Origin of the sequence: Paenibacillus agaridevorans, assembly GCF_003112455.1 — a bacterium.
In the GTDB taxonomy this organism is placed as follows: domain Bacteria; phylum Bacillota; class Bacilli; order Paenibacillales; family Paenibacillaceae; genus Pristimantibacillus; species Pristimantibacillus agaridevorans.
Window position 1 is genome coordinate 1 of sequence record NZ_BDQX01000085.1, and the last position, 43,352, is coordinate 43,352.

The following is a 43,352-nucleotide window of genomic DNA, read 5'->3' on the forward strand; positions in this document are numbered from 1 at the left end:
TATTCCGACGCCATTGTGTATGATTTTTCATACTCGCGTGCCTCGAATCCGCTATTCCGGCGCCATTGTATATGATTTTTCATACTCGCGTGCCTCAAATCCACTATTCCGGAGCCATTGTGTATGATTTTTCATACTCGCGAGCAGTGAAACGTATGGAGTGTGTATTAATAATGACATCATGAGAGTGGATTGCAATGGGTATATGATTTAAAGATTAGTTCAAAGCTTCCGCAACAAACGTGTTGCGCAAAACGCCAATCCCTTCAATCTCCGCTTCGACCACATCTCCCGGCTTCAGCCAAACCTGCGGCTTCTGTCCCATGCCGACTCCTGGAGGCGTGCCCGTGCTGATCACATCGCCCGGCTTCAATGTCATTGTATTGGACAGGAATGAGATCAAATAAGGAATATCGAAAATGAGCTCCTTTGTATTGGAATTTTGCATCAATTTCCCGTTCAGTCTCAGCTTTATGGCTAGGCTGCCGGGATGGGGAAGCTCATCCGCAGTCACGATCCACGGCCCGATCGGAGCGAAGCCGTCGATCGTCTTTCCGCGCGTCCATTGCGGCTCATTAAGCTGAATATCCCGTGCGCTTACGTCGTTGAGCACGGTATAACCGAACACATAATCCATCGCTTCCTCTCGCGATACCCGCTTCGCTTCCTTGCCGATGACCACCGCAAGCTCCACCTCGTAATCGCATTGCGTGACCTCTGCGGGAATCGCAATGCTCTGCTCATGCGCGGCGATACAATTCGAATATTTGGGGAACAGCACGGGCACGGAAGGCACCTTCATGCCAGACTCGATGACATGGTCATGATAGTTTAGACCGATACAGATGATTTTCTCGGGATCAGTCAGCGGCGATAACAACACAACCTCCTCCAGCGGCCATCCTTCGGCTTCTTCCACCCATGTCGCAAGCTCTAGCTCCGACAGCTCAACTTCCGACAGACGCGCGATAAATGGCCGCATTGTGCCGTCCGTGCGAAGTGGACGAACGATATTGCCTTCGCCCAATACGCCGATTCTCGGCTTTCGTTTCTCGTCTTGTTTCTCATAAAATTGCAGCAGTTTCATCCCTTAATTCCTCCTCTATCTATGCCTTGCCCGCAGTTCCTTCAGCTACTAGGGCTTCAGCAAAATCTTGGCGATGCCGCCGGGACTTCCAAGCAGCGTCTCAAAACCCGCCGCCCCTTGTTCAAGCGGCAGCACGCGCATCCATGACGACAAGTCCACCCGTCCCTGCTCCAGCCAGTCGAGCGCTGCAGTAAAGTCCTGAGGCGCGTAAGCAAACGCGCCCCGGCACGTGATTTCGCGTCGGATGATATCATTAATGGGCAGCAAGCTATCTGCTTCGTGAAGGCCGGTAAATACGACTTTGCCGCCTGACCGAACCGCTTCGACACAGCGCTGACGGGTAACGGACGCACCGACCGCGTCCACTGCCGCATCGAATTCGCCCTCCGCAGCAACGGCTCCTTGCCCGCCCATCGCGCTTGCAATCGCGAGCCGCTCTTCGTTAATGTCCACGATGACGATCTCTTGCAGTCCGCCCATGCGTGCTGCTGCCAGCACGAACAGACCGATGGGGCCCGCCCCATAAATAAGCAGCCGGTCTTGCGGCTTCCACTGCAGCAATCTGCCGATATGCGCCGCGCACGCAAGCGGTTCCGTCAGCACTCCGTCCTCGAGAGATATGGAATCCGGCAGACGAAGCGCATTGCCCGCTGGCACAGCGATATATTCTGCGAAAGCTCCCGGGCGATGTGCCCCGAGCAACGCCCGCGACTCGCACAGCTGCTCCCGCTGGCTCAAGCAATACGAGCATTCGCCGCAAGTCGCGAGCGGATTGACCACCACTCTGTCCCCCGGCTGCCAATCCAAGGCACGGCTTCCCGCGCGCTCCACGATGCCGGTAAACTCATGCCCCATAATAAGCGGCGGCTTGCGGAGCGAATTATGTCCCAGATATCCGCCAAGCTCGGAGCCGCATATGCCGGCATAGGCGACTCGCACGAGCAGTTCATCCGCCTTCGGCTCAGGGATGTCTGCTTCCCTCATATTCATCACGCGCGGTCCTTCATATATTAATGCTTTCATGAGCTAACCCACCTTTGAACTCTAATCGCAACGTTCCTGCCCGATCAACTAATGCCTCTTCCGAGGTTTTAGTTCACCCGATAACGGTTCAGAACTTCCTCATCCATTTCTACGCCCAGCCCTGGACGGTCAACCGGCACAGTAACGTATCCGTCCTTAAACTCGATTTCCCGACTGACCAGATCGCGAGCGAGCGGAGAAGATGACACCGTATGCTCAATCATAAAACCATTCGGAATAGCTGCTGCAAAATGAGTGCTGGCTGCTACAAGAATGCCCGTCTTGAACGCATGCGGCACGACCTTCTTGTGTCGGTCATAAGCAAGATAAGCAATTCGTTTGCCTTCGGTTAGTCCGCCTACTCTGCCAAGGTCTGGCTGAATAATGTCCAAATGCCCTTCGTCCAGCAGACGCTGGAAAGCCAATCTTCCTGCTTCCTGCTCGCCGCCAGCAATCATGATTTTGGATCGATCGGCCAGTTCACGATAACCGTTAAGATCATTGGAATGCACCGGCTCCTCCAGCCAGTAGACGCCGTACTTCTCGTATACCTCGGCCATGCGAAGCGCCCCCTTAAGATCCCACGCGAGACCGGCATCGATCATAATATCGATGTCATCGCCAACGGCCTGCCGGATCGCTTTGATTTGCGCTTCGTCAAACCTGGCGTTGCGGCCGATGGGCCCCCAGCCAAATTTCATCGATTGGTAGCCCTGCTGCACGTAACCTTCCGCCATCGCTACCGCTTCTTCGATCGTCTCCGGCATCAGAGCGCTGGCATAAGCTTTTAGACGCTTATTAAAAATGCCGCCCATCATCTCGCAAACAGGCCGATTCGATGCTTTCCCTACAATATCCCACAAGGCCATATCCACGCCGCTGATGGCGTGCAGTGCGGGACCGCTTCTGCCGAAGTAGATGGTTCCGCGATACATTTTGTCCCACAAACGCTCTATCTCGAATGGATTCTCGCCAATCAACAAGCTTCTGAGACCGGTCGCAATCGAGTGAGAGGGCGGCGTGTCTACAACGGCCTTGGCTACGAGCGGAGAAGAATCCACTTCTCCGATCCCCGAGATCCCTTCATCGGTATGTATTCGAATCACTAACGTATCCTGCGTGCCGTCGCATTGGCTGGCATCCAGGTCAGGCAATCGCAAATAAATCGCTTCTACTTCCGTAATTTTCATGGTTGATTCCCCACTTCCTTATGAATGATAATGCCGGCCGCTTCAAGCAAATCATGCCGCAGCGGCGTAAAGGTTTCCAGCACAAGCGAATCTTCGAGCGCAAGCACGTCATGCGGGACGTCGCCAGGCACGTAAATCTGCTCACCGGCGTGTACGACTTTTTCTTCTCCGCCAAGCTTCATCCGAATTTTGCCTGAAAGAACGAAGCCAAGCTGCTCATGCGGGTGGGCGTGCTCGGCGCCATACCCGCCCTTCTTGAAATCGATCAGCATGCTCATCATTCGCTCTCCGGGTGAAAGCACCTTGCGGCGAATCTCCGGACTGATGGACTGCCACTCGCCATCTGTTCGATGTGGTTCCGTCATCACATTTTGCCCTCTCTTCCTCATATCCCCTATCAGAAGGTGATGGATAATCCGCCGTCTACCGGCAATATGGCTCCCTGAATATAAGAGGCTTCCTCCGACGCGAGAAATAAAATAGCGCGCGCGACCTCATGCGGCAAACCGGGCCGTGCGAGGGCGATCTTGCGCTGCCCTACATAGTAGTGCTTGAAGTCCTCCGTCTCCAGCTCATTGACGCCGCCAATGACCGACAACGCCGTGTCGATAAAGCCAGGCGCTACGCCGTTAACGCGGATGCCGAGCGGCGAGAGCTCCAGCGCAGTGCCGCGTGTCAATTGATCAAGCGCACCCTTGGCCGCATTGTAGTGGCTTGACTTCATCAGAGCCCGCACTCCGTTGATGGAAGACACGTTGACGACGGCTCCGCCGCCCGTTCCCTTCATCGCCCGTGCCGCATACTTGGTGCACCAGTAAGCCCCGTTTACAATCGTATCGAATACGGCCCGCCATCGCTCCGTGCTTTCGTCCATAAAATCGCTTTCATAGAACATCGCCGCATTGTTGACAAGCACGTCGACCCGCCCGGTTAGCGTCATCGTCTGCTCGATCAACCGCTTAACGTCTTCCTCGACGGAAACATCGGTCGCAATAAAATGTACTCGTTCTTTGTAACGTTCCAACCGAAGCAACGCCTCGGTTCCGCTCTTGACGCTGCGTCCTGCCATGACCACATCTGCGCCTTCGGCGGCAAAATGTTCGGAGGTCTCCAGGCCAATGCCCGTTGCCCCGCCCGTAATTATGACCGTTCGGCCGTCAAATCGGCTCATTACGCATCCCTCCGTTGCTTCCGTTTCCCTTGCGCGTCAATGCGGCAGCAGCGATCCTGTATAATTGCGGGGATACGCCTTGGCCCGGACGAACCCTTCTGCATAACGAACGCCGCTCTGAATCCCGCGGAATCTCGACATCACCTCGATCATCTCGATCGCATTGGAACCATATTGATCCTGCAGCCAGTCGCCTACCTGACTGACATGTTTGCCCAGCATTTCTTTTTTTGTGCTCATGCTCTCCGTAATGTCCACGTATTCGTCCGGGTGAAAGCCGATGCCCGCCACACTATCGACAAAATAGACAACGGGAATTTTTTTTAACGGTTCGCTCGCCGTAACGATGTTGGGTACGGTTGTCATAATCGCCACATCATTTGCCACCTGCCCGGTTACCGTATGGTCGGGATTGTACAAATCCTGCGGCCAGTGCGTTAACACGACGTCGGCTTTGCTGCTGCGCATCGCTTCAATAAAAGCCAGTCTGACTTCGGCTGTATCGAACAGAAACTCGTCCGGATAATTGAGCCATAGGAGCTTTGCGCCAATGACCTCGGCCGCTGCAATCGCCTCCAGCCTCCTAATTTCCGCAATTTCAGCCTTAGGCAATACGGGAGACCCTACTTCTCCGTTTGTTGACACCGCAATTGTCACCTGATCGCCGCGCGCGGCATATTTGGCCAACGTCCCGCCGCATAATATTTCTGCATCATCGGGGTGAGCCACTATGGCAAGTACATTCATTTCCTATGACCTCCTCCTTTTATCGTTGCTGGTAATAACTCCATCATACTTTCACATATCGTAGATTGTCAACAATCATCAATTGATCGTTGAATGAATATCACAATTCGCGTATAATACCTATTAAGAAATAGACTTAAAGGGAGAATTAGATAGATGAAGCCACATCAATTCAAAAGTCAGGAAAACTTGTCCTTGCGGCAGCGGATCTTCTCCGATATTCGGGACGCCATCCTGCGGGGGCATCTCAAGCCCGGCGACAAGCTCCGAGAACAGGACATTTCTGCCCAAATGTCGGTCAGCCGCGGGCCGCTGCGCGAAGCGTTGCGCGACCTGGAAGCGATTGGACTTGTCGTCAGTCAACCTTACCGGGAGACGGTAGTCGCCGATGTACAGGTGGATGAAGTTGTCGGGCTGCTGATCCCGATTCGCCTGCAGTTGGAGCTATTTGTTCTTAAGCAGCACAACAATCAGCTAGACGAAGAGCTGTTCAACGATCTGGAGCAGATCGTCGCCGACATGAAGCAAGCCGCAGAAGAGCAAAACTTATTTGCGCTTGTCGAAGCGGACATCCGTTTCCACGAGAGGATCATCGCGCTGGACAAAACATCCTATGCGCAGCAGATTTGGCTCAGCATTGTAAATCGGCTCCGTCTGCACTTTATTAAAAACACAGGCATTTTTCCTGATCTGCATAAGGTGCCGAAGGAGCATCAGGAGTTGATTAAAGCCCTTCGCTCGTATAATGAGGCAGCTGTAGCCGAGATTTGGGGAAGCCATATTCGCGACGAGGATTGCTTGCTGTGTTTTAATCAGAGCTAGGAAGGAGCATGCGCCGCTTGACCACTGAACTCGAAACGCTAATGAACCGCCACCACGGTGAATTTGCTGCTTTGCAGGGGATAGACGGTTCTTCCCTGCTGGTGTTGCCTAAAGGCGGGAGACTTCTGGGCTTAGTGCCCGGACGATCCGATGCCCCCCTGCCGTTTTGGACGCCTGCCAAAGCCGCTTCTCCGGATCATTGGAATGTAGGCGGGGATCGTACCTGGATCAGCCCCGAGCTGGAATACTTCATGGATTCCGAAGGCCAATACAGGGTTCCCGGCTCTCTGGATCCCGGCAACTGGACGCTGGAATCGCTTTCCGCAGAAGAAATTCGACTCGGCATGGATGGCGTGCTCCATCATATCACCTCGGCCATGCCCATCCAATTTCAAATCAAAAAACGATTCTCCCCGTTGCCCAATCCGCTGCTCCATAATGGCTCTACGGCTTCGCTGGCCGATCCTTCCGTCAGTTATGCAGGCTGCGAAACGACAACCGAACTGTCACTGGAACCGTTGGGGAATGAAGACCGCCATGCTGCGGCGGAAGGCAACGGTTATTGCAACTTATGGAGCATCCTGCAGCTCCCCTCGGACGGCGAAGCGCTGATCCCTACGTTTGGCGGCGCGCGGCCGCTCACCATGTTCGCCGACAGTCAGCCGGAAACGCTTGAGATCTTGCCTAGCGGCGCGCGTATTCCATGCGGCGGGGCGGCCAAGTTCAAGCTGTCGTTCGACGCGATTGCCTCAACAGGACGCTTTGGCTACATCAGGTGTCTCAGCGAAGACGTAAGCACGCTGATTATTCGTCAGTTTGCCGTGCATCCCGCAGGGATTTACCCGGACTATCCACCCGGTCAGCCCTCCTATCGCGGATCGTGCGTGCAAGTCTTTAACGATGGCGGGCAGTTCGGCAACTTCGCAGAGCTGGAGTATCATGCGCCTGCCTTGCCGATTTGGAAGCCGGGACATTCAACCGATCGTTCTGAGCTGTTTTACTTTTCAGGGCCTTCATCCTCCATCGAACGTATTGCGGAGCGTATGCTTGGCATGCCTGTCATGGAGAGGGAGTAAGGTAACAATGACCGGAGTAGAGTTCGTCCCATCACCGCAACCGTCTATAGTCTTTGACCGTCGACTACAATGCCCAAAAGCCTCCCCGGTACCGGGAAGGCTTTCGTGAATCTGTTTCGCGACCGTTATCAATCCTCGACGTGCCTGTCCTCAACCGGGTTCGAATTGACCGTACGCTGGCTGACGAACTTGTCGAACAGGCTCTCTTTCTCCGTCGGAATACCATCCGGATTGTCGCGTTTGTCCCGCTGCTCGTGCCGATTATCGGCGCTTTGTTCGAATTCGTTCATTGCTGTCACCTCCCAAGCAGATTGCGTATCTACTCACAATGTGAAGTCTCGATTGTATAGTTTGCTCCTATAGTTGTAGGAAAGCTGATGATTCCGTCCTCCAACTGTTTTAACTGAACGGCTTGTCCTTCAGTTAGAACGGCCATTTGGCAATCCATCCTTACACGGCACACTTTGCCTAGTGCTGAGTAAATGTTTACGCGCTCAACCTTATTCTGTCTCCACGTAAAACCGACTTCAAATCCGTTCCTCGCGCGTAAACCTTTTACTGAGCCCGACGGCCATTCAATTGGCAGTGCGGGAATCAAACAGATAGCATCGGTGTGGGACTGCATTAACATTTCTGCAATACCTGCGGTAAAGCCAAAATTCCCGTCTATCTGGAATGGTGGACCTACGTCAAAGAGATTTGGATAGATCCCCATACTATTATAATCCGCTGTATCTTCTTCTCGGACTAGATTGAGTATACGATCTATTAACTTTAACGCGCGATCACCATCGCCAAATCGTGCCCAAAGATTTATTTTCCAGGCCAGACTCCAACCCATACCAGTATCACTTCGACGTTCCAAAGATTTCTTTGTTGCCTCATAAAGTTCAGGTCTTTTCCTTTCAGTAAATAAATACCCTGGATATACCCCATATAAATGAGATACGTGACGATGATGAATGTCTTCATCTTCAAAATCAAGGAACCACTCTTGAAGATGACCATCTTTGCTAATCGTGTATGGACGAAGTTTATTAACAGCTGCTTTAAACTCTTCCCTCAGCTCCATATCTTCATTAAGCAAGGATGCTGCTTGAATACAATTTGAAAATAATTCCTCTATCAACAAAATATCCATCGTAGTTCCTTTGCTTACAGCTGCCAATTGACGATCAAAGGTAACAAATTTATGTTCAGGAGAAGTTGATGGCGAAGTAACCAGATAACCATCTGGCTCCTGGCATAACCAGTCGAGACAAAACAAAGCCGCTTCTTTCATAACAGGATAGCCTGTTTCCCGAAGATACGTTACATCGCCACTAAATGCATAATGTTCCCAAATGTGCTGACTGAGCCATGCTCCTGCCATAAACCAACTCGCCCATACTGGATCACCATCTCCATAATCCCCTACTGGAGCCGTTTGACACCATATGTCGCTGTTGTGATGAGCGACCCACCCTCTGGCCCCATAATTTACAAGTGCAGTTTTTGAACCTGATCCTGAGAGATTACGAATAAACTCCAACAATGGCTGATGACATTCCGACAAGTTACAGACTTCCGCGTGCCAATAATTCATCTGAGTGTTAATATTTAACGTGTAATTTGCGCTCCATGGCGGTCGGGTCTCTTGATTCCATATTCCCTGCAAATTAGCTGCTTGTGTTCCAGGACGTGAACTTGAGATAAGCAAGTATCGGCCAAATTGAAACAGTAGCTCCACTAACTTTCTATCTTTGGCTCCGTATTCCAGTATTCTTTTATCTGTGGGGATACTCTCATTATCGTCACATCCATCAAGATCCAATTCAACTCGGTTAAACAATCGTTTGTAATCCGACATATGTTTGTCGAGCAACTCTGTGTAACTCAGATTAAGAGCAGCGTTCAAATAATCCTCCGCTAAGCGGCTTGGTTCTACCCCCTCGGTCAATGGATTTCGATCATAACCATTAAAACTGGTTGCTCCACTAAAAATTAGCGTAACACTTGAAGCACCTTCCACATGTAGGCCGTCGTGATTAACGGAATATGTGCCACCATCCAGTTTCACACCTATCCGACCGTCAAAGCGAATCCCGCCGTCCCCATATTGAATAGGTTGTTCTTTGTCGAGGTAATAATTGGGATCAACGTGGATAGGTGCTTGTCCATTAATGATGTAACGTTCCAACTCAACAGTTGTCTGGCTGCGAAGCGGGCTTGAAAGATTGGCTTTAAAACTTATCATTTTCTGACGATCCGCTTCAATACGTAAGACGACTACATTATCCGGACTTGAAATAAAACAAGTTCGAGTATATGTAACGGTTCCAATCCTATAACGAACTCCCGATGTTGCCGTCTCCAAATCCAGTTGACGTTCGTAATTGTTCGCCAAAGCTCCATGATAAAAATGGATAAACAGATCGCCCATGGGCATATAAGATTGTGTATAAGGTCCCATGGCTTGTTTGCAAAGTTCATCCGCTTCCACAAAATTACCTTGATTAATTAGCTCCCGAATTTCTGGTAGTACTTTTTGTGCGTTCGGATTTGTCGTGTCCTTCGGTTCCCCTGACCACAAAGTGTCTTCATTTAATTGAAGTCGCTCCGTTTCAATCCCTCCGAACACCATTGCACCTAGCCGCCCATTTCCTAAGGGAAGCGCTTCCGTCCATTTATTTGCTGGTGTAGCGTAATGTAGTTTCAATGCTTATCACTCTCCACTAAATTTGGGTATACTGAATTGTTGTTAGGGCATATTTTGAGCTTGTTATCACAATTATGTCGTTACTCCTGCAAAAAAGTATATGTCGACTCTGGCACTGGAATCCCGTATTTCATTCGTTCAATCACCTTCATTTGTTCTGGCTCGCCTGGTATATATACAGACTGATGACCAGGCGCTGGTTGTAATTGATGCAGTTCGTCGATAAGTTGATCAATCTTATATTTGAATATAGTAGAATCCGTTAAACAAGAGATATTAATGGCCATTAAGAAGTGCCCAAGCTTACGAGCAGTATTATAGTTGCCATACATCTGACTTACGTGAGGTCCGAATCCAGAGCCAGTTAGTATTCCCGAGAATATATCAATGACTAGAGCAAGTCCGGTTCCTTTCGGCCCGCCCATAGGATTCAAAGCCACAACCTGATTAGGATCCTCTGTTGGATTCCCTTCCGAATCTACGGCCCAATCAGCAGGAATAGATTTTCCTACTTGCTTAGCATATAGGATCTTCCCCACCGCTACTTGACTTGTCGCCATATCTAATATGATCGGTTTTTGCTGGTGTGTCGGAAAACCGAAGGCAATCGGATTGGTTCCAAAGTATGGCTCAGCCGCACCGAAAGGGACAACAAACTTATCCGTATTGACCATCATGATGCCGATCATATTATGTTCCACTGCTTGGTTAACAAAATAAGATAACGCACCACAATGACTGCTGTTAATTATGCTAATCATACCAACACCATTCTGCTCAGCAATTGCTATCGCATGATCCATAGCTTCCTTAGCAATAATATGTCCGAATCCATCATCGCCATCAACTATGGCTGAACAGGGTCCCGTACTCTTCATCTGAATATTCGGGTTAGGATTAAGCCCGCCTGCCTTCAGTCTTTGGATGTAATGTCCCATTCTGTTGATGCCATGTGAATCCACACCTCTTAGGTTGGCATGGACCAGAACATCTGCAACGATACCTGCGTGCTTTTGGCTCAGACCATGACTCATGAGCTTCTTAATACATAACTCAATTAACTCGATTGATGATACAATGATTTCCTTATCCATAGTAATCTTCCTCACTTGTTAAACTCGTAGTCTGTAAAAATCGATCGCATTATCCCCCCAAACCTTGGATAGATCTGCTTGATTCAGGTTCGAAGAGAGATGGCCTTCCAAAATTGATACTACTTCATTGTAAGAAGCCGCCAACAGGCACACAGGCCAATCACTGCCAAACATGACGCGGTCGGTTCCAAACACATCAAGGCAGTGTTGTATGTATGGTGATAACTGCTTATAATCCCACTCCATGTGATTCGCTTCCGTAACCATTCCAGACAGTTTACAGTAGATATTCGTCCCACTCGCTAATTCAGCTATTTGTGTTCTCCATGGTTCCATCTCCCCCTTTGCAATATTCGGTTTTCCGATATGATCCACAACTCCTCTTAGATTCGGAACTTGCTGAATCAATTTATTAAGATGAGGCAGATGCCGCGAATAGATGAGGAAGTCAACTGGAAAATCATATTCCGCCAATAACTTCAGAGACTGAATGACCTTCGGCCTAAGAATCCACTCATCGTCTGGAAGATCATGCAGCATGGGACGGATTCCGACAAACTTTGTGTGAGTCATCAGTTGTTGGAATAGCGCTGGAAAAACATTTGATTCCAGATCCAACCAACCCACAACCCCGGCAATTGTTAGATCATGCTCGGCTAGTGCTAACATGTATTCAGTTTCAGCCAATGTAGGAGCAGCTTGTACAAGAACGGTCTTGTCAATATTATGCGTATGCAGGATAGGTGTCAGATCACTTGGGAGAAAATCGCGGTAAAGCTTGCTTAGCTCTGGCTTCAGCCAATAATAATCGCCACGATCCAGCTTCCAATAATGCTGATGCGCATCAATTCTCATGATTATCTACCCCCTAAACTTGATCACGGCTGGAGAATATTCCAAGGTTGCTCCTCCATCCGCATCGATGATGGATCCAGTGATAGTTGAGGCGTCATCGCTTGCCAGAAATGCTGCTACTGCCGCAATTTCTTCCGAACTCGATATATGACCCAGGGCATGACAATTACTTAAAGACTGTTCTGTTGCAACAGGATCGGCCTGTTGATTGATCCAAGCCCTCAACAATGGAGTATCTACATAGGCAGGAAGTATGGCATTAGCACGAACATTTGAACGTGCATAGTCCAGCGCTACCGACTTGGTAAACGCATTGATAGCTCCCTTTGTTGCTGAGTATAAGGAGCCTGCATACTGCCCTACCTTGCCCGTACTGGATGATATATTTACGATGGCGCCTTTTGTTATGAGCAGATGTGGAATCGCATACTTGGAATGGAGAAAATAATTACGCAGATTCGTGTTAATTATCGTATTGAAATCCTCCTCGGTGTACTCGTGCATAAGTTTTGAAAGATGTGTGGCCGCATTATTCACTAAGATATCTATTTGATTGAACCTTTGGACTGCTAGGTTAACTATATGGATTATGTCTGATTCGTTGGAAACATCACATTGAGCGAACTTTACTTCATACCCGTTCCTTTGCAACTCTTTTTCGAGCTCTAGACCTGTATTTTCGTCCCTTCCTGTGAAGACTACTTTAGCTCCTCGTTCTGCGAACAATCGTGTACAGGCTCCGCCTATTCCTTTAGTGCCTCCAGTAACAATGGCGACTTTTCCTTCAAACTGCTTGTTCATAAAGTTCCCCCTTTCTTTTAATAAATCGTATGATACATTAATGAAATTTCCATAAAATGCTACCTTATTATTGAATGGTGATTACATAATCAAATTGTATACAGATTGGACATTACACTACATGAACGTCCCTAACCATTGTTTGGATAATTCATACCAATTTAATCCGCCTACACTGCGCCCTCTCTATCCATCTAACATTTGTCCATCCGTAACTAATATCAGTCCATATGGAATCCACGACACAAAAAAAAGAGGACCTTCTCCCGTTTGAGAGAAATAGTCCTCCACTACTTTGGTTCTGTAAACAATCATTGATGCTCCGCGCGATAGGTGCTCGGAGGTATGCCTGTATACCGCTTGAATTGCCTGCTGAAATAGAAATAGTCGTGATAGCCGGCCTTCTCCGCCACCTCCTGAATCGACGTATCGGCCGTTCTCAATAATTGACAGGCATACTCCATCCTTAATTGGGTCAAATGTTCGGTAAAGGTCCTCCCGGTCTCTCGCTTGAACATCTGACTGATATAATTGGCATTGATGTTAAACGATCGGGAAAGGCTCTGAATGGACAAATCCTGGCAAAAGTTTTCGTTTACGAAGTGAAGAATGGACGTAAACGTCCTGTTCTTGATATCCTCAGGTTTAAGGCTTAGTTTGCTTCGGTTTAAACTCTCCGACAATGCCTGCTTTAACTGCCTCACCATGTGCCCCGCATCCGAAAACAAGACGGTCAACTTGTCATACGACAGCAACAAGGACTCTTCGGATTCTCCAATCCTGTTCAGGAATACGATAGTATCGTTGTATACCGTCAGCGCATGCCTGATATTAAGCAACCCCTGGGAGAAGTGCCTCTCGATCCCGTTTAGCGCAGCAAATATCGCGGGCACATCCTGATTTGCAATCGCTCCTACTAGTCGGGTCAGTGCCTTGTCAGGCGCTTCCGTATTTTCCGATTCCAATCTTTCGGCATAATTGCCTACTGTAAAATAACGATAAGCGTCCAGCTCCGCCCTCTCGATCGCTCCCTTCAATCGGGCGACATCCCCGATAACCCCTCCGTCTCCAACAGCTGAACCCGACATCTGAGCATGCGTATACCACTCATCGGCTCGGCCGGGAGGATGATCTGCGATGCAGTACGCATATTTGCGATAACCGATCCGCAAAATTAGCTCACCCAGCGTACCGGGATTTAGAGCCAGGCGCTCCTGCCCGACCGATACAGCCACTCTATAACGTTCCTGCTGCCCGATGCGGATACCAGCCTGCTCCAGTCTGTAGCGCAATTTATCTACGCCCTGATTTGTTGCGTCTTCAAGCAAATCCAGTATTTCTCCTTCGTCAATCGGCCGTGTTTGATCCAACATAGCTGCGGCTTTATGTAGAAAGCCGGAGATCTCAAGTTCATCGAACGGCTTGAGACAATAACCAATCGCGCCAACATTAAGCGCCTTTTGCGCAAAAGCAAACTCGGCGTAGCCGCTGACGATAATAAACAGCGTTGAGGCGTCAACTGCTTTAGCTTTCTTAATGAACTCAAGTCCGTTCATGCCGGGCATGCGAATATCCGTAAAAACCAAATCCGGCTTTAGCTGCTGCACTGCCCGAACCGCATCATCCCCATTGTATGCTTCGCCTACAATCTCAAACCCGCAGGCCTGCCAATCCACGCTAGCCTTTAAGCTTTTAACTACAAATTCCTCATCGTCCACCAGCAACACTTTATGCATATAGCTCCCCCCCGTAAGGCATCAGAATGCTAACCTCCGTGCCGATTCCGAGCATGCTGACAACACGTACACCATATGGATTGCCATAATTTAAACGAATACGGTCGTGGACATTAAACAAACCTATTCCTTCAATATAATCCTCCATCTCTCCAGAAGCTTTAAGTCTTGTCTCGGCCATCAGACGTGCCTGAATATGCTCGAGCGTATCCCGTTTAATGCCCACGCCGCTGTCTTTAACCGCCAGGTAGAGCACATTTTCGCGAACGTAAGCTTCGAATCGCAATTTACAACCGCCTACCTTTGGCTCCATACCATGAAAAACGGCATTTTCCACAATCGGCTGCAAAATCATACGCGGGACTTTGTAGTCAAGAAGTGTTTGATCGATCTCGTATTCCATCTCGATCCGGTCGCCAAAACGAATCTGCTGAATATACATATAATTTTGTATCATTTGAATCTCTTCGCGAAGGGGTATCCTGTCTGCACCCTTAATGCTGTAGCGGAACACCAGCGCCAGCGCCTTGGAGATTCGAAATATTTTATCGGAACCTTCATCGGCGGCAATGCCTTTAATCGATTCTAATGTGTTATAAAGAAAATGCGGGTTGATCTGACTCTGCAAAAAAGCCAATTCGGATTTTTTCTTAACAAGTTCCGCTTCATACAATCTCACATTGCTTTCGAGCAGTTTGTGAGTCAAATCGTCAATTTCGTCCAGCATCGCATTAAAATGATTGGTTGTGGTCATCATCTCGTAATACCCGTCGAGCTCAATCCGTTTCTTCAACGTCTTCAATGTGCCCGATCTGATCTCTTTCATAAATCTCAACAGCTTCTTGAGCGGATACAAAATATTATTGATAACAAACAAAAAAGGAAAGGCAAGCACCGCTAAAGAAATGCAGAACACCAGCAATTGCTGTCTGCGTATTTCAGCCACTTCGCTTAGGAGCGCGCTCGCCGGTACTTTAATAATGACCCGTCCGCCGAGATCTGGAATTTCCCCTGTACGAATAATATCGCTGTCATCACCATCAAGAAGCTGAGCCTCATCATACATGCTCCCTACCGAAATCTCTTCGTTGTTCGTATAAAAAACGACGCCGTTGCGGTCGATCATGTACACTTCGCTGCCGCTCATTCGAATCACTTGTTCTTGTTTCCCCAACATCGCGCTAATGTCTAGTACAAGCAAAAGCGTGCCGATGGGAACCTCTTTGTTTTCGAAATTGGTAATGGAATAAATGCGGGTCCCGGCAATAAAAACATGCCTCATCTTGCTATTAAAAGGAATCGTTTGGAGCGACGAATAATAATACAATTTCCTCTCCGGAATTTCTTCGCGGAACGGCAGCAATTCATTAATGTCGCCGCTGGTATTGAAAACGGTTCCATTATTATCGATCATAGCAATGTCCAATATGCCATCTTTCATATCGATCATATCCCCGATGTAGCTTTTAAGCTGGGTGTATTCCACAAACTTTCTGACGGAATCCGTTTCGTTTAAGTAGCTTTGTACAATCGGCGAATTATAAGAGATTTTTTCCAGGAGACGTTTGACCACATCGCTATTGGAAGCAATGGTCTGGTTAATTTGAGAAATGGATTCCGTCACATATTCGCTATTCTTCTCCTTCATGACTCGGGAGACCTGAATAAAATTGCTTAAAATAATAAAAATCATAACAGCAACCACAAAAAAGGCGAGAATGGACAACTGCTGACCAATCGGCAATTTTTTGAAATATTTCAATGTCTTCACCGCCTCGCCGTTCATCCTATTAAAAATATAACAAAACGCAGGAAATCCCGCTACATAAGTAAATCAATGGCTTGCGAGAGCCGCCTTGCGATAAACTCATTGACGAAAGGTGACGGATGAATGGGGTCGTCGAATAATAGTTCATAATCCAGTATTCCGTCATGCACACAGCTCTCGAAATATTGCGCGAAATCAATAAAACCGGCGCCGCTTGCGCGAGCAAACTCCCTTGCCGATTCGTAGTAATCCTCATAGCGGATAGGAGCCGACGGTTCATTTTGAAACATAATCCGTTTGTCCCCCGGCGTCGTCAGCAACAGAAAGTCGGTTCGCTTTTTTCCATCCATATTTAGATGTCGGCTTAACTTGTCTGTTAGGTCATGCAAATGGTTAGTAAATACCGCAAGCGGCGTTTGACGAAGATACTCGTTGACAATTGGCGCCTGAATCACGACCAGTGTTGGTGTAAAGGGAACATATCGAAGCAATTGATCCAAATGCGCCTGAGACTCATCGTTATAGCTTGGCGTTCCATCCCCCAGCCATTGACCGACCGTATGACCGCCCATCGAAAAATTGCGAACATTGTTGCCGTCGAACACTACGCCACGCAATGCGACAATAGGACATGACAATTGATCGTGCTCCGGTTCGAACGATTTCGCTTTCGTATTCGCGCCAGCCTGGGCAAAACGGAGACGCCCCTTTTGTTTCTGTCCAAAATCGATGCAATAGACGACCTCTGCCTCACCCCCGGCAAAGTATGTATCTATTACAATGCGTTGACCCTGCAAGACTTCGACTTCATCGCCAACAGCGGGAGCATGCCTCCCCGAAACCAGCCGCGTAACCTGAGGATAACCTTCGCGTGGAGGATAAACGTATCCGGCCGCAAGTCCCTTGCTTACCCCGTAAGGTTCGAAGCTCACCTCCAGTCTCGCTCCCCTGCTACTCGCAACAGCACCGATATAGAGCTTCGTAGCATACGAGGTCATATCCCAATACAGTGCGGATTCCTCCGCCGGACGACTTGGCAATGCGATCAACTCTTCGCTGAACTTGTGATCCGTAGCCAGGTAACCCCAGGTTTCGCGATCATCCTGCTCGCTGGCTCTAGGCGCATAGATACCTGCAGCGTCGTATTTATCACTGATTGGGCGTGTCATCCGTACAACCTTACCGCCCCCGCTGACTGGAGCGAATCCTGCCAACGGATGGCTAGATTCTACCTGACCTGAATCTGCTACATACCATCCGTATTTGCCAATGATATGTTGGCGCAGCTTGCTGAAGAAACCATTACTATAGGGGGCCGCCATATGAGGGCGGCTGGCCGAATGATCATCATATTCCGGCGAGCCCTGGCCCCATCCGTGGCTGTCCCCCAGCAGCAGCACTTCGGTATCCGTTGTCACATGCGTTCTGCGTCTCCCTGTTAGCGAAGGGAAGTTTTCCGCCGTCAAATTGCATGCATATTTCGCAAAAAAGTGGAGTTCATCCATCGTTAGTTCTCCTCTGTTTTTTGCTTTATCTTACTGTCTCTTTCGATTAATTGTCAACAATCTACTGTTTTCAATGTTTTTATATCTAAGTACACTTCGTTCCAGTTGTCATAGAGCGCATCCTGACACACGAAATCCAATACCCCTTCAGCCATAGACGATTTAGAGTAGGTGTGTATAAGCTCAGCTAGTTGTTCATCTGACTGATAAAGCGGACAATGCTTATCAAAATATTGACCGTAGTCATCTCTTCCAGGAACACTTAGCAGGAGGCCGCCAATATCATCCTTGTACTTAGCCAGCGCAGCTTCGGGCTGTTCGCCTACTGCAATACTATGTGCCAGATTAAAGGCAAACTTAAGGTTATGAATCTGCAACTTTTTCACGAAACTTACAGTCTCCTCGGTAGATTTCAACAGTCGGCCCTTCGTGCCATTTTGAAGATAAATAGTAATCCCATATTTCGCAGCATCTGCACAAATCCCCTTCAGCGAGGCTGCCATCTGTTCTACCGCATCTTCTACAGTAATATGATTTTCGGCATTGCGATGCAAAATGAAGATCGCCCTTTTACAGCCCAATAATGCAGCCTTCTCAAACGTTAACGCAATTGATTTCCTACCTTCTTCATAACGGTCTTTAATGTTATTCAAAAGCGACAGCTGCGGATAATGATTAAGCATGCTAGAGAAATCAATAATGACTTCAACCTTGTATCGTCGTATAGACGATGCTTCCTGTCGCAGCCACTCCATATCCTTCTCAATGAAATAAGAAGCATCCAGCTTAACACCCTGAAAGTGATGCTTGAACGTAGGTTTGGTCAATAGCTCTGTCTTCAAGGAACTAATGTTTCTGATTGCCAGAAACTTGCCTTTCGTAGAATCAGCAGGGAAGCTTACTTCTTGTGTTTGAAACGTCCATTCACTAGCTTTCAAGCGGAATATTCGAATATCTGCTGGTTTAATCGCCATGCTTCCCGAACCTTCTTCAGCGTTCTCCTCATGTTGGAATTCCTTCGCATAGTATCCGATCAAATCCTCCGGCAAGGCTGGAATTGGCAGCTCAGATTCTATCGAAAATCCATACTTATTGCTAACAAAATCAAACATTTGAGTAGAGGAGCTATTATTCACAATCGCCGCTAAAAAGGAGCCGTCTTCACAAGTATTCACTATGCACTGAAGGCTCCTATTCGTTATCTCAACCATTTTCATTTCATTTAAGCAGCTTCCTAGATATTGCTTGACTGTGGATAGGAAATCATAGTACATAGGCAAATCTTTACCATCAACATTGTCTGCTGCGGTCATAATTTTCTCTGTAACGATATCTTCACCTACAAGATATTTGGTTTCTCTCTCCTCCAGCTTGCACTCCTGCAATTTGTTCATGTTCAGCCCGAAGGGAGAAGCAATAAAGCTAACCTTGCCCTGCTTCAAGGCATTGCATACAATGAATGGCGTTCCTGTATCCGACAATCGAGCAACAATTTCCACTCCATCATTGGGTTCGATGCTGTATGCTTCAAATGCTTTTTCCTCAAAATCCTTACTTCTGAATTGGATCGTCTCATCCGAAGTGTAAGCTTGCAGCTCCCCTAGCTTTTTGATTCCGACAAAGTCTAATACCTGATTCACGTACTCCTGAGGCAGTTGAGCTGATAGAATGACATCTGCAGTCGCAATCAAATGCCCTCCGCCTTCTACAAATCCACGGAGCTTATCATAAAGCTCTACATCCAGAGTGACTTTGCCAGCTAAAATAATCGTGTGATAGCTGTTCAATATTTGCTGATCCGCATCCGAGAAAATAACATCCGTCATATCTCCATACGGTGTAGCAGTCAGAAAGCCTCTCTCATCACGATAGAAGCCTGAATTTTCGTAGCCAGGAAATAGCATTGTAAACAAAGCATGCGTCTGATAATCGCCTTCCTCATAAGGAAGATTCCCCCACACCTTGTAGTATTCATGGGTATATAGATGTCTTGGCGGTGTCCAGCCATTAAAGAAGTCCATCAACACTGCAGCTGGCGTGTACATTATGCCAGGATATCCATTATTAGCAACGAATTGGACAGCCTCGGTTTGAATTTGTCCAATTGGTGTTAGCTTAGTTCCGGTATCATCCTCGCTATCCGGCATCGTAAAGCCCCATTCCAAGCCAAGAATATCGCAATTGTACATGTATTCAATGTAAATAAGTCTGCGCAGCAGGCTTAAGCTAGTCCCCGCATCGGGTCCAAATTCGTAGCCATTCTCCACACCTGCTCTTTCATAATCCTTGTAGCCAAAGCGATTCCAAATTGAAGCATTGCCGAACCATAACAGACCGTATTGCTTTCCTGCCCCTCTTAAATAGGAGTACCATATGTTGGCATTCGGGAGCGCCTGCGCTGTTTCCGCTCCGATTATAATAGCGTTGCCTTCCTTGGCAAAATAATGACAAAAGGTCAAAGAACAGACGACAGATGTCTGATTATCAAAATGATTCCCAAGCTGCTCGAAATGACGCTGAAAGTGTAAATACTGACTCTTCCTGTTACTATCTACCGGACAAATCATTGGCGTATAAGCACCAATATATCGCCCATCCTGCTCACCATTATCGAAGCCCATGAACTTGCTGCCCAAAGACTTCCTAAGATAAGCGGCGGCTTGCTCCGGCACTTCATATTCACCCCATGACGACCGGTTTGAGAACGAGCCCGGCACATATCCCCAAATATCAAAGATATAAAGTCCTCTGTCCTTAACCTCATCAATAAAAGAATTCAAATTTGAAGCATACAAAAATTTATAAAACAACCACAAAATCTCTCCAAGCTTATAGTGCTTCGTATAAAGGTCTAGTTGTTGATTGAAGTCTTTAATAGCTCCCTCATCGTCTAATTCCATTGCCCGCATAGCTGAAAAATGAATTTTGTTCCCTAAGTCACTGCGCGTAACCGCCTTTGCAAATCTTCTTTTATATTCAATATGATTTTCCGGTTCCACTGTAAATACACGAATGTAAGACGTTGATCGATCTTTTAAATCTCCCACGTAGATCCTCCTCGTTACCCAATAAGTTATTTATTAAAACCACCCTGAATATGAATCACATTCAGGGTGGCTCCATTCTGTTACTCCACTTGAGCGTCCAGTAATCGGAGTATGACGGTCAATGCTTCTGCTCTGGTCGCTAATCCGTTGGGATTAAACCTATTGTCTAACTGTCCTTTCATAATTCCGGCCTGTTTGGCAGCTGCAACAGCTGCCTTACCCCAAGCCGGAATATCCTGATCATCTGCAAACCCCATTGTCGACACGGCCTCGAGCGATAAGCCCAATGCTTTGGCTGCGATTACCGCCATCTCCAATCGTGTCATAATGGCATTCGGACGGAAGGTATTGTCCTCATAACCCGAGATGAGTCCAGCCTCAACAGCCTGGGTAATGGCTTGCTCCGCCCATGCTGCAATAGCGCTTGCATCTGAGAAGAATATGCTTGTACCCTGTGACTCAAGCTTTAATCCGCGCATAAGCATGACAGTAAATTCTGTACGGGTCACCTGCTGCTTCGGTTTAAACGTACGATCCGAATAGCCCGTCACGATTCCACGGTTAATCGCATCTTGTATGCCTGCCTCTGCCCAATGACCTGCCACATCACTAAACGACTGTGCATGCGTTGGTGTTGCTGTTAGCGTCGGTGTTGTTGGCACCGTAGCTGTTGATGTCGGGGTTGGCGTCGGTGTCGGCCCTGGTGTTGCTGTTGGCCTTGGTATTGCTGTTGGCCCTGGTGTCGATGTCGGACATGGCGTAGCTGTCGGCTCTGGTGTCGTCCTAATATCCCCTTCTGCCAACTGCAGCAGCTTAAAGCCAAGCACCTGATTATTGTTATCTACTTCATAGACACCTACATACATCCCTGCACTAACACCAAATAGATTGGCGCCTGACGTATACGGATTCGTTACTCCTGCTCCTATCGGTGCAGGATTGCCTATGAAAGGTGTAACAATCGGATGAAATGAAAATTGAATGACCAGCTTATTGCCCGCTGCGACTACAGCGTTGAAACGACTTGTTCCCATTGCACTTCCCTGCGCTACTGTCGCAGCTAATTCCGGTGCCGGGGTCGGCTTTATATCGTCGATTGTCAGCTGTAGAAGCTTAAAGCCAAGCACCTGATTACTGCTATTTACTTCATAAACGCCTATATATTGACCTGCGCTTACTCCGCTTATGTCTGCACCTGATGTATACGATTGTATGACTCCAGCTCCTGCAGGCGCTAAATCGCCAATGTACGGTACGACTATGCTATCAGAAGACAGTTGAATAACAAGCTGATTGCCCAACCTTGCAACAGCTTCTACCTTGCTCGTCTGGACGGCATTGCCCTGAGACACCGTGGCAGACAATTCCTTAGCAGGAACCGGTGCGGCTTTAATATTTTCTTTTGTAAGCTGCAGCAGCTTAAAACCTGCCACCTGGTTGCTGCTATCCACTTCATAGACCCCTACATACACACCTGCACTTACATCGCTAATATCCGTTCCCGATAGATAAGGGTCAGTAATCCCTGCTCCCACAGGTGCAAGATCGCCTGCATTAGGCACGCTCATGCTGCGTTCAGACAGTTTGAGCACCAGACGATTTCCTGCATCAACGGCTGCTTGAATAGCTGTGCTTCCAGTTGTCGAACCTATGATAGCCTGAGCCTCTATAGCTGATACAGGGTTAGACTCCGGATTTGAAATGGATATAGAAGCATTATCAAAGGCAGCTTCTGCATCTCCCCAAACCGTAAAGCCGGTTTTACCTGCAAGGATTGGCTGCTCTTGGCCCGGATGTGTTAATTCTCCATAATACACATCAATGTTATCGATCCTAATCCATACATTCTGATCGATGTATTCGATATCGATCTGATGCCACTCGCCATCCCCCGTATTTGACGCAGAAAATGACCGCTCAACCCATTCTTCCAAATCTTCATTAAATGTTCGCATCCTGACAGCGCCACCGGACTGAAAGCCGATCCATGTGTACGATTCCGGAGAGGCATAGCGGAGAACTGCGCCTGCTCCCCCTGAGCCCGTAAACTTCATCTTAAAGGAGTAAATGCCGTCCTCAACCATTGGAGAGTTGTTGTCAATAGCTAGAAACTCCCCACCCTGAATCTGTAGTTCCCCATTGGAAACAACTAACTGCGAGAGCTGATTACCTTTCACAATTTGCAAATCATCCTCAAGATTATCGTTAAAATCCCTTGTGTACTGCTCGGCGCCATAGATCTCAAACTCGCTAATTTTCGGTGAATTTGATTCCGCTCCAGTAATGACAAGCCTAATTTTATTCGTAAAAACAGTATCCGTTTCTATGACAGTTAGTGGAATATTCGTACCACTATACAGCGGCAGGAATTTACCCCATGGCGCTGAGAAATAATCGATTCGGAAGGAGGTTACTTTGTCGCCATCCGCCCCTACTTCCTGGATAACGAATTTGTTGATCGGCGAGTACTCGCCTAGATCATACTCCACCCAGGCTTCACCATCTGCCAAATCAACACTGCCTACTGAAGTGTTAATATTGGGAGTCCAATAACTGCTTTGAACACCATCTGCTGTGAAGGCTCCTAATACTACTGCTTGATAGGTAATCGTCCCTTGACTATCAATCATTGTAGATGTCATGTCCTTAAGAACGGTAGTCCAGTCTCCGTCAGGAGCGTTTTCATTCGTAATGGTTCTAAACTCAGTACCTGTATACGATTGAGTTGTGCTATTATATCCATCCTCCGTATGCGATGATGCCGTAACCTTGGCATGCAGACTAAGATTTGTACCATGAATGACCTCACGATTATTGTTATTAGATGGTACAAGAACATAACCTGTTAATGCTTTCGTGTTAAGCGTTACCTGACCACTATTCACATAAATCGTATCTACGTAGCTTCTTCCTTCCGAGGTCAATTCAAATAAATCAAGCGTACTGTAGCTGCCCCAGCCTTCAGGAAGTTTCCACGTATTGGCATGACCCGCCTCTACACCATAAACAAATATACGATCCGTGCCATCAAACGCTGGAATAAAGCGATCGGTACCTCTTGCTATAACAACATCATCATTAGTCACTGTAATCTTTTGGGTTGCTTTGTCATACTCGTAGATGACGTTATCTCCCCAACGTGTATAGGTACGGGTTTCCGTATCCTCATATTCTTGAATCCCATATTGAGCTAAATAACCGTTAAGCAAGCTGTACAAAAATGTCATCTTCGTAAGTGCAATTGCACTTCGGTTTTGGTCATATCCAATATTCACATTTCCATTTCTTTCTGTATCACTGTATATCGTACCCCAAATATAATCCTGCGGCTGAGTTTGATAGGTACGCGTAGAGTGGAATACCGTTTTCCCTGCATTGATAAAGCTATCAAGCACGGCCGGTGCACGATTTTCTACCTTAAAGATATATCCCCCATTAAGCCGCTTCTCAGCATCGTAATATTCAGTAGCTGCGTAAGTACCAAGAGCCGCCCAATGATCAATTTCTCTCTTTTTGGCATAACGTTCTTCCGCCTTCCCATACTCACCCTTAGGATAATCGATCATGACATCCTGATAGATAATTAGCGGCGACCAGAAACGATCTACAAAATCATCCTGGCGGTTAAATGGATAACCCGCCTTCACATCCGCATAATGGCTAATCTGGTATGCATCCCAACCAAATACAGTAGTACCATATTGTAAGCCGTCTGTTGCTATTTCCGCATTTCCATAAATATGCGGAGTATTCCCTCTCAAATAGGCATTACTATTCGTCGTCATATCCGTCATATTCACGTGGAAAGATAAGTCTCCGCCATAGACTTCCATAGCTGATTTGGCTTCAGCCATCTTGGCATCCGTTCCCAGTGCCGGATTGTAATAAATCTCATTTATACTAGGCCAGCCATAATCATGTCCCCGGCCATTCCAACCGACATATTCATAGGATTGCTTCCCAACCCCATCCGTCATATTAAAGGTTTGTCTTTGAGCTTCCTCCAAATGATCCAAGCTGCTATTCACTACTGTAAAGCCCTTAAAGGTGGAGGATAACCCGCCTGGACCCGGAAATGCTCCATGCGTCTGATGCCAGTTTCCACCATTAAAGAATTCTCTTAATACCTCAGGCATTTGCGGAATCTGCTCTCTGATCCATAGAGCACCATCCTGCCAATCCACTTGACCATTGTTGTTGCTGTCCTGGCCTATATGAATTTGACTTTCATACCATACCTCATTCAGTACTCCTAATTCACTCTCATTCTGTGGACGATGGCCATCAACCAATCTGTGATAATAAACGCCATCATAAATATCCGCCGTCTTTGCGGCATTGTCATTATAACGAAGCCGCATCGTATAAGGACGATCAAAAGAGCTCGGCGTATAGACGCCTCCAACAGCTTTATCGTTCCATACAAATGCGTAAGCAACCTGCTCCATAAAATGCCTATCCCTAAATAAATCAGAATTATAAACGATATACGCATCGTACATATCCTGCAATGTCCATATAAAGTCACTTGTTTGATTATAGGTATAGCCCAAGGTAGGCGATTGAACTCCGCCTATATTGGATACTGCAACTCCAGTGTCAGCCATAGTGGCATCATTGACACTCATAATCGGATACTTTAATTGCACACGGAACGGAGCGCTTGCATCATCACCGGTAATTTCCGTGATTTTCTTGGTCAACGTCGTCCCTTCAACCATGAAGAGATATTTTAACGTAACCGCTCTCATTGTTAACGGACCCGCTCCATCAAGATCCACGTCATTGACCGTAACGATATATTCCGCGCTATTGGCTGACTCTACAGCAAACGTAACTGACGCTGCATAATCGACATCGTTGATCGATATTCGATAATCTGAAACGTTAGCCTGTGGTTCGCTTCCCTCGATAAAACCATTGTTGTCTTTTAGGGTGTACGTAATAACTTGGGGATAATTCGGATCCAGTTCCACGACCAGAGCATTACTTTCTATCGTATTGCCTATGGGCAAATCCTCATCTGCAGCATACGTCGGCTGGATACTTCCTAGTGATAATGCAAGCAGCGAAAATGAAAGAAATCCGGCGAGATCTTTCCTTATTCTAATCCACTTTAAACCTCTCATCTTGCAACCTCCCAATAGTTATTCCCATGCTATTGTCTTAAAGGTATGTGTTTCTGATGAATGGGTCGCTTTTAAACACATTAAGGCGCTTAGGAGCCCATCTTTTAACGGGGTTCCCGACTTCTCCTCTCCTTTCATAACCTGGATAAAGTTATGGACAAGAATGGCATCACCACCCCCATGGGACATCTGCGAGGAGTCCAATTGATACGTTTCGACCCTAGGCGTGTTATGCATATAGACTTTGATAGCCTCCGTATAGAAATCAAATTCTAAAGTGCCCTTGTAGCCCAACAGTCTGGCTCCTCTTGCCTCTGCGCCTTTTCTGGCAAAAAAGTTCTGAGAATAGCTCACATGCATGCCGGTTTCATACTGAATGATCGCACTGCCGGAATCCTCATTGCCCGTGTCCGTGGCGAATGAGCACATCTCCCCCTGAATGTACATATCTGGCTCGGACTTGAAATGCTTAAGCACATAAGGGCTTTCCGGACAGCTCTTGTATTCCTCGCAGTCTTTGCAATATAACCCTGCAGGCTTAGTGCCCTTAAAAATCTGCTTGGATTTCATCGCGCAAATCGCGACCGGCTTAATGCCGAGCAGGTGGTTGATATAGTCAAAGTCGTGCGTAGACTTCTGAAGGAACAACCCTCCCGTTTCCTTCTCGTCTCTATACCAATCATGGAAGTAGACGCCGCCATAGGGCACATTATTGATCGCTTGCACATGCTCGATCGTTCCTAGCTTGCCTGAATCCACGATTTCTTTCGCCGTTCTAACAAGTGCCGTATTTCTTAATGGGAAGGAAACAATGACCTCGCTCGCAGAGCGTTCGGCGGATTCTTTGAGCGAAAGCAGATCAACCATCGTCGTGGCTACGGGCTTCTCCAGGTACAAGGGCAAATTACGAAGCAATACCTTCTTCGCCATTACCGTGTGCAGGGAGCATCTCGTTCCGATTAATACGCCATCCAGTTGCTCCTTGTCCAACATTTCATCCGCATCCGAATACATCGCAATGGCTGCAATGTCTCTCCCTTTTTCCGCAAGCTGTGCACCAACTTTACTCCAGTTGATATCCGTAATGGCTGCCAGTTTTACATCCTCGTTGGAAGCCAGCAAGTATTCCACGATGTTCTGAATTCTAAGACCGTATCCAATGACACCTATACGCATGATGATTCTCCTTCTTATAGAAAGGGGGATGCAGCATTATGATCTCGACTGCATCCCCTTACTCTTAGTTGATCCCTAGCTCTGCCGCTTTAGCGTTTACCTCGGTAATGGCTTCTTGAAGCCCCTTTGCATCATAACTCTTAACCGCATTCTGCCACATCGTAACCGCATCTTCTTTGCCCAGAATGACCTTGTACAGATCATCCATAGCCGTAGCCGTTAATCCGCCAATGGCGTCTTTGGCAGGAGTGGATAGCAGCAGCACATCAAAGTTAATAGGGATGGGCGTACCCTCTGCTTTTAATTTGTTAAACGTATCGATTTGCAATTGCTCGTATGCGGCCATCGTAGGATTTGTATTTAACGTTTGTTTGCCGGAATAAATGAATCCTTGATTCCATGCTCCCAAATAGGAGATCACGTTAATAATCGGATATTTTTTAGCTAATGATTCATCTTGCGTGAGCAAGGAAACCGCTTTGCCATTCTCCATCTTAAAATCTACGCCTTCAATCCCGTTTTTGACGAGCACGGCAAATTCCTCGGATGCCATATAATCGATCAGTTGCAAGGCGCGGTCGAATTTGGCATCATCCAGATCCGCTCTAAAGAACATTTCCGACCAGTATGGTGTTTCCGCAAAGGTATATTTTTTTCCATCTGCTGCCGGCCACATGGACATAAGTCCGATACCTTCTGCCGCAGTCACTCCGGGATTCGCTTTCTCGAACTGATTCAGCAGATCAAGGCTGATACCGCCGCCATATACGGCGAATGCCTGCCCATTCAAGAACTTATTCGGACCATCGCCAACCTTCTGAATTGCGAAATCCTTATCCAGAATTCCTTGCTCATATAAGGATCTAAGCTCCTGCACGCCTTGATTCACCTTCGATGAGGCATAAGAAGGTATCCACCTGTTGTCTTCTTTCACCCAAGATTTAATATTGGCCATCTCAGGGTAGCTGCCCAGGAAGTGGGTAAGTAAAGTCTGATTGTTATTTACAGCCAAACCTACAGCGTTAGGATGCTTGGCCAATACGGCCTTGGTCATAGCCACAAATTCGTCGAAGCTCTTGGGATCGGATGTATATCCTGCCTCGGCAGCCCAATCCTTGCGATATCTAATGGGTCTGTCCAACACCCAATCATCTGAGTTATCATAGGTCAGCCTTGGAATCATGTAATATTTCCCGTCTAGTTTCAACGGCTGTACAGAAGGAAGTTCCAAGATCTTGGCCAGATTTGGGTATTTGCTCATATCCTCAGGAAGCGGTTTTATAATACCTTGCTCCGCCCACGTCACATAAAGACCGGGGTCATCCGTTACCAAATTATTGACGAACATGTCAGGCAACTGATTGGAAGTGGCCCAAATTTTATATTTCTCAGTCCAATCATCCCAGGTTACCTGAACCGGTTTAAGCGTCAAATTAAACTTTTCCTGCATGTTGTTGGCAATCGTGTCGTTTTTTGCGCCTGGATCGTCAAAGCCTTCTTGAATATTCCAGGTTGAAACGGTAAGCTCGATCTTTTCCGCATTGGGATCTGACGTGGGAGCTGCAGTTTCACCAGACTCATTGTTGCTGGCTGTTGGGTCAGTTGATGCCGCTGGTTGGTTCCCGTTATTACTACAAGCTGAAACAACAAGCACTAGCAACAAGCTTAGCAATACAGACGATTTAATAAGCTGCCTTTTCATTGTGGATCCTCCCTTTTTTTTCTTATAATCCTGTATAATAATAGCTTTCGCTAGTATTAACCTTTGATAGAACCGATCATGATGCCAGAGGCGAAGTACTTCTGGATAAATGGATACACCACGATAATAGGTACGGCAGAGATAATGATCATCGCGGATTTAACAGAGTCGCCATAGATATTTTTAATACCTGCCGCAAGCTGTGCTCCGGCCGTATTATTAAGGATTTGATTGACATTGGCAATCGCATTTCTTAACACAAGCTGAAGGGGATACAGCTTCGAATCATTGAGGAACAGCATAGGCAGCCACCACTCATTCCAGCGTTCAACTGCGTAGAACAACATCATTGTAAAAATAATGGGCAATGACACCGGGACCACAATTCGCATTAAAATCAAGATGTCATTCGCGCCGTCCATCTTGGCGGACTCTTCCAGCTCAGGCGAGATGCCATTAAAAAAGTTTTTCATAAGAATTAGGTTAAAAGCGTTAACAGCTACGGGAAGAATCATGACTAGCAAATTATTTTGCATGTGAAGCTTTTGAAGAAGCAAATACGTAGGGATTAGTCCGCCTGAGAAAAACATCGTAACAATGATCGCATTAAAGACAAAGTTTCTCCCTGGCAATGTTTTTTTGGATAATGCATAGGCCCCTGTCGTCGTAACGATCAAGCTCACCGCAGTTCCCAGTACCGTTACAATGACCGATATAAACAGCCCTCTCGTCACTTTGCCTTCCATAAACAAGTACTTATAAGAAGAAAGATCAAACTGCTTCGGCAATAGAAATACCTTGCCGCCTCCAAAATCGCTAATGGTGGAAAAGGATAACATAAGCGTCTGGTAAAAAGGAAATAAAGCAAGAACAGCGCCGAGTCCGAGGAATAGGGTAATGGATACATCAATGACACTAAATCTGCGCTTCACCTACAATCCCTCCTCTTTCCAAACGACCTTGACGATATAATTAGCTCCAAACAAAAAGGCAAAATTTATGACTGACTTCAACACTCCCACCGTCGTTGAAAATCCGAATCCGGTCGAATCCAGGAAGGCGCTTCGATAAACAAAGGTATCTATAATATCCACATGGCTATAAACGATAGGGTTATAGAGATTAAAGATCTGATCGAATCCGCCGTTCATTAGATTCCCCACGGCCAGGATGAGCAGGATCGCCGCTGTCGTCTTTACAACCGGCCACGTAATCGCCTTCATCTGCTGGAACCTGTTCGCGCCGTCTATGGAGGCTGCCTCATACAGCTCGGGGTTTATACTAGCGATTGTCGCCAAATACAAAATGGATGACCACCCGGCCTCCTTCCATATACTTGAGAGGAATATCATCGCTGTAAAGCTGTTAGGATCGGTTAATACTGATTTTTTCTCCAATCCAAATGTAACAAGGAGTTGATTCCATAAACCTTGATCACTGAAGATACCGATAATAATACCGCTTAAGACAACCCAGCTTATGAAATGCGGAAAAGTAAACACGGTTTGGAAAATCCGTTTCAGCTTGCTTTTGGATATTTCATTCAGCAACAAGGCCAGAATAATGGGAACCGGGAATTCGATGACCAGTCGACCCAAACTGATTAAGACCGTGTTTCGGAAAGCTCCAATAAAATCGGGATTGCCCAGAACGGCCCTGAAATTCTCGAAGTTGTTCCAGGGACTGCCCATAATCCCTTTGGCGTAATTAAAATCCTTAAAGGCAAGAACGACACCGTACATAGGAGCATAAGCAAATACAGCAAAGTAGATCACAACAGGGGTCAGAAGAATATAGAAGTACTTATGTCTAATAATCTCCTTCAGCAATCGATTTTTCGGATTTCGCAGTACGCCGCTGCTTCGGTCCATCATTTGTATAAGTTTTGCCAATAGAAATTCACCACGCTTGCTTTTATTTTGTCTGTAACCAAAGTATAAATAAAACGCTTCCATTCGAACATGAACGCTGCTTAGAGCTTGCATGAACAAATCATCTGTATTTCATGCCTCGCTCTTTGATCTGTCATCACAGCTAATGATTGTCCATGTTGGAACGAACAATTGTCTATCTCAGAATCGAAAGCGAAGATAGCCGCAAATAAAGCAAAGGTCCCCTCCTCCAAGAGAGGAAGGGACACCTGAATGGACACTAGAATTCAAGTATAACCTGTGTAATCGAACTCGATACCGCAATGACAACCGATTCCCTGTCCGGATTATAGCTGCCGTTGCTCGCACGCCATGCCTGTTTCCCTTGCGGATGCGGCAAACGTATTTCAACCGTTTCAGGGAGTCGATCGGAATAAAACTCAATCGTAGCCGTCATACTGCCGTTTTGGATATTGGATTCAATCACCATGGAGAATGGACCAAAATAACTGGCAGCTCGATGCAGAGAAATCGTCTTCCCATGCTCCATCCATGCCCTCGGAATACCCGGAAGCAGCTTTAAGGTCTGCCCTTCCTCCATATAGAGCATCCACCGGCACTGCATAAGAAACCATCCTTCTTCGTGAGTCTTATGCGGACTCGCATGCCAAAAGTGCTCCCAGAAAGTATAGATTTCCCGATCAGCCAAACTAGCCAAGCCATTATAAAATGTCTTGAGAAACGCCTTCGTCTCTCCACGCTTAAGATGGATCCATGGGTGAATGCTATAATAAGGCTGACTTAATGCCACATTGCGTAAACAAAATAATTCATTATGGAACTGCAATAGAAATGACGTCTCCTGTTCATCGGGCTCAAGCACTTCCTGAATGACCAAATATAACGGTCCTAGCAAGGAGTCTCGGGCAGCAATAGATCCATGCGTGCCCCAGCTCCCTCCGTCTGCATACAACGCCAGCGGTCCCGTATACTCCGCCCAAGGCGGACATGTCGGGATCCAGCTCCCATCGCCAAGCGGAATAACCGGCGATCGAGCTATGGCCTCCTTCAGCGATACACGGATGTCCTGCTTCATTGCATCGGCATCCTCAAGAATTTGCTCAGACAGCGCCTTATCGCTCAATAACAGCATCTCGGCTAAACGCTTTAAGCCTACAAAAGCAAAGCCATTAAGCATATAAGAACGGAAGTGATCCTCGGGATCCGCTGTTTTCCCTTCCAGCATCCCATAGCCCCTTCCCCTCAGCTCCTCGCGCAGATTCCGATTACGCCAATCCATCAGGAAATGATAAGCTTTGATGAGCTTCGGCTTTATTTTATCCACCCATGCTTCATCCCTGGTATAGCGGTAATGCTCGCCCATACTCCAAAGTGCAGCACCAGTCTCCAGCATATAGCCTCCAAAATTTTGAATGAAACCACTTTCGTGCTGCTTATCCAGAAAAAATTGAAGCGCCCGTTCCGCATTCGTATGTGCCCCAACGGAATCGAAATATTGAATGATAGGAGAGCTTTCGGACCCTATTCCCGTATATACACCAATCATCGGCACTAAGGGCCCCTCCGGCTCCAATCCATAGCTAATCAGATCCAGATGCATAAATCCCGCCTGCATCATCTCTTGAATCCGCCGCTCCGGGAGCTTAATCTCCATCGTATTCTGCAGCTTGGCTGCCCAGAAATCGACACATTCCCGATGTTTTATCGTAAAGTCCTGTAATCCAAGCTGCTTGGCCCGGCTGCGACTAATGGGCTGATGCGGGATATAAAATTCGTAGACCGCCGATTCGCCTGGACTTAGCAATATGGCCACTTCCTCCTGCGGCATCGGACGGCCATTGATCTTGGATACAACAAATACACGGTCAGAGCTAAACATGCCAAGCCCAGCCTCGCCATCAAACGTTCGCTCGATATTAACCACAAATGGATTTTTGAACCACGCATACCTTGGAACGCGTGCCTGATTCGTTGCAACGGTCCTCGAATAATAGACAGCCTCCTCTTCCGAAGGCGGCTCTAATTCTATAAGCCCTTCATATTCCGCACGCTGCTCCGGCGTAAACATATATCCAACACCATACTGATCTGCCTTTAAATACGGAGTCCCCTTAAGGGTCGACACCGATAATGGGCTTCTCTCAAAGGAAACGAATGCTGTATTCTCATAGCGGATGTCTTGATCTTGTATGACAGCCTCAACGATCGGAAAAATGCCATTATGGAGTCTGCGAGTCAACCGATGCTCGCAACCCAAGCCTCTCCCCAATAAGTAGCTATATTGAACGCCTGTCCCGCTGGTCTCCTCCAGATACACCCGCTCACCCGCATTTCGCGGCCGGATGTTATCCCACATACGATCGATGTCGCTTTCGCCGCCCCCCCGATAATCCGACTCGAAAATACGTATATCTCTAGACAATCCCAGCCATACGGGAGTCATTAGGGGGCGAGTGGCATTCGCCGCCGTTTCGTAGCTCTCTTCTGGCTCGTCCTCCAGCCGTTCAAGATTCGTCTGCATCCCCTGGTTATGGACAGTCTTGACGATTTGTTCATAATCGCTAGCGTTCTCGGATACCGTAATGATGACTTCGTATTCCTTTATATAGATTGGATAGGCTTTAGTCACGTCTCTCAAGTAAAAGCTAAAGGCATGCTGATCCGTCCTGATCGATAGGATGGTCGAGTGGGCGCCCAACTGAATACTCTCATTGCTGACTTGCAGCTCTAGTCTACTCGCGACATCCATTTGAAAGGTTTGATTAATAGAATCATAAGTGCCTTGGCCGTAAATGAAACGTCCACTCTCAATGTCCCCATGTGTAACCGTAATTGAACCATTGCGCACCTTGTCTTTCCACAGAATTGCAACTCCCTTCAACGGAAGCACCTCCAAGAATATCAATTAAGCAATAAGTTCATTGTAGTTACATTGTTTAAAACAAGACATAGACGCCAATTAGACGGCACATGCACATTACTTATCAATCCTATGTTCGAATGAGCCTCATCCGCAATCCAACTAACAATTGTCCATGTAGATACAAGAGCACTCCATCTTAAAGATTAAGACTTCCGACGGTTCGTTTTTTCGTTCCACTCGCGAATATGCTGCAGCCATGCTCTGGAGGCGTGGGACAAATAATGCTGTCGACTCCAGATGATCGCCAAATCCCACGCGATTGGCGGGTCCGTCTCTGCAATAACGCTCACGTTTTCCGTAACGAGTTTCTTAGCCACGGTAGGCGGAAGAAAGGCAACTCCGAGCCCTGCGCCTACCATCTCGCCGATAAAATCCCACTGCGAGCTTTCGAAAACAATATCAGGCTCAAAGCCCTCTCGAATACAGGCGTCCCGAACGCGGTCGTACAAGGAGAAACCCTCCTTGAACAAAATAAACGGCTCCTCCCGAAGCTCCGATAACCGAACCAAACGTTGCCTCGCCAGAGGATGGTCCGCATGTACGATAAGCGATAGACGTTCCTTGGCCAAAGGAAAGGCGTCGAACAGCGACTCGTCTACAGGCAGCACAACGGCGCCAAGATCCAGCTTCGCCTCCCGAATTTGCTGTTCCACCACCTTTCCGCCTTCCTCCAGAAGCTGAAGCCGGACGCGTGGGTAGGTTCGACGAAAGTCAGCAATGATAGCGGGGAACAAGCTTGCTCCGATAACGGGCGGCAGCCCAAACGAAATATTTCCTCTCTTCAATTGTTTCCCTTCGTTTAGTGACGACTGCAGATCACGGGACATGGCAAGCATCGCCCGAGCGTATCGTAAAAAAACATCCCCATCATCCGTTAACTGCAGATGCCGCGTCGAGCGGTTGAACAATACCACGCCTAGCTCCTCTTCCATATTCTTGATCGCCTTGCTTAACGCAGGCTGCGAGATATGCAGACTCTCGGCCGACCTGGAAAAGCTCCCTTGCTCCGCCACTTCAATAAAATAACGTAAATATGGAAGATCCATATGCCATCGCCCTCACCATTTATTCTATTTTGTAATTAAAGATATGAATTATATCTATTTTACATATAAATAAGTCTTCTTTACAATTAAAACCATCGGAAGAGTCGAAGTTCAGGGTAAATGGAAAGGGAGAGTGAGGCTGGCATGAAAGAACAGGAAGTTATCATTGTAAGCGCTGTCAGAACTGCCATTGGCAAATTTAACGGTCAGTTCAAAGATATAAGCGCTGTCGATCTGGGAGCGGCCGTCATTGCTCCGGCAATCGAACGGTCAGGTATTTCCGCTTCCGACGTACAGGAGGTGTTTATGGGCAACGTGCTGCAAGCGGGACTGGGCCAGAATCCGGCCAGACAAGCGGCGCTCAAAGCGGGACTCCCCGTCAGCGTGCCCGCTACAACGGTCAATCAGGTGTGCGGTTCGGGATTGATGGCGGTACAACTGGCCTATCGTTCGATTCGAAGCGGCGAAGGCGGAATTCTCCTTGCAGGCGGCATGGAGAATATGAGCCGCTCCCCCCACTTGCTGCAAAATTCCCGCTCCGGTCTTCCGATGGGCGACCGGATGATCAAGGACAGCATGATTGTCGACGGATTATGGTGCGCTCAGAACGATGTCCACATGGGGATAACCGCAGAAAATATTTGCGAGGCCTATAGTCTGGAGCGCGAGGAATTGGACCGTTACGCGCATCGCAGTCAGATGAAGGCCGCATCGGCGGTGGCGGCCGGCCGCTTCCGGGAAGAAATCATACCGATAGAAATACCCCAGAGCCGGGGCCCCGCTCTCATAGCCAATCATGACGAATACATTCGTTCCGATACGACGATGGATGCCCTGTCGAAGCTCCGTCCGGCGTTTGCGAAGGGCGGAAAGGTGACAGCCGGCAACGCCTCCGGCATCAACGATGGCGCTGCCGCTCTTGTGTTAGCAAGCCGCCGGGAAGCCGAGGCGCACAATTTGACGCCGTTAGCCACCATCCGATCCTGCGCCGTTGTAGGTGTAGATCCGGCCTTCATGGGGCTTGGACCCATTCCGGCCGCCGAAATGGCATTGGCTAAGGCCGGTCTCTCTATGTCCGATATTAATGTCATTGAGGCCAACGAGGCGTTTGCTTCGCAAGCTTTGGTATTCGCAAAACATTTCGGGCTGGACGACAGCCGACTAAACGTGGGCGGCGGCGCAATCGCGCTGGGTCATCCCATCGGCGCCAGCGGTGCGCGCATCGTCGTGACGCTGCTGCATGAGATGGCTCGCCGGGAAGCTCGTTACGGCATGGCGGCGTTATGCGTCGGAGGCGGCCAAGGCATTGCCATCATTTTGGAGCGGGGAGTTGAACAACGATGATGCGGAAGAAAGTATGGACCTCGTTTGCAGAGGCCGTTGCCGATATTCATGATGGAGCTACTTTGATGGTCGGCGGATTCGGACTTGTCGGCATTCCCGAAAATTTAATCTCAGCTCTTGCCGAGCGCGGCGTCAAAAACCTGACCGTCATCTCGAACAATTGCGGCGTCGACGACTGGGGGCTGGGAATTCTGCTGCGCAATCGGCAAATCTCCCGAATCGTGGCCTCCTACGTCGGAGAAAACAAAGAATTCGAGCGTCAAGCCTTGTCGGGAGAAGTGGAGGTCCAGTTGCTGCCCCAAGGCACGCTGGCCGAGAAAATCCGGGCCGGCGGAGCAGGCATTCCCGCTTTCTATACGCCTGCCGGAATCGGTACGCCGCTGGAAGAAGGACGCGAACAGCGAGTGTTCGGCGGCAAAGCTTATTTGCTGGAGGAGTCCTTGACTGCGGACTTCAGCCTGATCCGCTCTGCCATAGCCGATCGGGCAGGCAATCTTGCCTACAATCGAACGGCCCGCAACTTCAATCCGTTGATGGCGGCCGCAGGCAGGGTCACTATTGCGGAAACGGAATCGCTGCTGGACGACGGCTACCTGGATCCCGAGCATGTGCATACCCCCGGCATTTATGTACAGGGACTTATCATTGGCAAACAGCAGAAGCGGATCGAGAAATTAACCGTGTCGCATCCCGAAGGAGGGCGCTCTTTATGACCCAAACAAACACACGCAACAAGATGGCGCTGCGCGCCGAAAAGGAAATCGCCGATGGATTTTATGTCAACCTGGGCATCGGCATGCCTACTTTGGTAGCCAATCTCATCTCCGACGGAAAACGTGTATCGCTTCAATCCGAGAACGGGCTTATCGGAATCGGTCCTTACCCCTTGCCAGGAGAGGTTGATCCCGATTTGATCAATGCCGGCAAAGAAACCGTGACAGCCCTGCCGGGCGCCTCTTTTTTCGACAGCGCCGAATCGTTTGGCATGATTCGGGGAGGACATATCGATCTGGCCATACTCGGCGGCATGGAAGTGTCCGAAACCGGAGATTTGGCAAACTGGATGATCCCGGGAAAAATAGTCAAAGGCATGGGCGGGGCCATGGATCTTGTTCATGGAGCCAAGAGGATTGTTGTCATGATGGATCATGTCAGTAAGGACGGCAAACCCAAAATTCTGCATCGTTGCACGCTTCCGCTTACCGGAAAGGGCGTGGTCCATCGCATCATTACGGATCGCGCCGTCATGGATATAACTCCGCAAGGGCTCGTTCTCGTCGAAGCGGCGGCTGGTTTTTCTGTTGACGATATCCAGGCGGCAACCGAACCTCATCTGGTGGTGTCGGACCATCTCGTTATAGACGCTTATTAATCGGAGGGGGATTTTCTTGGAAAAAGGACTTCACAATCAAAGTCGCATCGTATTGGTGACGGGAGCGGCCGGCGGCATTGGCCTCGCTATAGGACGCCGCTTCGCCGAGGCAGGCGCCAGGGTTGTGTTAACCGACCGTGACGGTCTTGCCGTTAAACAAGCGGCGGCCGAATGGCGCGAAGCCGGATGGCATTCTCTTGGCTTGCCTCTGGATGTAACATCCGAAAGCGAGATCACGAACGTTATCGAACAAGTTCAGCAAACATGGGGCGGCATTGATATTCTGATCAACAATGCGGGCATGCAGTTTGTATCCCAGGTGGAAGATTTCCCGACTGCGACGTTCGAACGAATGGTTGCCATTATGCTAACCGCTCCGTTTATGCTGATCAAACAAGTTGTTCCAGGCATGAAGAAGCGACGTTTTGGTCGTATTATCAATATTTCGTCCATCAACGGATTGATCGGCTTCGCGGGCAAAGCCGCCTACAACAGCGCCAAGCATGGCGTCATCGGCCTGACCAAAGCCGTCGCGTTGGAGACAGCTCCCTGCGGCATTACCGTCAATGCGCTTTGTCCGGGCTATGTGGATACCGTGCTTGTTCGCAACCAGTTGGCCGATGTAGCGAGGCTGCACGGCATCACGCCCGAGTCGGCGCTGGAGAGCGCGATCTTGCCTCTCGTGCCGCAACGCCGGCTGATCGATATAGCCGAGGTAGCCGAATATGCATGGTATCTGGGCAGCGACCTGGCCCGCGGCATCACCGGCCAGGCCGTTGTCATCGACGGCGGCTACACGGCACAGTAGACGAGAGTTCGCGCCTATCGCCTGCTCCGCACCTCTTCCCGATACTCCTTGGGCGTGACGCCCGCTTCGTTCTTGAAGACGCGGTTGAAGTGGCGAATATTCGAGAAACCCGTCATCTCCGCGATGCCGAGTATCTTCTCGTCCGTCGATGCCAGCCGCCTCTTCGCTTCCTCCACGCGAAGCTCGGTCAGCCGCTCGACGAATGTCTTGCCGGTACGTTGCTTGTACAGCGTACTGAAGTAGGCCGCATTTAAAAACACCTTGTCGGCGAGATCCTTAAGCGCCAGCGGCTCGTGATAATGTTTCTCCAGGTACCTCTCCGCCAGTTGGATGGGATCACGCTCCGTCGGCTTGCTTCCTTCCGCGATTCCCGACGTCAAACTGCCCAGCAGCGTCCGGCATACCTCGATCAGCTCCGTGCTGGATGAGATCGAACAGATCTCGACGAGCAGCGTCCGGATATCCTTTTCGCCAAGCCAATCCCGAGTCAGGCCAAGCTCTTCCGACAGCTCATAGCACTGGATAAGCAGCTTGCATATTTGTTGGTGCACAAGCTCCGGCGTCCCCGCTTTGGCGCACAGCTCGCCAATGGTCAGCTCCGCCAATCGTTCGGCTTCGTCTCGCCGCCCTTCGTGGATCGCCTTATCAAGCGACTCCCAGGACCACTTCTTCACCTCCGCCTTGAGGAGATGATTTTGCGCCGCGTTGCGGTAATCGATCACCTTGTCTCCTCCCACGACGAGACGGTACAGCAAGGCGATCCCCGCCTCGCGGAACGGCACGGTCATGGACTCGAACCCCTTTACCGGACGTCCGATGCCGATCGTTACGGTCAGATTAGAGAGTGACTTGATCTGTCTTCGGATGGATTCGGCGAGTTCCAGAAGAGCATCCATATTCGTATCCGGCATGTTTACGAGCGCCGCAACCTCCGACTCCGAGAACACGAAGCTGAATCCCGGCATGCGGTGATCCAGAATTTCCTGTACGAACTGTTGAATGTAGAGCTGGAACAGCGACGGATCGGATTGCGTATACCGCTCCCGCGCAACCGATTCTTTGTCGAGCTTGATGACCAGGCAATTGAAATAAGGTTCGGACAGCTCGATGCCCAGTTGACTCAGCAAGTCCAGATCCTGTTGATGCAAGCTGCCGCGCATGATGCCGGCGGACAAGCCGTCCGAAGCCTGCTGACGAAGCTGGCGGTCGTCCTTTGGCGCTTCCGGAGCCGGCGATGCTCCCCTCGTACGCAGCTCCTCCTTCAACTTATCCAACACGCGCGTCAGCTCTTCGCGCTCCACCGGCTTCATGATGTAATCCTTGGCGCCGCTGCGCATGGATTGCTGCAGGTACGAGAAGTCCTCATATCCGCTGATGACGACGCATTGCAGCTTCGGGAACCGTTCCCTTGCGATCGTCTGCAGTTGGAGACCGTCCATCTTGGGCATCCGAATGTCCGTCAGCAGCACGTCCGGCGTGAGCTGCTGAAGCAGCTCAAGCGCCTCGTAGCCATCCTTCGCGTCGCCGACAACCTCCCATTCGGAGTCCCACGAAGCGATCATCGCCCGGAGTCCCCGCCGGAATATCGCCTCGTCATCCACTACAACGATTTTAGGCATTCGTCCATCCTCCCCCGCTGATCTATTACTCTCCGCCGTCCGTCATGGCAGGGAGCGTCATAATAACCCGAAGCCCTTGATACGGCATGCTCTCCAAGGCCAGACCGTAAGGTTCGCCATAATGCAGTTCGATTCGCCGATGCACGTTCAACAGTCCATTGCCCGTCTTGCCTCCGAGATCCTTGGAATGCTTGAGCCGCTCGCGCAGCATCTGCAGCTCCTCCGTGCCGAAGCCGATGCCGTCGTCCTCCACGACGATCGTCAGCACGCCCTCCGCTTCGCGTCCGGATACTTTGATCCGGCCTTCGCCTACACCCTTGTCGATGCCGTGGTTAATCGCATTTTCGACGATGGGCTGAATAATGAGCGGAATGACCTTGCAGCCAAGCGCCCCTTCGTCGATGTCGGTCTCAAACGCGATGCGCTCCTCGTATCGGATCTTCTGTATACTCATATATCCTTTGACGTGCACAAGCTCGTCTTGCAAAGTGACGGCTTCCCTCCGGCTGCTCAGGCTATAACGCAGCAGCTTGCCGAGATTGTTCGCCATCGTTACGATTTCCCGGTTCCCCTCAAGCTCGGCGTACATGCTGATGGAGCCCAGAGTATTGTACAGAAAGTGCGGATTGATCTTGCTCTGCAGCGCGGCTATCTGGGCATCCTTCTCCCTTATCTCCGTTTCGTAGAGCAGATAACCAAGCTCGCTCAGCTTGGACACCATCGTATTAAACGTGCTCCCCAGCTGACCGACCTCGTCGGCCGACGTGACGGGGAAAGAGACGTTAAGTTCGCCTTGCTCGACCTTTCGCATCAACCGGCTCAGCTTGCGCAGCGGCAGCGTTATACGGAACGCGAGAAAGACGGAGATCAGCATCGCCAGTCCGATGCAGATAAAACCCGCAAGCGCGATGGAATTGCGGACGATAAGACTGTCCTTCATCAGCTCCCGGACCGGAACGGCGCTTACCGTCGTCCAGCCCGTTACGTCCGAGGTTACATATGCGACAAGCAGCTTCTCCGTATCTCCGCCGTCAATATGAAGCATCCCTTCCCCTTGCGGGGAGCCGAGATCCGCGATTGCCGGCGCTTCGTCCCGCGTAATGACCGGCTGGCCGCCTCCGTCAACGATATACATGGACTCCTTGCGGACGGGGTCGGCTTGCAGCAATATTTTGCGGACGGAGGCCGGGTCGATATCCAGCACGATATAGCCCAGCGTCTCGCCGGTATCGAAGCTGCGAAGCTCGCGGGCGATCGAGAACACCTCATACGACATGCCGCTCGTCGCCTGCACCTCGTGCGTCGTGATAAAGGTCGGCTGTCCGAAACGCTCCTTGGCCTTCATGAGCCACTCGGCGCTTTCATCCAGCTTATACGTCGTCACATATTGGCTCTCGGGGAGTACGACGTACGAGGCCCCTTTCTCCCCGAACAACGAGATGCCCATTATATCGATTCGGCCATTGATAAAGATCGACGAGACGAATTGGTTGAGCGCCTCGATCTCCTTCAATTCCAATCTCTGTCCAAGCGTCCGCCGCGAGCTGATAAAGCTCATGATATCCTTATTGGAGTAGGGGGACAGCGTCAATCGGTTTAATTCGTTCATATACGTGTCGATGTTAAGCGTAATCTGCTTGACGGTCTGCAGTTGATAGCTGCCGACGTTTTTCTCCATCGCCTTCTCAAAGCTGCCGAATGTATAAAGTCCCATTGCGGCCAGCGGAACAAGCACGAGCAGACAGTTGATCCAGATCAGCTTGCGCGCCAGCTCCTGGTTCCGGAATCCTTGCGTCAGCTTCCGGATCATTCCGCATTCTCCCCATGTCCGCTCGCCAGTGCATTTACCTTCCTAACCGCATTCTCAAGCGTCTGCTTGGGCGTCTGCTGCTTGTAGTTCATCTTCTCGAACTCCTGAATTAATAATTCGATCGCGGACCATTGCTTTACATGCCGCGGCCAATAAGCGACATAATTGGCGACGGCGGCATAATCGCCCCGATATTCCTGATCGGTAAACGCCTTGCTCTCCACGACCTTCGTCATGCTGGGCACATGACCGGCCTGCGCCCAAAGTTCGCCGTGCTCGACCATCCACTTCGAGAAGGTCAATGCCGCACGGCGCTTTTCCTCCGTCATGACGTGTTTGGTCGGAATCGCCAGCGTATGCGAATCTCCCCAGGCCGCGGAATGATCGTATAGAACGGGGAGCGGCACGACGCCGAAATCAAGTGACTCCGCATGCTCGAAGGCTCCTGTTCCCCACATGCCGAGCATGATGACGGCAGCCTTGCCATCGCGAAATAATTTAAAGGAATCGTTGATATCGGGCGGAATTAAACCCGTTGCATATAGATGGTTGACGTACTCCAGCGCCTCCAGCGCCTTGGCGTTGTCGAACCTGGCCTGCATGCCGGATTCGCTGTAAAACGTCCCGCCTCCGTCCATCTGATTGTACAAGCTCCACCAGAACCAGACGGAATCGATCCGCGTACTCGGCATCGCAAGCGGCGCCACATCGGAAGCTACAGCAGAGCGAATTCGCTCCAGAAATGCCGCGAAGCCTTCGGGTCCCGGATCGATGACCGGCCTCCCGGTCGTTTCGTCAAGGACGCCGGCCGCGCGCAAATGCGACTTATTGTAATACATAACGAGCGCGTGCGTATCCAGCGGAACGCCATAGGAGCTCCCGTCATATTCCGTTGCTTTGCGAATATGGGGGGTGAAGTCATTCCAGTCAAGACCGACCTCCCGAGCCGACTCCGTCAAATTCTCGATATAACCATTCTGGACGAATTGCGGCATGCTCGTCGTATGAATGATGGCGACATCGGGCGCATTGCCGGCCAGTATCGCCGTTCGGAGGCGCGAATAATAATCATCGAGCCTGGTGTTGGTCTGCACGACCGCTATGTCGTCCTGCTGAGCGTTGAACTGCTCCACCATCTCGGTCATAAACTGGTTGTCGCCGCCGCTGAAGGGGGTCCAGTAATCCAGGCGGATCACGTCGCGCTTGGGCTCGGGCTGCGGAGAAGGCGCCTCGTTCCGCGCGCAGCCTGCCAACGTCCCCGCGAGCAAACCTCCCGCAAGCAGACATGCCGCAAGCCTTCGCCAATCTTTTTTTGAACCCGCAGATCTCATCCCTTCGAACCCCTTTCGGCTGTGGCAGCTCCTGATTGTACGCGTCTGTTTTACCGCTATCGCACGATATCGATATAATCAATAGATACCCCGTCCGAGGCAGGCTTTAGTGTAATCGAATTGGCACCTTTCCGCAACTTCAGCCGGAGCTCCGTAACAGGGTATTCGCTGCGGGCAGTCGGCGGCAGCTGCACGGTCTCCTTCTTGCTGCCCGATGTCTCCACATGCAGGGCAATCTCGCTTGACGATGGATTGCTTGCCGCGATCCGCAGCGTATATGGAGCCGTCTCCGGTACAATGACGGATTCGAACGCAAGCTTGCCGCCCTCGCCTTTCATGACCCCTGTGCCCGAAGCGAACGGATTATCTTCGGCTGCCATGCCTTCGCCGCCCTGCGCGTACTCCGCTTCATAACGCGGAATTTCCAGCGCGGTTACGCGAACGCCTTCCGGCAGCTCTCCATCCGGACCGGTCGCGACCACGCTGCGGCTCCCCTCCGCAACGCCGATAACGGCGTAGACATAGCCGGTCTCATCGCCTGCAAGCGCCGGCAGAGCGACTTCTACCGGCTCCCCCCCCC

At 49.2% G+C, this 43,352-nt stretch carries 32 protein-coding genes; 6 read left to right on the forward strand and 26 right to left on the reverse strand.

All coding sequences use genetic code 11. From position 1 onward, the window contains the following. Positions 1–217: 217 nt before the first annotated feature. The 6 genes from PAT3040_RS08995 to PAT3040_RS09020 all read right to left on the reverse strand — a co-directional run bounded on the left by PAT3040_RS08995 (position 218) and on the right by PAT3040_RS09020 (position 5,218). Complete coding sequence (locus PAT3040_RS08995; protein WP_108992351.1) at positions 218–1,087, reverse strand: fumarylacetoacetate hydrolase family protein; 870 nt, start codon at positions 1,085–1,087, stop codon at positions 218–220. Positions 1,088–1,135: 48 nt separating this feature from the next. After that, positions 1,136–2,110 carry a zinc-dependent alcohol dehydrogenase gene (locus PAT3040_RS09000; RefSeq protein WP_108992352.1) on the reverse strand — a complete coding sequence of 325 codons (975 nt, stop codon included), beginning with the start codon at positions 2,108–2,110 and terminating at the stop codon, positions 1,136–1,138. A 68-nt stretch (positions 2,111–2,178) separates the two neighbouring features. Next, positions 2,179–3,300 (reverse strand): mandelate racemase/muconate lactonizing enzyme family protein, encoded by a 1,122-nt coding sequence (locus PAT3040_RS09005; protein WP_087571850.1) that lies wholly within the window; start codon positions 3,298–3,300, stop codon positions 2,179–2,181. Then, positions 3,297–3,665 carry a cupin domain-containing protein gene (locus PAT3040_RS09010; RefSeq protein ID WP_108992353.1) on the reverse strand — a complete coding sequence of 123 codons (369 nt, stop codon included), beginning with the start codon at positions 3,663–3,665 and terminating at the stop codon, positions 3,297–3,299. Before PAT3040_RS09010 ends, PAT3040_RS09005 begins: the two co-directional genes overlap by 4 nt. 32 nt (positions 3,666–3,697) lie before the next feature. Then, a complete protein-coding gene (locus PAT3040_RS09015; protein ID WP_087571848.1) occupies positions 3,698–4,471 on the reverse strand; it encodes an SDR family NAD(P)-dependent oxidoreductase in 774 nt (257 codons plus the stop codon). Between the two features lie 36 nt (positions 4,472–4,507). Continuing rightward, on the reverse strand, positions 4,508–5,218 hold the full coding sequence (locus PAT3040_RS09020) for a PIG-L deacetylase family protein (RefSeq protein WP_087571847.1): 711 nt from the start codon (positions 5,216–5,218) through the stop codon (positions 4,508–4,510). Positions 5,219–5,374: 156 nt separating this feature from the next. On the opposite strand from PAT3040_RS09020, the gene PAT3040_RS09025 reads away from it, so the two are divergent. Beyond that, the gene (locus PAT3040_RS09025; protein WP_087571846.1) at positions 5,375–6,040 is read left to right on the forward strand and encodes a GntR family transcriptional regulator; all 666 of its coding nucleotides are present in this window, start codon (positions 5,375–5,377) and stop codon (positions 6,038–6,040) included. A gap of 17 nt (positions 6,041–6,057) precedes the next feature. Continuing rightward, entirely contained in the window at positions 6,058–7,116 is a 1,059-nt protein-coding gene (locus PAT3040_RS09030; protein ID WP_146200389.1) for a DUF6786 family protein, read from the forward strand. 128 nt (positions 7,117–7,244) lie between these two features. Here the strand turns inward: PAT3040_RS09030 and PAT3040_RS36880 are convergent, their stop codons facing one another. The 16 genes from PAT3040_RS36880 to PAT3040_RS09105 all read right to left on the reverse strand — a co-directional run bounded on the left by PAT3040_RS36880 (position 7,245) and on the right by PAT3040_RS09105 (position 34,488). Beyond that, a complete protein-coding gene (locus PAT3040_RS36880) occupies positions 7,245–7,406 on the reverse strand; it encodes a YczO family protein (RefSeq protein ID WP_181376517.1) in 162 nt (53 codons plus the stop codon). A 29-nt stretch (positions 7,407–7,435) separates the two neighbouring features. Beyond that, a complete protein-coding gene (locus PAT3040_RS09035) occupies positions 7,436–9,814 on the reverse strand; it encodes a glycoside hydrolase family 95 protein (protein ID WP_108992355.1) in 2,379 nt (792 codons plus the stop codon). Between the two features lie 80 nt (positions 9,815–9,894). Beyond that, positions 9,895–10,908, reverse strand: coding sequence for an ureidoglycolate dehydrogenase (gene allD / locus PAT3040_RS09040; RefSeq protein ID WP_108992356.1), 1,014 nt, complete (start codon positions 10,906–10,908; stop codon positions 9,895–9,897). Between the two features lie 18 nt (positions 10,909–10,926). Beyond that, positions 10,927–11,763 (reverse strand): amidohydrolase family protein, encoded by an 837-nt coding sequence (locus tag PAT3040_RS09045; protein WP_108992357.1) that lies wholly within the window; start codon positions 11,761–11,763, stop codon positions 10,927–10,929. A 6-nt stretch (positions 11,764–11,769) separates the two neighbouring features. Continuing rightward, positions 11,770–12,564, reverse strand: coding sequence for an SDR family NAD(P)-dependent oxidoreductase (locus tag PAT3040_RS09050; RefSeq protein WP_108992358.1), 795 nt, complete (start codon positions 12,562–12,564; stop codon positions 11,770–11,772). 311 nt (positions 12,565–12,875) lie between these two features. Continuing rightward, the gene (locus tag PAT3040_RS09055) at positions 12,876–14,300 is read right to left on the reverse strand and encodes a response regulator transcription factor (protein ID WP_108992359.1); all 1,425 of its coding nucleotides are present in this window, start codon (positions 14,298–14,300) and stop codon (positions 12,876–12,878) included. Then, entirely contained in the window at positions 14,293–16,071 is a 1,779-nt protein-coding gene (locus PAT3040_RS09060) for a sensor histidine kinase (RefSeq protein ID WP_181376518.1), read from the reverse strand. Before PAT3040_RS09060 ends, PAT3040_RS09055 begins: the two co-directional genes overlap by 8 nt. A 50-nt stretch (positions 16,072–16,121) precedes the next feature. After that, positions 16,122–17,573, reverse strand: coding sequence for an SGNH/GDSL hydrolase family protein (locus PAT3040_RS09065; protein WP_108992361.1), 1,452 nt, complete (start codon positions 17,571–17,573; stop codon positions 16,122–16,124). Between the two features lie 53 nt (positions 17,574–17,626). Continuing rightward, positions 17,627–20,620 carry a TIM barrel protein gene (locus tag PAT3040_RS09070; protein ID WP_108992362.1) on the reverse strand — a complete coding sequence of 998 codons (2,994 nt, stop codon included), beginning with the start codon at positions 20,618–20,620 and terminating at the stop codon, positions 17,627–17,629. Between the two features lie 80 nt (positions 20,621–20,700). Then, positions 20,701–25,749, reverse strand: a complete 5,049-nt coding sequence (locus PAT3040_RS09075; RefSeq protein ID WP_108992363.1) for an S-layer homology domain-containing protein — start codon at positions 25,747–25,749, stop codon at positions 20,701–20,703. Positions 25,750–25,767: 18 nt separating this feature from the next. Then, a complete protein-coding gene (locus PAT3040_RS09080; protein ID WP_108992364.1) occupies positions 25,768–26,925 on the reverse strand; it encodes a Gfo/Idh/MocA family protein in 1,158 nt (385 codons plus the stop codon). 64 nt (positions 26,926–26,989) lie between these two features. Continuing rightward, a complete protein-coding gene (locus PAT3040_RS09085; protein WP_108992365.1) occupies positions 26,990–28,627 on the reverse strand; it encodes a type 2 periplasmic-binding domain-containing protein in 1,638 nt (545 codons plus the stop codon). Positions 28,628–28,683: 56 nt separating this feature from the next. Beyond that, positions 28,684–29,559, reverse strand: a complete 876-nt coding sequence (locus tag PAT3040_RS09090; protein WP_087571833.1) for a carbohydrate ABC transporter permease — start codon at positions 29,557–29,559, stop codon at positions 28,684–28,686. Beyond that, the gene (locus PAT3040_RS09095; protein WP_258234906.1) at positions 29,560–30,519 is read right to left on the reverse strand and encodes an ABC transporter permease; all 960 of its coding nucleotides are present in this window, start codon (positions 30,517–30,519) and stop codon (positions 29,560–29,562) included. 259 nt (positions 30,520–30,778) lie between these two features. Beyond that, entirely contained in the window at positions 30,779–33,400 is a 2,622-nt protein-coding gene (locus PAT3040_RS09100; RefSeq protein WP_108992366.1) for a glucosidase family protein, read from the reverse strand. 185 nt (positions 33,401–33,585) lie between these two features. Continuing rightward, on the reverse strand, positions 33,586–34,488 hold the full coding sequence (locus tag PAT3040_RS09105; RefSeq protein ID WP_108992367.1) for a LysR family transcriptional regulator: 903 nt from the start codon (positions 34,486–34,488) through the stop codon (positions 33,586–33,588). Positions 34,489–34,632: 144 nt separating this feature from the next. On the opposite strand from PAT3040_RS09105, the gene PAT3040_RS09110 reads away from it, so the two are divergent. The 4 genes from PAT3040_RS09110 to PAT3040_RS09125 are packed head-to-tail and all read left to right on the forward strand — an operon-like array spanning position 34,633 to position 38,012. Continuing rightward, positions 34,633–35,832 (forward strand): acetyl-CoA C-acetyltransferase, encoded by a 1,200-nt coding sequence (locus PAT3040_RS09110; RefSeq protein WP_108992368.1) that lies wholly within the window; start codon positions 34,633–34,635, stop codon positions 35,830–35,832. After that, positions 35,829–36,545 (forward strand): CoA transferase subunit A, encoded by a 717-nt coding sequence (locus PAT3040_RS09115; RefSeq protein ID WP_258234907.1) that lies wholly within the window; start codon positions 35,829–35,831, stop codon positions 36,543–36,545. The genes PAT3040_RS09110 and PAT3040_RS09115 overlap by 4 nt, the downstream gene beginning before the upstream one ends. Beyond that, entirely contained in the window at positions 36,542–37,204 is a 663-nt protein-coding gene (locus tag PAT3040_RS09120; RefSeq protein ID WP_108992369.1) for a CoA transferase subunit B, read from the forward strand. The genes PAT3040_RS09115 and PAT3040_RS09120 overlap by 4 nt, the downstream gene beginning before the upstream one ends. A 16-nt stretch (positions 37,205–37,220) precedes the next feature. Next, positions 37,221–38,012 (forward strand): 3-hydroxybutyrate dehydrogenase, encoded by a 792-nt coding sequence (locus tag PAT3040_RS09125; protein WP_108992370.1) that lies wholly within the window; start codon positions 37,221–37,223, stop codon positions 38,010–38,012. A gap of 14 nt (positions 38,013–38,026) precedes the next feature. Here the strand turns inward: PAT3040_RS09125 and PAT3040_RS09130 are convergent, their stop codons facing one another. The 4 genes from PAT3040_RS09130 to PAT3040_RS09145 all read right to left on the reverse strand — a co-directional run. After that, positions 38,027–39,631 (reverse strand): response regulator, encoded by a 1,605-nt coding sequence (locus PAT3040_RS09130; protein ID WP_108992371.1) that lies wholly within the window; start codon positions 39,629–39,631, stop codon positions 38,027–38,029. Positions 39,632–39,656: 25 nt separating this feature from the next. Continuing rightward, complete coding sequence (locus tag PAT3040_RS09135) at positions 39,657–41,441, reverse strand: cache domain-containing sensor histidine kinase (protein WP_108992372.1); 1,785 nt, start codon at positions 41,439–41,441, stop codon at positions 39,657–39,659. Then, on the reverse strand, positions 41,438–42,772 hold the full coding sequence (locus PAT3040_RS09140) for an ABC transporter substrate-binding protein (protein WP_108992373.1): 1,335 nt from the start codon (positions 42,770–42,772) through the stop codon (positions 41,438–41,440). The genes PAT3040_RS09135 and PAT3040_RS09140 overlap by 4 nt, the downstream gene beginning before the upstream one ends. Positions 42,773–42,828: 56 nt before the next feature. Then, the coding region (locus PAT3040_RS09145) for a carbohydrate-binding protein (protein ID WP_146200390.1) at positions 42,829–43,352 on the reverse strand (524 nt) is incomplete at its 5' end.

Excerpts from the sequence above, each read along its gene's own strand:
- PAT3040_RS08995 (WP_108992351.1), bottom strand. The coding sequence starts at position 1,087 with ATGAAACTGCTGCAATTTTATGAGAAACAAGACGAGAAACGAAAGCCG.
- PAT3040_RS09000 (WP_108992352.1), bottom strand. The coding sequence starts at position 2,110 with ATGAAAGCATTAATATATGAAGGACCGCGCGTGATGAATATGAGGGAA.
- PAT3040_RS09005 (WP_087571850.1), bottom strand. The coding sequence starts at position 3,300 with ATGAAAATTACGGAAGTAGAAGCGATTTATTTGCGATTGCCTGACCTG.
- PAT3040_RS09010 (WP_108992353.1), bottom strand. The coding sequence starts at position 3,665 with ATGACGGAACCACATCGAACAGATGGCGAGTGGCAGTCCATCAGTCCG.
- PAT3040_RS09015 (WP_087571848.1), bottom strand. The coding sequence starts at position 4,471 with ATGAGCCGATTTGACGGCCGAACGGTCATAATTACGGGCGGGGCAACG.
- PAT3040_RS09020 (WP_087571847.1), bottom strand. The coding sequence starts at position 5,218 with ATGAATGTACTTGCCATAGTGGCTCACCCCGATGATGCAGAAATATTA.
- PAT3040_RS09025 (WP_087571846.1), top strand. The coding sequence starts at position 5,375 with ATGAAGCCACATCAATTCAAAAGTCAGGAAAACTTGTCCTTGCGGCAG.
- PAT3040_RS36880 (WP_181376517.1), bottom strand. The coding sequence starts at position 7,406 with ATGAACGAATTCGAACAAAGCGCCGATAATCGGCACGAGCAGCGGGAC.
- allD (WP_108992356.1), bottom strand. The coding sequence starts at position 10,908 with ATGGATAAGGAAATCATTGTATCATCAATCGAGTTAATTGAGTTATGT.
- PAT3040_RS09045 (WP_108992357.1), bottom strand. The coding sequence starts at position 11,763 with ATGAGAATTGATGCGCATCAGCATTATTGGAAGCTGGATCGTGGCGAT.
- PAT3040_RS09050 (WP_108992358.1), bottom strand. The coding sequence starts at position 12,564 with ATGAACAAGCAGTTTGAAGGAAAAGTCGCCATTGTTACTGGAGGCACT.
- PAT3040_RS09055 (WP_108992359.1), bottom strand. The coding sequence starts at position 14,300 with ATGCATAAAGTGTTGCTGGTGGACGATGAGGAATTTGTAGTTAAAAGC.
- PAT3040_RS09065 (WP_108992361.1), bottom strand. The coding sequence starts at position 17,573 with ATGGATGAACTCCACTTTTTTGCGAAATATGCATGCAATTTGACGGCG.
- PAT3040_RS09075 (WP_108992363.1), bottom strand. The coding sequence starts at position 25,749 with ATGAGAGGTTTAAAGTGGATTAGAATAAGGAAAGATCTCGCCGGATTT.
- PAT3040_RS09080 (WP_108992364.1), bottom strand. The coding sequence starts at position 26,925 with ATGCGTATAGGTGTCATTGGATACGGTCTTAGAATTCAGAACATCGTG.
- PAT3040_RS09085 (WP_108992365.1), bottom strand. The coding sequence starts at position 28,627 with ATGAAAAGGCAGCTTATTAAATCGTCTGTATTGCTAAGCTTGTTGCTA.
- PAT3040_RS09105 (WP_108992367.1), bottom strand. The coding sequence starts at position 34,488 with ATGGATCTTCCATATTTACGTTATTTTATTGAAGTGGCGGAGCAAGGG.
- PAT3040_RS09110 (WP_108992368.1), top strand. The coding sequence starts at position 34,633 with ATGAAAGAACAGGAAGTTATCATTGTAAGCGCTGTCAGAACTGCCATT.
- PAT3040_RS09115 (WP_258234907.1), top strand. The coding sequence starts at position 35,829 with ATGATGCGGAAGAAAGTATGGACCTCGTTTGCAGAGGCCGTTGCCGAT.
- PAT3040_RS09120 (WP_108992369.1), top strand. The coding sequence starts at position 36,542 with ATGACCCAAACAAACACACGCAACAAGATGGCGCTGCGCGCCGAAAAG.
- PAT3040_RS09130 (WP_108992371.1), bottom strand. The coding sequence starts at position 39,631 with ATGCCTAAAATCGTTGTAGTGGATGACGAGGCGATATTCCGGCGGGGA.
- PAT3040_RS09135 (WP_108992372.1), bottom strand. The coding sequence starts at position 41,441 with ATGATCCGGAAGCTGACGCAAGGATTCCGGAACCAGGAGCTGGCGCGC.
- PAT3040_RS09140 (WP_108992373.1), bottom strand. The coding sequence starts at position 42,772 with ATGAGATCTGCGGGTTCAAAAAAAGATTGGCGAAGGCTTGCGGCATGT.